General features: G+C 44.4%; 52 protein-coding genes and 1 pseudogene (1 of these 53 running past the window's edge). 36 read left to right on the plus strand and 17 right to left on the minus strand.

The window, feature by feature from the left end; genetic code table 11:
• From AB4180_RS01840 to AB4180_RS01850, 3 genes are all read left to right on the plus strand, one after another.
• Positions 1 to 285 (plus strand): VOC family protein (locus tag AB4180_RS01840; RefSeq protein ID WP_372081750.1); only part of this gene is annotated, 285 nt, incomplete at its 5' end.
• A 14-nt stretch (positions 286 to 299) separates the two neighbouring features.
• Positions 300 to 1,397, plus strand: coding sequence for an alkene reductase (locus AB4180_RS01845; RefSeq protein ID WP_102250149.1), 1,098 nt, complete (start codon positions 300 to 302; stop codon positions 1,395 to 1,397).
• Between the two features lie 109 nt (positions 1,398 to 1,506).
• Positions 1,507 to 2,367 (plus strand): DMT family transporter, encoded by an 861-nt coding sequence (locus tag AB4180_RS01850; protein ID WP_102250148.1) that lies wholly within the window; start codon positions 1,507 to 1,509, stop codon positions 2,365 to 2,367.
• Positions 2,368 to 2,456: 89 nt separating this feature from the next.
• Here AB4180_RS01850 and AB4180_RS01855 read toward each other — a convergent pair whose 3' ends face one another.
• The 6 genes and pseudogenes from AB4180_RS01855 to AB4180_RS01880 form a co-directional block, all read right to left on the minus strand.
• Positions 2,457 to 2,885 carry a MarR family winged helix-turn-helix transcriptional regulator gene (locus AB4180_RS01855; RefSeq protein ID WP_102250147.1) on the minus strand — a complete coding sequence of 143 codons (429 nt, stop codon included), beginning with the start codon at positions 2,883 to 2,885 and terminating at the stop codon, positions 2,457 to 2,459.
• A gap of 17 nt (positions 2,886 to 2,902) precedes the next feature.
• A pseudogene (locus AB4180_RS01860) lies at positions 2,903 to 3,007 on the minus strand (hydrogenase); the annotation flags it as partial.
• Complete coding sequence (locus AB4180_RS01865) at positions 3,008 to 3,502, minus strand: peptidylprolyl isomerase (protein ID WP_102250146.1); 495 nt, start codon at positions 3,500 to 3,502, stop codon at positions 3,008 to 3,010. It abuts the pseudogene before it with no gap.
• Positions 3,503 to 3,740: 238 nt separating this feature from the next.
• A complete protein-coding gene (locus AB4180_RS01870; RefSeq protein ID WP_009847171.1) occupies positions 3,741 to 4,340 on the minus strand; it encodes a thiol:disulfide interchange protein DsbA/DsbL in 600 nt (199 codons plus the stop codon).
• 91 nt (positions 4,341 to 4,431) lie between these two features.
• On the minus strand, positions 4,432 to 4,791 hold the full coding sequence (locus AB4180_RS01875) for a hypothetical protein (protein WP_012604418.1): 360 nt from the start codon (positions 4,789 to 4,791) through the stop codon (positions 4,432 to 4,434).
• Positions 4,792 to 4,940: 149 nt separating this feature from the next.
• Positions 4,941 to 5,549: a TetR/AcrR family transcriptional regulator gene (locus tag AB4180_RS01880; protein ID WP_102250145.1), complete on the minus strand. Its 609-nt coding sequence runs from the start codon at positions 5,547 to 5,549 to the stop codon at positions 4,941 to 4,943.
• A 167-nt stretch (positions 5,550 to 5,716) separates the two neighbouring features.
• Here AB4180_RS01880 and AB4180_RS01885 point away from each other — a divergent pair, with 167 nt between their 5' ends.
• Positions 5,717 to 6,703, plus strand: a complete 987-nt coding sequence (locus tag AB4180_RS01885; RefSeq protein WP_017096890.1) for a glycosyl transferase family protein — start codon at positions 5,717 to 5,719, stop codon at positions 6,701 to 6,703.
• A 238-nt stretch (positions 6,704 to 6,941) separates the two neighbouring features.
• Here the strand turns inward: AB4180_RS01885 and AB4180_RS01890 are convergent, their stop codons facing one another.
• A complete protein-coding gene (locus AB4180_RS01890; protein WP_012604416.1) occupies positions 6,942 to 7,175 on the minus strand; it encodes a hypothetical protein in 234 nt (77 codons plus the stop codon).
• Between the two features lie 286 nt (positions 7,176 to 7,461).
• Here AB4180_RS01890 and AB4180_RS01895 point away from each other — a divergent pair, with 286 nt between their 5' ends.
• From AB4180_RS01895 to udp, 4 genes are all read left to right on the plus strand, one after another.
• Entirely contained in the window at positions 7,462 to 7,878 is a 417-nt protein-coding gene (locus AB4180_RS01895; RefSeq protein WP_009847166.1) for a CBS domain-containing protein, read from the plus strand.
• Positions 7,879 to 8,066: 188 nt separating this feature from the next.
• The gene (locus tag AB4180_RS01900) at positions 8,067 to 9,530 is read left to right on the plus strand and encodes an MATE family efflux transporter (protein ID WP_102250144.1); all 1,464 of its coding nucleotides are present in this window, start codon (positions 8,067 to 8,069) and stop codon (positions 9,528 to 9,530) included.
• Positions 9,531 to 9,701: 171 nt separating this feature from the next.
• Positions 9,702 to 12,059 carry a zinc/cadmium/mercury/lead-transporting ATPase gene (locus AB4180_RS01905; protein WP_102250143.1) on the plus strand — a complete coding sequence of 786 codons (2,358 nt, stop codon included), beginning with the start codon at positions 9,702 to 9,704 and terminating at the stop codon, positions 12,057 to 12,059.
• A 313-nt stretch (positions 12,060 to 12,372) separates the two neighbouring features.
• Complete coding sequence (gene udp / locus AB4180_RS01910; RefSeq protein WP_009847163.1) at positions 12,373 to 13,131, plus strand: uridine phosphorylase; 759 nt, start codon at positions 12,373 to 12,375, stop codon at positions 13,129 to 13,131.
• Between the two features lie 292 nt (positions 13,132 to 13,423).
• On the opposite strand, the gene AB4180_RS01915 is transcribed toward udp, so the two are convergent.
• Both AB4180_RS01915 and AB4180_RS01920 read right to left on the minus strand, forming a co-directional pair.
• The gene (locus AB4180_RS01915) at positions 13,424 to 14,590 is read right to left on the minus strand and encodes a DUF1887 family protein (protein ID WP_009847162.1); all 1,167 of its coding nucleotides are present in this window, start codon (positions 14,588 to 14,590) and stop codon (positions 13,424 to 13,426) included.
• A 196-nt stretch (positions 14,591 to 14,786) separates the two neighbouring features.
• Positions 14,787 to 16,778, minus strand: a complete 1,992-nt coding sequence (locus AB4180_RS01920) for a methyl-accepting chemotaxis protein (protein WP_102250142.1) — start codon at positions 16,776 to 16,778, stop codon at positions 14,787 to 14,789.
• A 275-nt stretch (positions 16,779 to 17,053) separates the two neighbouring features.
• On the opposite strand from AB4180_RS01920, the gene hinT reads away from it, so the two are divergent.
• The 7 genes from hinT (at position 17,054) to AB4180_RS01955 (ending at position 23,784) form a co-directional block, all read left to right on the plus strand.
• Positions 17,054 to 17,404, plus strand: a complete 351-nt coding sequence (gene hinT, locus AB4180_RS01925; protein ID WP_102250141.1) for a purine nucleoside phosphoramidase — start codon at positions 17,054 to 17,056, stop codon at positions 17,402 to 17,404.
• A 228-nt stretch (positions 17,405 to 17,632) separates the two neighbouring features.
• Positions 17,633 to 19,024 (plus strand): COG3014 family protein, encoded by a 1,392-nt coding sequence (locus AB4180_RS01930; protein WP_012604412.1) that lies wholly within the window; start codon positions 17,633 to 17,635, stop codon positions 19,022 to 19,024.
• Entirely contained in the window at positions 19,024 to 19,407 is a 384-nt protein-coding gene (locus AB4180_RS01935; protein WP_102250140.1) for a YcfL family protein, read from the plus strand. The genes AB4180_RS01930 and AB4180_RS01935 overlap by 1 nt, the downstream gene beginning before the upstream one ends.
• A gap of 139 nt (positions 19,408 to 19,546) precedes the next feature.
• Complete coding sequence (lpoB, locus tag AB4180_RS01940) at positions 19,547 to 20,137, plus strand: penicillin-binding protein activator LpoB (protein ID WP_012604411.1); 591 nt, start codon at positions 19,547 to 19,549, stop codon at positions 20,135 to 20,137.
• A 226-nt stretch (positions 20,138 to 20,363) separates the two neighbouring features.
• Positions 20,364 to 21,230, plus strand: coding sequence for a phosphotransferase (locus AB4180_RS01945; RefSeq protein WP_102250139.1), 867 nt, complete (start codon positions 20,364 to 20,366; stop codon positions 21,228 to 21,230).
• 96 nt (positions 21,231 to 21,326) lie between these two features.
• Positions 21,327 to 21,866 (plus strand): alpha/beta hydrolase YcfP, encoded by a 540-nt coding sequence (gene ycfP, locus AB4180_RS01950; protein WP_012604408.1) that lies wholly within the window; start codon positions 21,327 to 21,329, stop codon positions 21,864 to 21,866.
• A gap of 628 nt (positions 21,867 to 22,494) precedes the next feature.
• A complete protein-coding gene (locus AB4180_RS01955) occupies positions 22,495 to 23,784 on the plus strand; it encodes an NAD(P)/FAD-dependent oxidoreductase (protein WP_012604407.1) in 1,290 nt (429 codons plus the stop codon).
• A gap of 110 nt (positions 23,785 to 23,894) precedes the next feature.
• Here AB4180_RS01955 and AB4180_RS01960 read toward each other — a convergent pair whose 3' ends face one another.
• From AB4180_RS01960 to AB4180_RS01975, 4 genes are all read right to left on the minus strand, one after another.
• A complete protein-coding gene (locus AB4180_RS01960) occupies positions 23,895 to 24,440 on the minus strand; it encodes a GNAT family N-acetyltransferase (RefSeq protein WP_102250138.1) in 546 nt (181 codons plus the stop codon).
• A 136-nt stretch (positions 24,441 to 24,576) separates the two neighbouring features.
• The gene (locus tag AB4180_RS01965; RefSeq protein ID WP_012604405.1) at positions 24,577 to 25,344 is read right to left on the minus strand and encodes a peptidoglycan binding protein CsiV; all 768 of its coding nucleotides are present in this window, start codon (positions 25,342 to 25,344) and stop codon (positions 24,577 to 24,579) included.
• 63 nt (positions 25,345 to 25,407) lie between these two features.
• Positions 25,408 to 28,869: a transcription-repair coupling factor gene (gene mfd, locus AB4180_RS01970; protein ID WP_102250137.1), complete on the minus strand. Its 3,462-nt coding sequence runs from the start codon at positions 28,867 to 28,869 to the stop codon at positions 25,408 to 25,410.
• A 6-nt stretch (positions 28,870 to 28,875) separates the two neighbouring features.
• Positions 28,876 to 29,445 (minus strand): hypothetical protein, encoded by a 570-nt coding sequence (locus AB4180_RS01975; RefSeq protein ID WP_009847150.1) that lies wholly within the window; start codon positions 29,443 to 29,445, stop codon positions 28,876 to 28,878.
• Positions 29,446 to 29,671: 226 nt separating this feature from the next.
• Between AB4180_RS01975 and lolC the strand changes: the two genes are divergently transcribed.
• From lolC to lolE, 3 genes are read left to right on the plus strand one after another with little or no spacing between them, the layout of a single operon-like run.
• Entirely contained in the window at positions 29,672 to 30,880 is a 1,209-nt protein-coding gene (lolC, locus tag AB4180_RS01980; RefSeq protein WP_032499387.1) for a lipoprotein-releasing ABC transporter permease subunit LolC, read from the plus strand.
• Entirely contained in the window at positions 30,873 to 31,565 is a 693-nt protein-coding gene (lolD, locus tag AB4180_RS01985) for a lipoprotein-releasing ABC transporter ATP-binding protein LolD (protein ID WP_009847148.1), read from the plus strand. The genes lolC and lolD overlap by 8 nt, the downstream gene beginning before the upstream one ends.
• Positions 31,566 to 32,810 (plus strand): lipoprotein-releasing ABC transporter permease subunit LolE, encoded by a 1,245-nt coding sequence (gene lolE / locus AB4180_RS01990; protein WP_017101613.1) that lies wholly within the window; start codon positions 31,566 to 31,568, stop codon positions 32,808 to 32,810.
• 213 nt (positions 32,811 to 33,023) lie between these two features.
• Here lolE and AB4180_RS01995 read toward each other — a convergent pair whose 3' ends face one another.
• Complete coding sequence (locus AB4180_RS01995; protein WP_009847146.1) at positions 33,024 to 33,536, minus strand: DUF2062 domain-containing protein; 513 nt, start codon at positions 33,534 to 33,536, stop codon at positions 33,024 to 33,026.
• 215 nt (positions 33,537 to 33,751) lie between these two features.
• Here AB4180_RS01995 and AB4180_RS02000 point away from each other — a divergent pair, with 215 nt between their 5' ends.
• From AB4180_RS02000 to pyrF, 11 genes are all read left to right on the plus strand, one after another.
• On the plus strand, positions 33,752 to 35,884 hold the full coding sequence (locus AB4180_RS02000; RefSeq protein ID WP_371692538.1) for a DNA internalization-related competence protein ComEC/Rec2: 2,133 nt from the start codon (positions 33,752 to 33,754) through the stop codon (positions 35,882 to 35,884).
• A gap of 31 nt (positions 35,885 to 35,915) precedes the next feature.
• Entirely contained in the window at positions 35,916 to 37,664 is a 1,749-nt protein-coding gene (gene msbA / locus AB4180_RS02005) for a lipid A ABC transporter ATP-binding protein/permease MsbA (protein ID WP_009847143.1), read from the plus strand.
• A 14-nt stretch (positions 37,665 to 37,678) separates the two neighbouring features.
• Positions 37,679 to 38,686 (plus strand): tetraacyldisaccharide 4'-kinase, encoded by a 1,008-nt coding sequence (gene lpxK / locus AB4180_RS02010; RefSeq protein ID WP_017101615.1) that lies wholly within the window; start codon positions 37,679 to 37,681, stop codon positions 38,684 to 38,686.
• Positions 38,667 to 38,846 (plus strand): Trm112 family protein, encoded by a 180-nt coding sequence (locus tag AB4180_RS02015; protein WP_004736429.1) that lies wholly within the window; start codon positions 38,667 to 38,669, stop codon positions 38,844 to 38,846. The genes lpxK and AB4180_RS02015 overlap by 20 nt, the downstream gene beginning before the upstream one ends.
• The gene (gene kdsB, locus AB4180_RS02020) at positions 38,846 to 39,592 is read left to right on the plus strand and encodes a 3-deoxy-manno-octulosonate cytidylyltransferase (protein ID WP_009847141.1); all 747 of its coding nucleotides are present in this window, start codon (positions 38,846 to 38,848) and stop codon (positions 39,590 to 39,592) included. The genes AB4180_RS02015 and kdsB overlap by 1 nt, the downstream gene beginning before the upstream one ends.
• 278 nt (positions 39,593 to 39,870) lie before the next feature.
• On the plus strand, positions 39,871 to 40,551 hold the full coding sequence (gene cmk / locus AB4180_RS02025; protein WP_009847140.1) for a (d)CMP kinase: 681 nt from the start codon (positions 39,871 to 39,873) through the stop codon (positions 40,549 to 40,551).
• 106 nt (positions 40,552 to 40,657) lie between these two features.
• Positions 40,658 to 42,328, plus strand: a complete 1,671-nt coding sequence (rpsA, locus tag AB4180_RS02030; protein WP_012604398.1) for a 30S ribosomal protein S1 — start codon at positions 40,658 to 40,660, stop codon at positions 42,326 to 42,328.
• A gap of 121 nt (positions 42,329 to 42,449) precedes the next feature.
• On the plus strand, positions 42,450 to 42,734 hold the full coding sequence (gene ihfB, locus AB4180_RS02035) for an integration host factor subunit beta (protein ID WP_010439923.1): 285 nt from the start codon (positions 42,450 to 42,452) through the stop codon (positions 42,732 to 42,734).
• A 129-nt stretch (positions 42,735 to 42,863) separates the two neighbouring features.
• Positions 42,864 to 43,136 carry a LapA family protein gene (locus tag AB4180_RS02040; RefSeq protein WP_012604397.1) on the plus strand — a complete coding sequence of 91 codons (273 nt, stop codon included), beginning with the start codon at positions 42,864 to 42,866 and terminating at the stop codon, positions 43,134 to 43,136.
• 12 nt (positions 43,137 to 43,148) lie between these two features.
• Entirely contained in the window at positions 43,149 to 44,324 is a 1,176-nt protein-coding gene (gene lapB / locus AB4180_RS02045) for a lipopolysaccharide assembly protein LapB (RefSeq protein WP_009848862.1), read from the plus strand.
• A gap of 122 nt (positions 44,325 to 44,446) precedes the next feature.
• Positions 44,447 to 45,142 (plus strand): orotidine-5'-phosphate decarboxylase, encoded by a 696-nt coding sequence (gene pyrF / locus AB4180_RS02050; RefSeq protein WP_009848861.1) that lies wholly within the window; start codon positions 44,447 to 44,449, stop codon positions 45,140 to 45,142.
• Positions 45,143 to 45,249: 107 nt separating this feature from the next.
• On the opposite strand, the gene miaE is transcribed toward pyrF, so the two are convergent.
• Positions 45,250 to 46,044: a tRNA isopentenyl-2-thiomethyl-A-37 hydroxylase MiaE gene (miaE, locus tag AB4180_RS02055; protein ID WP_017101617.1), complete on the minus strand. Its 795-nt coding sequence runs from the start codon at positions 46,042 to 46,044 to the stop codon at positions 45,250 to 45,252.
• 98 nt (positions 46,045 to 46,142) lie between these two features.
• A complete protein-coding gene (locus AB4180_RS02060) occupies positions 46,143 to 46,907 on the minus strand; it encodes a hypothetical protein (RefSeq protein WP_009848859.1) in 765 nt (254 codons plus the stop codon).
• Positions 46,908 to 47,229: 322 nt separating this feature from the next.
• On the opposite strand from AB4180_RS02060, the gene cysB reads away from it, so the two are divergent.
• Both cysB and AB4180_RS02070 read left to right on the plus strand, forming a co-directional pair.
• On the plus strand, positions 47,230 to 48,204 hold the full coding sequence (cysB, locus tag AB4180_RS02065; RefSeq protein ID WP_009848858.1) for an HTH-type transcriptional regulator CysB: 975 nt from the start codon (positions 47,230 to 47,232) through the stop codon (positions 48,202 to 48,204).
• Positions 48,205 to 48,370: 166 nt separating this feature from the next.
• Positions 48,371 to 49,573 (plus strand): methyltransferase, encoded by a 1,203-nt coding sequence (locus AB4180_RS02070; RefSeq protein WP_102250136.1) that lies wholly within the window; start codon positions 48,371 to 48,373, stop codon positions 49,571 to 49,573.
• 191 nt (positions 49,574 to 49,764) lie between these two features.
• Here AB4180_RS02070 and ald read toward each other — a convergent pair whose 3' ends face one another.
• Positions 49,765 to 50,889, minus strand: coding sequence for an alanine dehydrogenase (gene ald, locus AB4180_RS02075; RefSeq protein ID WP_012604392.1), 1,125 nt, complete (start codon positions 50,887 to 50,889; stop codon positions 49,765 to 49,767).
• A gap of 156 nt (positions 50,890 to 51,045) precedes the next feature.
• On the opposite strand from ald, the gene lrp reads away from it, so the two are divergent.
• The 5 genes from lrp to serS all read left to right on the plus strand — a co-directional run.
• Positions 51,046 to 51,540: a leucine-responsive transcriptional regulator Lrp gene (lrp, locus tag AB4180_RS02080; RefSeq protein ID WP_004734558.1), complete on the plus strand. Its 495-nt coding sequence runs from the start codon at positions 51,046 to 51,048 to the stop codon at positions 51,538 to 51,540.
• Between the two features lie 163 nt (positions 51,541 to 51,703).
• Positions 51,704 to 54,853, plus strand: coding sequence for a DNA translocase FtsK (locus AB4180_RS02085; RefSeq protein ID WP_017101619.1), 3,150 nt, complete (start codon positions 51,704 to 51,706; stop codon positions 54,851 to 54,853).
• A 75-nt stretch (positions 54,854 to 54,928) separates the two neighbouring features.
• Positions 54,929 to 55,525, plus strand: a complete 597-nt coding sequence (gene lolA / locus AB4180_RS02090) for an outer membrane lipoprotein chaperone LolA (protein ID WP_009848826.1) — start codon at positions 54,929 to 54,931, stop codon at positions 55,523 to 55,525.
• Between the two features lie 64 nt (positions 55,526 to 55,589).
• Entirely contained in the window at positions 55,590 to 56,945 is a 1,356-nt protein-coding gene (locus AB4180_RS02095; RefSeq protein ID WP_017098146.1) for a replication-associated recombination protein A, read from the plus strand.
• A 142-nt stretch (positions 56,946 to 57,087) separates the two neighbouring features.
• A protein-coding gene (serS, locus tag AB4180_RS02100) for a serine--tRNA ligase (protein ID WP_004734554.1) crosses the window boundary here: on the plus strand, positions 57,088 to 57,671 show its 5' portion. The gene runs 724 nt beyond the window's last position; only the first 584 of its 1,308 coding nucleotides appear in the window; it begins with the start codon at positions 57,088 to 57,090; the stop codon falls past the right edge of the window.

The raw sequence follows: 57,671 nt of genomic DNA on the forward strand, positions 1-57,671 counted from the left end.
TTAACTGATCGGCATTACCGCTACACATTGGTTTTTGTTGGCTACGAACAAGGCGGCACGACTATCGAGCTAACGTACAACTGGGATACTAACGAGTACGAGATGGGCAGCGCGTTTGGTCATTTGGCATTGGGTGTGGAAGATATTTACGCCGCATGCGACAAGATCAAATCACTGGGTGGCAACGTCACTCGTGAAGCGGGGCCAGTAAAAGGTGGCTCAACGCACATCGCATTTATCACAGACCCAGATGGCTACCAAATCGAACTGATTCAACTGGGTTAATCGAGGATATAACAATGACAAACGCACTATTTCAACCAATTCAACTTGGTAGTATCGAACTTAAAAACCGTATTGTTATGCCACCGATGACGCGTTCTCGCGCAACGCAACCTGGCAATTCAGCAAACGATATGATGGCGTCTTACTACGCTCAACGCGCTTCTGCAGGTTTGATTATCGCTGAAGGCACACAAATTTCACCTATGGGTCAAGGCTACGCTTGGACTCCGGGTATCTACTCTGATGAGCAGATTGCGGGTTGGAAAAAAGTCACCGATGCAGTACATGAAAAAGAGGGCGTTATCTTCGCTCAACTTTGGCATGTAGGCCGTGTAACACACCCAGACAACATTGGTGGTGAACAACCAATTTCGTCTTCTGCACTTAAAGCAGAAAACGTAAAAGTATTCATCGATAATGGCACTGATGAGCCGGGTTTTGTGGATGTGGTTGAACCTCGTGAGATGACGAAAGAAGACATCAAAAACGTGGTTGGTCAATACCGCCAAGCGGCTTTGAACGCGATTGAAGCGGGCTTTGATGGTATCGAACTTCACGCCGCGAATGGTTACTTGATTAACCAATTCATCGACTCTGAAGCAAACAACCGCACTGACGAATACGGTGGCTCAATTGAAAACCGTTTACGTTTCCTAGGTGAAGTGGTTGAAGCTATGGTCGAAGCGATTGGTGCTGACCGTGTAGGTGTTCGCCTTGCTCCGTTCACATCGTTGAATGGTACGGTTGACGCTACGCCAGTAGAGACTTACACAGCGGCGGCGGTGCTACTTAACTTATACAACATTGTTTATCTACACGTTGCAGAAGTCGATTGGGACGACGCACCTGAAACGCCAAAAGCGTTTAAAGCAGCGGTTCGTAAAGCTTACAATGGCGCGCTGATTTACGCAGGTAAATACGACAGCGAGCGCGGCGAAAAAGCGGTTGCTGAAGGCGTAACTGATATGGTTGGTTTCGGTCGTCCATTCGTAGCAAACCCAGATCTACCCGCTCGTATTCAAAATGGTTACCCATTAGCAGCGCACGATCCAAACACATTGTTTGGTGGTGCTGAAAAAGGTTTAACGGATTACCCAAAATACGCAGGCTAAAAATAGCTGCCTGAAGCTGAGTATTGAGATAATATCTCGATCCTGTTGAATGTTTATAAAAAGCAACCTGCAGAGTCGGGTTGCTTTTTTTGTTATTGGACCAAGTAAGATGACGAAAGCGATGCGCGGAGAGCTTTATCTCCTATTTGCTACCTTGTTAGCTGGGATTGGATGGATTGCATCTAAGCTGGTGGTGTTAGAAATGCCTGGGCCAGTGTTCATTGGTGTGCGATTCTTCGTCGCGAGTTTGATTCTTTTGCCATTTTGTATTCATCACATTCGTAAGCTTTCGCTTAAGCAGATATTTTCTCTTTGCGGCGTTGGCTTGTTGCTGTCTGCTTCATTGCAAGTATGGGTATTTGCGGTATCAATGACGGAAAGTTTGTCGGAAGGAGCGTTTATCATGAGCTTAGCTATGATCATCGCGCCGTTTGTCTCTTGGATTATATTTCGAGTTAAGCCTAATTGTGCCTTCTGGATGTCATTTCCAATTGCGATTATCGGTATGTTGCTACTGACCCTAACTAACGGTTGGCACGTTGAGCAGAGTCAGCTCTATTTCCTATTAGCATCGATGTTGCTTTCGGTTCACTTTGTCATGAATAAGCGAGTGATTACTAATATCAAACCTATAGCTTCAATTTGCGTTCAGCTTTTTGTGGTGGGTGTTAGTGGGTTAGCGTTTGCTTCGATGACCACTCAACCAGAGTTTGAAATAACTCAAACCTTAATATTCTGGTTTATCGTCTCAGCGGTTGTCGCGACATCGATCCGTTACTTATTGCAAACTGTCGGTCAGCACTCCGTGAACATGGAAGTGGCGGCATTGATCATGATTCTTGAGCCGGTGTGGACATTGTTATTGAGTGTCAGCGTGTTGGGAGAAACGGTTGAGATGCAAAAGCTACTAGGCGGAGCGGTAATTATTGGTTCGTTATTTTGTTATATCAAATGGTCTAGACGAAAATAAAACACTCGGCGCAAGGCCGAGTATTGGTTGTTGGTTCGTGCATGTTTAGAGCTCATTAAGCATGCATTAGCAGTCCAGTCACAGTAAAATCAGATTGCTGCGACCATCTTTTGAAGTAGCTTGAGCATCTGCTGTTGTTCTTCAGCGTCTAATTCATTCATCAACTCTTTGTTTAAACGAGTAGGGATTGGAATCAACTGTTCTTCGAGTGCTTTCCCTTTTTCTGTTAAGTAGATTCTGAAAGAACGACGACTGTTTGGATCGGCTCTGCGTTCAACCAGTTCAAGCTTTTCTAGCTTGTCTAGTGTGCGTGTCGTTGTTGAATTCTCGACTTTGGACTTTGCCGCGATATCACGCTGAGTAATACCTTCCTCTTCCCATAGGCACATCAAGGTTGGCCAGAGCGCTATGGTTAAGCCATGTTCTTTCAATTCTGTGTCGAAATCTTTGCTCGCTTTATTGGCGATCACGTTGATCATCCAACCAAAGCTATTTTGTCTATCAAATTCTTGTGACATCCGTCAGTACCTAATTCTTATGATGACATTACAACTATTGTCATCGTAACTAATACCGATGCAATTAGCACCAACATTGCTTCGTTATTTGATAAAAAAGCGAATTGACTGCTAATTTTGAATTAATCGCGAATCGTGACCTTGGTAATCACAATATCTTCGCAAGGTACATCTTCGTGTCCCCAGCGAGTGGTCGTTGGAGCGACAGCAATCTTGTTGACCACATCCATGCCTGCCGATACTTTGCCAAACACTGCGTAACCCCAGCCTGCGTTGCTCGTTGCTGTATGGTCAAGGAAATCATTGTCGTCAAGGTTGATAAAGAACTGCGCAGTTGCAGAATGTGGAGCATCAGTACGAGCCATTGCCACTGAGCCAATCACGTTCTTTAGTCCGCGGTTTGCTTCATTGACGATAGGTGCGTGTGTTGGTTTCTCTGTCATGTCGATAGTGTGTCCACCACCTTGAATCATAAAGCCTTCAATCACACGGTGAAACGTGGTGCCTTCATAGAAGCCTTCTTGGCAGTATTTAAGGAAGTTTTTTGAACTTACTGGCGCTTTCTCAAGGTTAAGTTCAATTTCGATGTCGCCAAAGTTAGTGGTCAGAATAATCATAAAGGTGCCCAATGTTCGAGTACTAATATTTTGAGTACTACAGAGTAGTGGATGACGTAATAGGGTGCAGTATATGAGAAATAACGGCGGATGCCAGTGAACAGTGATTTTGACGTGTATTCAAGGGCGATCTGAATGATCTTCGAGCGTGCCATTGCGCGCTCACTTCACTCGTATAGACAAGAAAGCCAGCGAACAGGTCGCTGGCTTTTGAGCTTTTAGAGACTATCGCTTTTGATTAAAGCGTTAGAAGGTAATTCACCAGCTGGTTGTACTCTTCGTAGCTCTTGATTTGATCCGGTTTTACGATGTATTTGTTGTTAACTAATACGCCCGGAACGCCAGTTAATGTGCTCGCATCAAACTGCTTATCAAAACGCTTCTGCATTGAGTTAACTGCGAAACCGTTGTAGGCCGCATCAAACTTCTTCGCATCGATACCGTTATCAATGAAGATCTGGCGCAGTTCCGCTTCGTTTCTTGGAGTCTGTTGCTTCTCGTGAATTTTGGCGAACATTGCTGGAACCATATTGTCTTCAGCGTCGAGTGCAATCATGGTCGCGTAAGCTTTTGCCATAGGCACAGCCATGTCGTTGCCCATAAACGCTACGTGCACTTTTTGAAAGCTTGCTGACTCTGGTAGATCTTGTTTAAGGAACTCAATGACGCCTTCAAATTTGTAGCAATGAGGGCAGTAAAACGAGAAGAACTCGGTAACGACGGGTTTATCTGCTTTCGCTACGTCGAGGATCTTGTAGTGAGTACCTTCTTCAAACTGAGCGGCATTAATTGAAGCGCTCATGATCAGAGCTGCGAATAGGCTAAATAGCTTTTTCATGTGTTATTTCCTAAATTTGGATGTCATTGTTTACAGCGATAGAGCTGTATTAGTAATACGTTGGCAAGCGTTGCCAAACAGGGACAAACAATTAAGAAATAGGAGGGCGATAAGGAGCTTGTGGCGACATGATTGCCTTGTGTGAAGGCTCTTTCTCGATCAAAGCCAATGAACCAATTTGGGTATCAAAAGACTCTGACACAATCAACGGTGGCATTTTAAGTAAGCATACAGAGCCACAGCAGTGGTGTTCTACATTGGGTTGCGCGCTGGAATATGGGAATGAGTCACTGGTGTCGAATGAGGAATCGGTGTTCAGCGATAAGGTTGATAGATTTTGAGTTACCTGCATAGCATTGGCGTTCGCGATACTGTCCACACTGACGGTGGCCACTAACATAGCGAATAGCATAAAAGCATGTACCCAAATTTTGCTTATCAACTTTGGCATGGAATATTGGTCTTTGTGTCCGAATTAAGGTTGGTATGAATCACATTCTGCAACCGCTAAACAGGAAAGCGTAGAACGAGCGCATGATACATCACTCGTTTACGCATCTCTAATTAAACCCAACAAAACTTAGCAGAGCTCAACTTTTATTACGCTTGGTACTGTTTAAGGAACATCTCGACGCTGGAATTAATGATTATTTGCTTGTGCTGCTTATCAGGAGAGGGCGCATGACCAATGATTTGTGGCCAAAATGCAAAAGACTTTAACAGTGCAATAAACTGGGTAGATGCAAATAGAGGGTCTAGTTCAATTAAGCGGTCATCTGCCAGTGCTGCTTTAATCCAGGTTGTGAGTCCACTTTCTGCTTGGGAATATTTCTCCATCGCTTGATGCGCCAGTTCGGCGTTATGAAAATACTCTGAGAACAGCACGCGAGATAAGTCGATAAAACCTTCTGATTCTAAAAGTTCTAGTTCTTGATTGGCAATCGAAGTGAGTTGCTCATCAAGAGGCAGTTCTGCTTGATAAGGGAAATGCGTCGCGGTGAGAGTCTTGCTCCAAATGCTGTCCAAAATCTCATCTAAAAGCAGTTCTTTGCTGGCAAAGTGATTGTATACGGTGCGCTTTGATACTTCCGCGCGGCTCGATATTTTATCCATGCTGGTGGCCTTGTAGCCATGCTCAGTAAACTCTGTGATAGCAGCGGCAACGATCGATTCACGTTTTCTTTGGCTTAGTGTTTTTTTTACCGTCATCTGGATATTACTCAATATGTCGCGGTTAGCATTGCATACTCTAATTTTACACCAGTAAGTTTACTTTTAGAATGCCAATCAGTGTATTGGTAATTAGCACGCTAGCACCTGAATCGCTTTGCAATGAACTGCGGGTGTCATAGAATCGAAAACGTATTCGAATTTTATTGATATCAACGGAAGAGAATAAACAATCAATGAGTAGTATTTTAGAGTGTATTCGTACAGTTGGACGAGGGGAAAGAGGTCGTAAGCCTTTGTCGTTCGAACAAGCCTACCGCATCATGGATGAGTATTTAAGCGGAGAGGTCGGTGACGACCAAATGGCTATGCTACTGATGTTGATTCGTGTGCAGAATGAAACCAATGAAGAGATCGCAGGCTTTGTAAAAGCGTTTCAATCTCGAGTGCCAGACTTAGGTGCTGATATCGATTGGCCGTGTTATGCAGGTAAGCGCAACGACAACGCCAGTGGAAAGCCTTGGAACCTGTTGGCAGCAAAAATTCTAGCTGACAACGGCTATAAAGTATTAATGCATGGCTACATGGACAAACCCAGTGGTCGTACGCATGCCGAAACGCATTTAGAATGTGTCGGCGTTCGCAGCGCGCAAGATCCGCAAGACGCAAAGCAGATTCTAGAAGCCGATGGTATTGCTTACTTGCCTTTGGCGAACTTCGCCCCACAAGCTCAAACTATGATTGGTTGGAAACATCGTTATGGACTGAGAACTCCGATTAATACCGTTGTTCGTGCATTGAACCCTGGTGGTGGACGTTTAGGCTTGCGTGGCAGCTTTCACCCTGGATTCCCACAGCTTCATGCAGAAGTTGAGCATGTGATTGGCAATAAATCCCACTCGGTGATTTCATTTAAAGGCATGAATGGCGAATCAGAATACAACCCCAAGGTAAGCCAAACTGTCTGGATGAGTTCTCCTGAAAAGGTGGAATCTTTCTACTGGGAAGGCACGATGAATGCTGAGCTGCCTCTACCTTCTGAATGTGTACTGGGTACACCGGAAGATGAGATGGAGCTGATGGCGAATAGTGTTGTGGATAGTATGACGGCAATTTTATTCGCAGAAACGCACGATAAGGCTGAAGCTTACTCAAAGGCAGCGCGTTTGTGGGAAGCCTATTGCACTCGTTAGTAGCTACTAGCCAGTCGTTAAGAGCTAGCAAATAACGTATAGCGATTGAAATCGTGAATGAGAAGGTCAGCGAATGCTGGCCTTTTTCGTATATTTACCGTGGTAGGTATTCGCTGTTGAATTAAGTAGGCAATCATTGTCAAGGTGATTGCCTACTCATAACATGTTATTCAACAGTGTTCTGTGCTGTTGACCATGCTGCTTAAGCTTGCCGCACATGACATGCGTTATGACTGCGCTATTTTAGGAATAGGCCGAAGTCGATCTCTTGTTCTCTTCCGTATTTAACCAGTTTCACTTTCAAGTTGTGTTCTGCTGCAAGATCAATAGCTAAGTTAGACATGCGCTTTATCTCATTAAAACAGCTTGAGATTAGGGGCTTTTCTTGGTTGTCGACAGTAGCGATAAGTGTGTTCTCTGTACCTTCGTTGTCTGCATAAACATACGCGTACATGTTGTTGTCGTGTTGCATAAATTACCTAAGCTGAGCTTTTTATTATTAGTGTGATGAAGGTTACAGTATTTATGTATTCAGGCTAGCTTATGGGAGGAATCAAAGGTAAGAGTTTGTAAGCGGTGTTTAAATTTTTGCTTCATAGGCATGCGTGCAAGCCTTTTGTTACCTCGTTTTTTGCTTTGGTAGGTTTTGCCTATCAATAAAATTGTTGAAATCCATTTAGTAAAATCAAGATTTTAGACAACAATTAAGGTAACACGATAGAAAAATCGATAACAAAACGTATTTTAGGGAGAACGCAATGCATTCTATTAAAGTGAAAGATTACATGACGCCGCAGGTTGTGACATTCACTCCTGACATGCCGTTAAGTCTCGCGTTAGACAGAGTAATGCGCAGCCATCATATGGGTGGTCCAGTCATTGATGATAATGAACAAGTGATTGGTTTCCTTTCTGAACAAGATTTACTCGAGAAGTTAGTGAAGGTGAGCTATTTCTGCCAAGACACGCATATTGTAGGTGATTGTATGTACCAAGAAGTTCTCTCGGTATCACCTGAGTTATCCATTATTGAATTGGCAGATATGATGCAAGTTGGAAAACCCAAAGCTTATCCGGTACTCGATAACAAAAAGCTAGTGGGAATGATCACTCGAACCGATGTTTTGAGAGCAATCGGCAAGAACTTAGATGAATGCTTTAAACATCAGGTATAGTTTTAAACATCATGTATAGTGGTGTGTTAAGAACGATTATTTTTCTCAATACCCTCAATTGAAAAGGCGCACTAGCGCCTTTTTTCTTTGTAGAGCTTTTCTTAGTGGATCTTTTTTGTAGATCCCTAGTTTGTGGCTGACTAGCTTATAGAGCTTTATTTTGTGGTGTTCCAACTTTTGGAGGTTTCATGTCAAATCAAACTGCGAAGTTTGTAGAAGGTTCAACGATGCGCCACATATTGGTGATGTCGGGGGCTGGCTCTGTTGGTTTGATGGCGTTATTCGTGGTCGATTTACTCGATATGTTGTTCATCAGTATGTTGGGACAAGTCGAATTGGCCGCGGCTGTTGGTTTTGCAGGCACACTGACATTTTTCTCTACCTCCGTTTCGATCGGTACTTCTATTGCTATGGGTGCGTTGGTTTCCAAAGCTATTGGTTCAAAGAATCAAGAACACGCTCGAAACCTCGCTACTAGTATTATGCTGACTGCTTTTGTCATCAGTTTGACGATTACTGCGGTGATGTTCGCCTATATCCCAGAGCTACTTGCTGCGATTGGTGCAAAAGGGGTTGCCGCAGAGCGGGCGCAAGCTTACCTGCAGATCTTATTGCCAAGCGGGCCATTTCTAGCGCTAGCGATGGCTGCGGGTGCAGGCTTGAGAGCTGCAGGTGATGCCAAACGTTCGATGTGGGCGACCTTGTCGGGCGGCATTGTTAACGCGATTCTCGACCCTTTGTTTATTTTTGGTTTTGGTTGGAACATCGAAGGGGCGGCTATCGCTTCTGTCTTTGCTCGTTTTTCGGTACTCTTTTTCTCGCTTTACCCTTTGATTCGCAGTCACCAGCTGGTGGCTCCCCCTTCTTTTGTACAATGGCGCATTAATATTCGACCAATATTGGCTATTGCGCTGCCTGCTATTATCACCAATACCGCAACGCCTATCGGTAATGCGATTGTAACGACGGGGATTGCACAATACGGAGAGGATTTTGTCGCGGGCTTTGCTGTGATAGGTCGTCTGACGCCGGTTTGTTTTGCGGTTATCTTTGCTTTGTCTGGCGCTGTGGGCCCTATCATTGGGCAAAACTTTGGTGCAGAGCGAATGGACAGAGTAAAAGAAACACTCAACAACTCATTGTTGGTTACTACGGCGTACACCATCACCGTTTGTATTCTCTTATACTTTGTCCAAGACTATGTGATCCAAGGCTTTAGCCTACAAGGTGATGCAGCAATTATTGTTGCTGCATTCTGTACCTATGTGGCGTTAACCTTCACCTTCAACGGCGCACTGTTTGTTGCCAACACGTCTTTTAATAACTTAGGTAAACCGCTTTACTCGACAGCACTGAATCTGGGTAAAGCCACTCTCGGTACATTGCCGTTCGTTTACTTAGGCTCGCAATGGTATGGCGCATTGGGTGTGCTGTATGGGCAAGCCTTGGGCAATGTTTTGTTCGGAATACTCGGTACCCTAGTGCTTCGCTATCATATTGCCGAGCTTATGCAAGGTTCCCAATTTGATCCTGTAGAAGACGATGTGTCGATAGTCAGCTTGAATACACAACCATTCTGTTCACATGATGCCGTTCTTATTGATGATGTATCGGCGAACAGAGAAGAGTGTAAAGAGCTCAAGTCGCAATAACAGCGACACTCCAATATAGATTAGTTGGTTTGTAAATTTCTTCTTGGTCTTGGACAATTTGTTCTTGACCTTGGAGTAGTCTCCAAGGTTTATACTTTTGTTGTACTTAAGGTTCTGTTGCTCATGAGTGAGCAATAACCTCAAGGCTTTTGAGTATTAAGGAGATACATTATGTGCGCAAAACACGCAGCGTGCCGCTCAACAAAAGTGGACGTTCAACCACAAGCGACTGGAGCAAGTTGCTCTAGCCCTAAAATTTCAAGCATTACCGCAGCCGGTACTTCATCTTCATGTTGCAGCTCTTCTGTTACTGCGTCTTCATCGTCAGGAGATGATTGTTGTGGTTCAGACACTGGAGAAGAAGACAGTCAGTCCTCTACTCAAACTTTAAATGCCCAATTTTCTAAAAGTTGGTTGGTCTCAGGAATGGACTGCCCAGCTTGTGCTAAAAAAATAGAGAAAGCTGTTAGTAACATTGAAGGTGTTATTCAAGCCAAAGTTCTCTTTGCCACCGAAAAGCTAGTTGTGAAATTCGACAATGAAAGTCTTGCCGACACCATTGAACAGGTCTCTATCAAAACGGGCTTCCCTCTTTCGGAAGTTGGTTCTAAAAAAGAAAAACAGCACCCCGAGACTTTTGGGCAAGCTCATATCCAACCTAATTTACAAATTATAGCGATTGCAGCCGCAATGCTCTTCGCAGCACTGTTGAAAAGTACTTCTCCTCAACTAAGTGAAGGTTTGTTTACCGTAACCTGTTTGCTTGGTTTGTATCCAGTGGCCAAGAAAGCAGTTCAATTGGCACGTTCAGGTACGCCGTTTGCAATCGAAACCTTAATGAGTGTTGCCGCGCTCGGTGCTTTATACCTTGGCGAAACAGCTGAAGCTGCGATGGTTCTGTTACTGTTTTTGATTGGTGAGCGTCTAGAGGCATTTGCTTCATCAAGAGCAAGAAGTGGTGTTCAAGCCTTAATGGCATTGGTGCCAGAAAATGCCACCAAGATTATCAACGGCGAACGTGTTGACGTTGCAGTAAGTGAACTTGCTCCTGGTGACGTGATTGAAGTGGCGGCGGGTTCTCGTTTACCTGCTGATGGTCAACTTATTACCGACGCTGCGAGCTTTGATGAAAGTGCGCTAACGGGTGAGTCTGTTCCTGTCGAACATATAGCAGGCAACAGCATCATGGCTGGTGCTGTGGTGGTCGATAAAGTCGTTCGTATCACCATCACGTCAAAACAGGGTGAGAATGCGATCGACCGTATTCTTCACTTGATTGAAGAAGCAGAATCTCGTAAAGCACCGCTTGAACGTTTCCTCGATAAGTTTAGCCGCTGGTACACACCACTAATGATGTTGGTGGCTCTGTTGGTCATCATCACCCCACCATTGCTGTTCGCGCAGCCTTGGGAAACCTGGGTTTACCGAGGTCTAGCTCTATTGTTGATTGCTTGTCCGTGTGCGTTGGTTATCTCGACACCTGCTGCAATTACTTCTGGTTTAGCAGCAGCGGCGAAACGTGGCGCATTAATTAAAGGCGGCGCGGCACTAGAGCAGTTAGGGAAAATTCAAACGATTGCCTTTGATAAGACAGGTACGCTGACTGAAGGTAAGCCTCAGGTTACGGATATTCAACCTCTATCAGGTTGGAAACAAGACGCGATGCTTCGTGTAGTTGGGGCGATTGAAGTTGGTTCGACTCATCCTTTGGCGCAATCGCTTGTCGCTAAAGTTAAAGAGCTGAATGTTGAGATCCCTGAGTCACACAACAAGAAAGCGCTCATTGGTAGCGGTGTTGAAGGCGATGTCGATGGTGTTAAGTATCAGGTTTTATCACCGTCTAAAGTCACGTTCGCTCTTGGACCCGATGTGGTTTCTCAGGTAGAAGCATTAGAAGGCGAGGGCAAGACGGTTGTGGTTGCTCTTGAGCTTAAAGATCTAGAAGAGTCAACAGAACAAGCTACGACTGTGATTGGTTTGATTGCTTGGCAAGATACGTTACGTAGTGACGCTAAGCTTGCGATTGAACGACTTAATGACTTGGGTATTCAATCTATCATGCTCACAGGGGACAACCCACGAAGCGCAGCAGCGATCAGCAGCAAAATTGGTATGCAATATAAAGCGAGCCTGCTTCCAAGTGACAAGGTGTCTTATGTTGAAGAGTTATCTCAACAGTCACACGTTGCTATGGTCGGTGATGGCATCAACGATGCGCCAGCAATGAAAACGGCGAATGTCGGTATTGCTATGGGTGGTGGTACTGATGTTGCGCTTGAAACGGCAGATTCAGCACTGACTCACAACCGTTTAACTGAGCTGCCCGCGATGATTGAATTGTCGCAAGCGACTATGAATAACATTCGTCAAAACGTAGCACTAGCGCTCGGTTTGAAAGGTGTGTTCTTGGTGACCAGTTTGCTTGGTATTACCGGGCTTTGGGTTGCCGTTCTTGCAGATAGTGGCGCGACAGCTCTGGTGACACTCAACGCACTGCGCCTGCTTCGATTCAAGTCTAAAGCGGATTAAGTTCAGCTCTCAGACATAGACGCTCTTAATTTTAAAAGCGTCTTATATAAGAAGCATCTCGTATAAAAGCGCCTTTAGCGGTCATACGTTAAAGGCGTTTTTTGTCTCATTAGTATGCAACGCAGCCGTTCGGATTGCTTATTTTTGTGATGCCAATCGGTTTTTCGTGAAACCTGAAATATTGTTGCGATCATTGGTGTGATGTTCGTCACTTCATTTCATTATGAGCTTGGTTAGAGTGTGTTTGTACCCCACGAATTTACTATGAGCTTAAATAAGGGTAAAAAGCCCAATAAGCCAAAAGGAGCGAACTATGTCTCAAGCTGTTTTCCACTTAGGTGTTACTGAAGCAGATCTTAACGGTGCTACTCTTGCGATCATTCCTGGTGATCCTGCTCGTGTGCAAAAAATTGCAGAAGAGATGGAGAATCCCGTATTTCTTGCGAGTCACCGTGAATACACGCTTTACCGCGCAGAGCTAGACGGTAAGCCAGTTGTTGTATGTTCAACAGGTATCGGCGGCCCATCTACTTCTATCGCAGTTGAAGAGCTTGCTCAGCTTGGCGTTCGTACTTTCCTACGTGTTGGGACGACTGGTGCGATCCAACCTCACGTAAACGTGGGTGACATGATTGTTTCTACGGGTTCTGTTCGTCTAGACGGCGCTAGCCTGCACTTCGCTCCTATGGAGTTCCCAGCAGTTGCTGATTTCGAAGTTGCTACAGCAATGAAAGCAGCAGTTGAAGAATCAGGCGCAGCAGTTCACATGGGCGTAACCGCTTCAAGTGACACTTTCTACCCAGGTCAAGAGCGCTACGACACGTTCTCTGGTCGCGTGGTTAAGCGTTTCCAAGGTTCTATGCAAGAATGGCAAGACATGGGTGTTCTTAACTTCGAAATGGAATCTGCAACGCTACTAACAATGTGTGCAAGTTCTGGTTTGAAAGCAGGTTGTGTTGCTGGTGTGATCATCAACCGTACTCAAAAAGAGATACCTGATCACGAGACACTAAAAGTAACGGAAGCGCGCTCAATCAAAGTGGTTGTAGAAGCTGCTCGTAAAATGCTTTAAGTCGGTAACAGTACTTTTAGTTTTCAAGTGCTTTAAGTCTTCAAGTGCTTTAAGTGCTTTAAGTCTTAAAACGACTTCAAATTTTGAAAATGGCCACATCGAATGATGTGGCCATTTTTTTGCGTGTTTACAAGTCCTTTGAGCTTTTTACCTTGTCAATACGGGCGGGGTAGTGGATATAAGTCATTTACTACGATTGGCATAATCGTTACGGGTACAAAAAAGGCGAGTGACTTAAGTGGTCATTCGCCTTTTTGTTTTTTGAGAATTCGATATGTTCGAGTTTCTTAAATTAGCACTCTAAATCTTCATCACCACCGGCAGCGGTAAACCATGCCGCGAGATGTGTTTTAAGATCTTTTAATTCGTCAGGGCCAATCAATGCTAGGCCAAGATCTTCTGCTCGTGTGATGTCATTATGACGAAGAGGGCGGAAGCTCACCAACATTGCACGGGCCTGTAGGCCACCTAGCAGGTCTCTGAGCGATTCCAGCTTGTACAAGGTATCATCGCCATCATCTCTCATACCTTTGGTCTTACACTCGATGATGTGCAGCTTATTGTTCACTACAGAAGCAACATCAAGCTCATTACGAACTTCGCGCTCACCGAGCTGACGATAAACCTGAACATTCAAAGAGCGATCTTGAATGGTCGGCATGTCATCTTGGATCTGCTTAACGGTGCTATGAACCAATGTTTCAAGCCATTCGCCGTTTGAGAAGCGTCGCGCGTCTTCATTGGCAAACGTCAAAATACCATTGTCATAAGTGGCAATCTTAGCTTCAACCAAATCGCTCAACAGCATGTTCAGCTCGCGATAACCTTGTTGCTTCTCAGACAAGCCCACATCAAGCCTCTGTTCTTTACGGCAGGTTGTTGCAAGGTAGTTCAATGTAGCAAGACCTGGGCCTAATTCTAATGCGTTACTTGCCCAACGCTCACCCAGTTCATACAGTTTTTGGTCAAGTTGCGGAGACAGTTGTACATCGCTGAATTCACCACGAGCACCGAATACCGTTAAGTAGTCATCGATAGTGATGCGGTCTTGAACTTGTGCGTCTTCTTTACCATTCGGGTAAAGCCAGCACAGTTTGTCACTGTTTGGTTCAACAACAAAGATTGGCCAGTGGTAAGTACGAAATACTTCGTAGACAGACAGTAGGCGGTGACGAAGGCCACAACTTGCGTTGAGCTTCACTTCTTGTCCCCGAGCTTTTAAGTCTTCAGCAAGGTTTTGGATCGATTCTTTAATTGCAGAGGTGTTTACGATAGTTGGAATCTCGAAAAATTCACTCGTAATATCACGTTTCTGCAAAACGCTGTCTAAGCGTTGATAGATACTGATTTGATTTTTGTCACCGATGAACACGATGTGAGTGCTGATCGTTCGGTTGTCGAGTAGTGGGGTGATCAACCGAATGGGGTCTTGATCGATAATGCCAACATGAACAGCCATATAAATTCCTTAATAGCGGCTCGCTCATAAAGGTGAAAGAAAAACGGGAAGCAGCAAGCCTTTATAATCATATAATGACAAAGCTCATAAAAAACAAGGGCAACCCTTGATAAAAGTTGCCCTTGTTCAATTAGTTATCACTATTGGGTGAGATATCCCAACATTTCAGGTGAATATCTATTGGTTCTTCGTTTACTTATAGCTTGAATTGATGAACTAAATCGCCTTGCTGGTTTGCCAGAATTGTTAGGTTTTGGCTTGCCTCTGCAATTGATGACATCGCTTGATAACTCTTATCAGCAATCTGGTTGATGTCTTCAATGTTACGCGCGATATCACCCGAAGTTTCACTCTGCTCAGCCGCGGCTTGAGAAATGTGCGTACTCATTCGACTGATTTCTAGAATCAATGCCTGAATTTCTTCCATAGCACTATTAGCACTTGAAGCTTGTTGAACCGACATATCCATATCGCTCATGCAGCTTTCAATCACATTGCTTGCTGTTTTAGAACTTGATTGTAGGTTACTGATCATGGTCTCAATTTCAGACGTCGATTGAGTTGTCTTTTGTGCCAGTACTCGGACTTCATCGGCAACTACAGCAAATCCACGGCCTTGTTCACCTGCGCGCGCGGCTTCGATTGCTGCGTTGAGTGCAAGTAGGTTGGTTTGATCTGCAATACCACGAATAACATCGAGGATAGAGCCAATCTGGCTACTCATTTGTTGTAGCTCGCCTACAGCACCCACGGATTCAGTCAGGCGCACCTCAAGTTGATTAATGGTACTGATGTTGGTGTTCATGACCTGACGACCTGATTCAGAAGCCGATTCTACTTGTTGAACCATAGTTAACGAGTTTTGCGCGCTGTTTGCTACTTCTTGTACAGAGTGAGACATTTGTGTCATTGCCGTTGCGACGGTTGCTGTTTGTTCACGCTGGCTGTTCAATTGAGCCTGTGTCTCAGAAGAGGTTTTTTGGTTTACGCTTGCAGTATTGGTTAGGTCATCTGAAGCGTCATTCAGTTTCACCAGAATATTGTGCAGGTTGTCGGCTAAGGTATTGATGTGACGACTTACTCGGCTGAATTCGTTGTCGTATCGAATATCGATACGCTGAGTCATATCTCCTTCAGTCAGGCCTTCTAATGTACCTAGGATACGCGTTAGTGGCTCTCTTACACTATGTGCAATGTGGTAACCAATTGCTGCAGCGAATACGGTGACAACAATGCCAATTGCAATCGCTTTGAATAGACCGTTGTCGTAGATGCTGCTCGCATCTGCTAATGATGAGTTGAGTTGCTCTTCCGCTGTGACGTTGAAAGAATCCAGTACCGCCATTGCTTGGTCGACTTCAACGGCTAGATTAGCAATGTTGATGTACAAGGCTTCTTTCGCTTTCAGATAGTTATTATGTTTATCTAAAACACCGCCTTTTTGTCCCACGTCTTTGGTGAAGTTTTTAACCGATTCATCGAAAACATTTTTTATCGCAGGCAATTGTGTCGCTAAGCCACGGTACGCGTAGTTTAGGTGGGTAACGGCCTTTTTGTTTTGGTTAACGGCTTTTTGTACGAAGGCAACATCAGAACTTGCTAGTGCATCAGAGGTAATCACCTCGGCGTCTTGTAGTTTAATAAAGTAGCTCTTTGCCATCACTTTTACAGAGATGCTTTTTTGGTCGGCAACGTACTCTTTCATGCCAACGGTCAATTCTGAATGTAAGCGTTGGAAATCACGTGATGCTTTTTGTACTTGCTCTTGCGCTTCAAACATAGCGATATAATTGTTCATCGCTTCATCTGCTTCGGTGAAGTAACGTTCTTCCATCGCTCTTAATTGCGTGATGCGCTCAGTGAGCGAGGTATTGTCTTGGCTTGCTGTTTCTAGGCTACCTAGAACTTCAGAAAAAGCGTTTTGTGATGCAGCAAACTCTGTACGCATTGCAGACATACGCTCAGAATTTTGTGTGGTTAAGAAGTCTTTAAATGACTTGTCAGCGGAAAGTAATTGGACACTTGTTTGGTTTGAAAGCGCAACCAGCGGCAATGATACTTTTGAGACGCTCTCAAAATTGCTATGTATCTGATTCATGCTGCTCGTCATGATGGTTATCGTGACTGCGAACATGATGATGATCAGTGCGAAACCAGCGTACATACGCTTGATCACAGATCCCTTCATGACTTTCTCCCTAAATAAATGTGGACCTAATACCAGGTCAAAACAAAACTAACAAAATTATCAGGATTCTATTGAGCTCGGCTTACGCATTTTATGACGCACACGTCAAAAATAGCCCTTTGTCCTAGCCAATATGCCGTTCTTGAGAGATAAGGCGTGTTTTTTTTGATTTGAACGGTGTTTTTTATTATGCTTTAAAGCAGGTTTATTGTGGTTTGATGCGGCATAGCGCATACTCAAAGCATTAAAAAATAAATGTTTTATCGGAGAGATACATGGCTGAAGAAACCATTTTTAGTAAGATCATCAATAAAGAAATTCCAGCTGATTTGCTATACCAAGACGATTTAGTAACCGCATTTCGCGATATTAACCCTCGTGCTCCTAGTCATATTCTAATTATTCCTAACAAGCTGATTCCAACAACGAATGATGTTGAAAAGGAAGATGAAGCAATGATGGGACGTATGTTTACTGTTGCTCGTAAGTTAGCAAAAGAAGAAGGCATTGCAGAAGATGGCTATCGTCTTATTGTGAACTGCAATTCTCACGGTGGCCAAGAGGTTTACCATATTCACATGCATTTGGTTGGTGGCCGCCCACTTGGCCCGCTTTTAATGAGTTAATTAAAAGGCTAATAAGCTAACGAAACAGTTAATGACCTCGTTAATACAAGTTAATGGTTAATTAACATAAACAGCGAGTTGGAAAATTTGTTGTTTGTATGCCAACTTTTAGTTTTATCTGTTGTCTGAATATCGGCTTCGATTAGGTAGAGCCTAAAAAGCAAGGTATCCACTTGCTTAAGATCCTTTTAACAAAGTTGGCATTTTAAACATGCACGGAGACGATAAGTGAAGCACCAGTTTAGATTCGCTTCCATTGCCCTGTTGTCGGCGTTGACAGCGGGTTGTGCGAATATGTCGGCAGGGAGCCTGTTCAGTCATTACAGCGCGCAAAACAAAGAAATTTACCAAGCAGTCAAGTCTGGGGATTATTCAACGGCTCAACAAGAGTTACCAGATTACGTAGCTGGTGACATTCTTGATAACTTTGAAAAAGGTAGAATTAATCTACTTGATCAAAAATATCCTGAGAGTAAGTCGTCGCTCGAACTGGCCGATCAGGCAGTAAAAGATCAGCAAAGTAAAGCGGTGATCTCTGTATCAGACAGTGCAACCAGTGTCGGCGCGTTGGCTGTGAATGACAATATTACCGAGTATGTGCCAGCCGATTATGAGTTGGGCTTTCTGCATTTATATCTTGGTTTGAATTATTTAAAGAAAAATGACTTAGAAGGTGCGGTGATCGAAATGCGTCGCGCTAACCAAGTTCAGGAACAAGCCAAGAAACAACGTGAAGCTGAGTTAGAAAGTGCTGCTAGCGACGCAAAATCTCAAGGGTTGTCTGCCAACGTGGGTAGTATTCTTGCGAATTATCCTGATGCGGGTAAAAAGCTGCAATCTGTGCAAAATGCGTATCTGATGTTTTTGTCTGGCCTGCTTTACGAAGCATCTAACGATCTGAACAGCGCTTATGTGGACTATCGACGTGCTTTGGCCATCATGCCTGAGAACCAAGAAATCATCGATAGAACCATGGCAACAGCTGCTCGCTTAGGCATGCGACAAGATTTAGCAACACTGAAAAAGCGCTACAAACAGTCATCTAAGTTAGGGGCAAGCGAAGGGCGAGTAATTGTGCTTCAAGAACAAAGTGCAGTTCAAGCGATGGACAGTTGGCGATTAGATTTGCCTATTTATGACAGTCGCGATCAGGGCGCAATATATTCTCTGGCGCTGCCATATTACCCCCGCCAAAACGTAGAACGTTTTTCTGCGCTACGAATCAGTGGGCAACCGTTGTCTGAGCATTTGATTACGGATGTGAATGCGATGGCGCAGAATGATTTATCTGAACGTATGACGAGCATTGTTATTCGCCAAGCGTTACGTGTGGTCGCGAAAGATCGCATCCGTAAAGAAGCAACTCAAGGTAACGATGTCGGTAACATTTTGTTCAATGTCTGGAATGCATTCACGGAACAACCAGACACTCGAAGCTGGCAATCTTTGCCTGCGGAAATAAAGACCAGCACGTTTGTAGCAAACAGTGGTCAATATACGTTAGAAGCGGGCGCTAAAACGTATGACTTTGATATTCGAGAAGGGCAGACCACTTTGGTGTGGATTTCTCGACAAGGAAACAATGCAACAATGTGGCATAAACAGCTAGGGAGGCTGTAATGAAAAAGTGGTTAGTGAGCTTAGCAGCGGTTATGGCTCTGGCTGGTTGTGCTGATAATACAGCTGGCGTAAGGGTAGATAGTCAAACTCAGAACGTTTTCTTTGGTGATAAGGTATTGGGTAGCCGCTTACAGGTTGAAGATATCCGAACTGACCTCGTCGACGGTCATACGCGAGGAATCGTGCGTTTAAACAGTAACTATAAAGGCGATCAACATATCCTTTATCGCTTTTACTGGTACGACGATGCTGGTCTTGAGGTCAACCTAAAGCAAGGCCCTTGGAAGCAAGAAATTGTTCGTGGCTTTGAAAGTATTTCGTTGTCGGAAGTGTCGGTAAATCCGAAAGCGACTCAGTTCAGAGTTCAGTTCAGAGAGCAGTAAACTTTCGTTTGGAACCGCTCATATTTAGAGTGGTTCCAAGCTTTATAGCAAAGACGAGATAGAACGGGTCTAAGGATTCGAAAATACAAAAATTTAAGAGAGTGGGTAACCCCGCTTAGTGATTAGTTAAGGAAACAAAATGAAAAAGAGTGTCATTGCGCTACTAGGTTTAGCGGTTATTTTAGGCGGTTGTTCAAACAAGGTAAGCTACGGTGATGCACAATCAGTAGAAACCACGACAATCGATTTCGGTTCAACTGACCTTCAAACGATTGCGGGCGAAATGGTCGATAGCATGATGGCGTCTGGCTCTGTGTCTTACATTACTCGTGATCAACGTCCAATCGTGTTCGTAGAGCGAATCAAGAACAAAACAAGTGAGCACATCGATACTGAGTCAATCACTGATACCATCAGTACTAAAATGCTGAACTCTGGTAAGTTCCGTTTCGTTGATATGGACCGTGTAGAGTCTGTTCGTGAACAGTTGAACTTCCAAAATAACGATGAGCTTGTAAATCAAAGCTCAGCAATCCAATTTGGTAAAATGGTTGGTGCTCAGTACATGTTGTACGGCAACCTATCAAGCATCGTTAAGAAAGCGGGCAGCGACGAAGACGTATATTACAAAATGACTATGCGCCTAATGGATCTTGAGTCTGGCTTGATTGAGTGGGCTGACGAGACTGAAATCCGTAAGCAACAATCTAAGAGCTTACTGGGCTTTTAATTAAGTTTACTTGGCTTCTAATTAGCTTACTGGGTTTTTAATTTAGCTTATTGAGCTTCTTAAATGGTTTAGTGTGCTATTAACTTGGCTTAGTCATGCCTCAACGCAGTACATGTTATTTGCTGTGATTGGTATTAATGAAGAGGCACTGGCTTTTGGTCAGTGCCTTTTTTTTAGGGAAATTAAGACGTTTATAGGGCAGTTAAGACGTCTATAGGGAGTAAATATGGCGATTTTTTCTTGGTCTGAAGCAAAGCTTCTTGATACCAGTTTGAGTTCTCTTGATGGCTACTTTTCTGAGCCTCCAATCAGAGCACAGACACTGACAGGTGGGTTGACTAATCGATGTTGGAAATTGGTTTTAGCCGATGGCACCGCGTATGTTTGGCGTCCAATTACCCCCATCACCAAAGCGTTCTTCATCTCTCGCCATGAAGAGTATCAAGTACTGTCTGCTATTGAGCGCCTAGATATCGGACCAAGTCCGATAGTGGTCAATGAGCAAGGCTTACTGGTTGAATGGATCGCGGGTGAGACGTTGTACGAAGGACTCGAGCAGGATGATTTACTGAAGACGCTGATCTCAGTGCATTTGGTTAATACTGCGCGACTGCCGCTCCAACCGTTCAGTTATACGGCTCGAGTTGACCACTACTGGCTTCAGCTTGATGCGGTTCATAAGACTGAAACCTGCACTAAGATTTATCAAGAGTGGCGCGTGGCTCCAAGTATCCCAAGTGTCGACCTGTCTTTGTGTCATTTTGATCTCGGTGGCTATAACCTTGTTAAGAACCAAGATGGGATTAAGATCATTGACTGGGAATATGCAGCGCTAGCAGACCCAAGGCTTGATCTTACGCTGACTATTGCTGTTGCCCGATTACCAGTTACAGAAGCTGTTAATAAGTACTGTCAGCTAAGAGGTATCCATGATCCCCAATCTTGGCTTGACGGAGTAGAAGCCTGGTTACCAAGAAGCCAAATGATGGCGATGTTGTGGTATTTGCTTGCTCATCAGCTTTGGGGCGGTGACAGTTATCTGCGTGAAGCTGAGGCTCTGAGTCACACTTTATGTAGCTATGATCACGTTTAGGAAGTGAAAAATATAATTTCAGAGGTCTTCCCTTTAAAACCTTGTTTTTCGTGTTAGATTGATCAAAACGTACCAATATTCAATGGGGGAGGTACAATGATTATCTATCTACACGGCTTCGACTCAACAAGCCCGGGCAATCACGAAAAAATACTGCAGTTGCAATTCATTGATGATGACGTTCGTTTCATCAACTACAGTACTTTGCATCCAAAACACGATATGCAGCATTTGCTAAAAGAAGTGCATAAAGTGATAGAGCAATCCGATGATCCACATCCAATCATTTGTGGTGTAGGTTTGGGTGGTTTTTGGTCTGAGCGTATTGGTTTCTTATGTGGGATTAAGCAGGTGGTGTTCAACCCTAATCTGCACCCTGAGAACAACATGGTAGGTCGAATTGATCGCCCAGAAGAGTACGAAGACATCGCGACTAAGTGTGTCGCTCAGTATCGTATGAAGAACAAAGGACGCTGTTTAGTGGTGCTTTCTCGTGAAGATGAAATTCACGACAATACGAAAACAGCTTCTGCTCTAGAAGATTACTACGAAGTTGTCTGGGACGAAAAAGAGAGTCATAAGTTCAAAAAGATCTCTCAACACTTACAGGCAATGAAGGCGTTTAAAAACGCTTAAGGATTACCGTCATTTTATAAAACAGCACTCAATTGAGTGCTGTTTTTTTATCCAAATTAGCAAGCGATGCCCGAAGGGTTCGAGCTGAGCGCTCCCGTAAAAAGCGTTTTACTTTTTGTTGAGGGAGATTTGCTTAGAATGACTAGGCTACTTCCCTCCTTGCCGTGATTAAAACGCTTTGATACCGAACGAAATTTAACCGTGAAAGGTCAATGCGCCCTAGTCATATAGATTTTATCGATGAGTTTGCGCAAACGTTAACTAATCAGTCACGAATCCTCATTGTGGGTAAGGATTTTTGTTGCGGTCATCTTTTTGCTATATATAATGTTCTAAAGCAAAATATTTTGATAAATGTCAAAAAAAATTGAGAGCGAGTGATAAAACTTGCCCATAATTTGTGCTCTGCCTCTCAGGTAGGCACCTTTTTCATCCACGTGAGCAAAGTGGCAAACCAATGTTTGTTGCTTGTAATCCCTCTAACTACTCAGTGAGCTGTTGTTACTTATTATCATAGTCATCAAATAAGCCACAGCCTTTGGACTTAAGGCCGAGTAGATACATAGAATTTATCGGTTGGAGTAATCGAGCCGAACCCCATTTATTCATTTTGTAGAGGATTGTCATTGTGACAAAAATTATCGTAGTAGGCGGCGGTGCTGGTGGTTTAGAACTAGCAACTAAGCTAGGCCGCACTTTAGGTCGTAAGAAACGTGCCCAGATTACTCTGGTAGACCGTAAAGCAAGCCACCTATGGAAACCATTGCTTCATGAAGTAGCTACTGGCTCATTGGATGAAGGTGTTGATGCGCTAAGCTACCGCGCACACGCAAAAAACCATTGCTTTGATTTCCAAATGGGCAGCCTGAACGATATCGATCGTGAACGTAAAGTGATTGCGTTGAGCGAGTTGACTGATGAGCACGGTGAGTTGCTGATGCCAGGCCGTGAACTTGAATACGACATTCTTGTGATGGCGTTAGGTTCAACGTCAAACGACTTCAATACCCCAGGTGTTCGTGACAACTGTATTTTCCTTGATAGCCCAGAGCAAGCACACCGTTTCCGTACAGAAATGAACAACCAGTTCTTAAAGCTGCACGCTAAGAATGGTCAAGGTACGGTAGACATTGCGATTGTTGGTGCGGGTGCTACTGGTGTTGAACTGTCTGCTGAGCTTCACAACGCTGTGAAAGAGCTTCGTACATACGGTTTTGGCGACCTAGATTCAAGCAAGCTGAACGTTAACCTTGTTGAAGCGGGTGAGCGTATTCTTCCAGCTCTACCTCCTCGTATTTCCAGCGCAGCACATTCTGAGCTAACTAAGCTTGGCGTCAACGTGCGTACAACGACAATGGTTACACAAGCTGACGCTGACGGTCTAACGACCAAAGATGGTGAGAAGATCCCAGCACAGATCATGGTATGGGCTGCTGGTATTAAAGCGCCAGATTTCATGAAAGATATCGGTGGTCTTGAGACGAACCGTATCAACCAGTTGGTTGTCAAAAACACGCTGCAAACTACGCTTGATGACAACATCTTTGCTATCGGTGATTTGGCGCAATGTACACAAGCGGATGGTTCGTTTGTTCCACCACGTGCGCAAGCGGCTCACCAAATGGCAAGCTGCGCATTTAGCAACATCATCGCTAAGCTGAACGGCCGTGACCTGAAAGACTACATCTACAAAGATAAAGGCTCACTGGTTTCACTAAGCCGTTTCTCTACAGTAGGCAGCTTGATGGGTAACCTGACTAAAGGTTCGATGATGGTTGAGGGACGTATTGCTCGTGTGGTTTACATCTCTTTGTACCGAATGCACCAGATGGCACTTCACGGCTTAATCAAAACATCACTGATGATGTTGGTGGGTCGTATTAACCGTGTCCTTCGTCCAAACCTAAAGCTTCACTAATCAGGTAAGCCTTCTAAGGTCATTACGCTGATAATAAAAAAGAGCTCTTCGGAGCTCTTTTTCGATCGTGTCGAGTACGTGTTATTTCGGATTGTTACTCTATTAAGCGATTAAGATAATGGAGGTAACACAGAATAAACCACGCCATCTTTCGGTTTACCGTTAAAGATAAAGCGATTCTTTGCAATGGCTTCACGTTCAGCGCCACATTTCTCGATCAGCTTTTGGCTGGGTAGGTTCTCTGTATCGCAGACAATCTCCAAACGCGTCAACTTGAGCATTGCGAAGCAAAATTCAAATAAGGCAATCATCGCTTCCTTGGCTATCCCTTTTCTTTGAAATTCATCACCTACCCAATAACCTAAACTTGCCATGTTAAAGGTGTGGTAAAGCTCATTTATGGCCACCATGCCGACTAACTTTTCGCTTTTTCGTTCGAAGATACCAAAGCCAAACGCATCGGCTTTAACCCAGTTTAAGCGAGTCGCAAGAATGAACCTCTCGGCCTCGACGGTAGAAAACTCGTCGTGACACCAGTCGAGCCATGGCAATAAACTCGGGGAGGATTTAACCAGCTGCGAAAACTCTTGAGCGTCTGAGGCTTCAATGATTTTTAGGTTGAGGTGTTGAGTATTTATCTGAAAGTCAGGGCTCATAAGAAATACCGAATTACATGTAAGTACTGAACAAAGGATTCAGTGCAGAATAAAGATAGATAGCACTTAATAAAACGCCCTCACTAGGAGGGCGGATTGAATTATTTATATAATTATAGCCGAATCGGCAAGTAACTTACTGCGCTACACGTCGAACTTGAATAACCATTCCAAGAAGTGGGTGGTCAAGGTAGTGAGTTTCTGTACTGCGCATACGACGTTTTTGGTCCATGCGGTAGCTCTTAAGAAACTCTTGGACTTCAACCGTCGGAGAAATCTCCGTTAGATTACCCACTTGCACGTTACTTTCTGCACCACTTACAGGTGAATCTAGCTCGATTTGTTGCTCTTGTAGAGTCACTTCACGAACGCTTGGCGCTTTTAAATCCAATGTCGTTTCAGCATATAGATAGTGCTGAACGTAGATTTGCAGCTTGCCGTCTAACTCGTAAAGCGGCTTATCGATAGTCTCTTCTTGAAAACCATCAGTATTTACTGCTGTTACTACACCTTTCTCAGAACCGTCGGCATTAAACTGTTTGGAGAAGTCTTTACCGGCTTGAATGTGGAAAACCGGTGCCGAGCTTTTGCCTTGGTCGCCTTGACGCCAAGCGGTATGCATCAGAACTTCAAAGCCTGCGTGTTTGCGTAGCTTGTCTTTCTGAGGTGTTAACTTGTATTCCGAGTAAGGCAGCATCTGCACGCCTTTCTTCGCTCGGTATTGGGTATCTTGAAATGAACCTACGCGCTCAAGTGAAATCTGAGGCTGTGTGTTTGGCCAAGATTCATTCACTTTTTCTGCATCAACAGCACGCTTAAAAATGATCACTTCTATATCAAATTGTCTCTGCGCCAAACTTGGCAGTGAGACGAACAATAGTAGCAGTGGGATCAGTCTTTTCATTTTTACTCCGTCTTCCAGCCGAACTACCGGCTGGATAATTTATATGTGCAAGTGGATTGGGTCTTATGCCGAAGGAAGCAAGTTCTGTCTGAATTCGCCCAATAAATCACTAACAAATTGAATTCGTTTCCGTCTGTCGACCAATGGTATCGTAAACTTGAACTTTGTTGGTCCTTCCATTGAAAACTTTTGCGGTTGAGATTGCAACAGTTTAACAAGGTAGGTCGGGTTTATGTCAGCATCCGGGTAGAATTCTAAGAATCCACCTTTATCATGAGCCTCAATTTTCTTCGCTTTGATAGACGCCGCGGCTAATTTTAGCTCTGAAACTGACAACAAGTTCTTGGTAGCATCCGGCAGAAGGCCGAAGCGATCAATCAGCTCGACTTTCAACTCTGCCAATTCGTCGGTGTCACTCACACTCGCAATACGCTTATAAGTAGACAAACGTGTATTGATGTCTGGGATGTAGTCATCAGGCAACAGTGCTGGCAGGCGCATCTCAATTTCAGTTTGTTCACGCAGTAGGTCATCAAGCGATGGCTCTCTACCTTCTTTCAATGCTTCAACCGCTTGCTCAAGCATCTCCATGTAAAGCGTAAAGCCAACCGACTGGATTTGACCACTCTGTTCATCACCTAACAGCTCACCCGCGCCACGAATCTCTAAATCATGGGTTGCTAGCGTAAAGCCTGCACCTAAGTCTTCAAGTGAAGCAATGGCGTCTAATCGCTTGACGGCATCTTTGGTCATTGCTTTCGGGGGAGGTGTTAGCAAGTAGGCATAAGCTTGGTGGTGAGATCGACCCACACGCCCACGCAATTGGTGCAACTGTGCTAAACCAAGGTTATCGGCTCTGTCCATTAAGATGGTATTGGCTGTTGGTACGTCGATACCGGTTTCGATGATGGTTGTACACACTAGCAAGTTAAAACGCTGGTGGTAGAAATCATTCATGATGCGTTCTAGTTCGCGCTCTCGCATCTGGCCATGAGCCACGGTGACACGCGCTTCTGGAATCAGTTTCTGTAGTGATTCAGCCGTCTTTTCAATCGTGTCGACTTGGTTGTGTAAGAAGTAAACTTGACCACCACGCATGATTTCACGAAGTACCGCTTCTCTGACGATCGCGTCATCACTCTCACGGACAAAGGTCTTTATTGCTAAGCGTCGTGCTGGTGGTGTTGCGATGATTGACAAGTCACGCATGCCGCTCATTGCCATGTTCAATGTACGTGGAATTGGCGTCGCGGTGAGCGTTAGGATATCGACATCCGCACGCATTGCTTTCACTTTTTCTTTCTGACGCACACCAAAGCGGTGCTCTTCATCGACAACCAACAGGCCAAGGTCTTTAAACTGAAGGTCACTTGAAAGTAACTTGTGAGTACCCACTAAGATGTCGACCTTACCGTCGGCGACATCTTGCATGATCGATTTCTGTTCTTTGGCTGATTTGAATCGAGACAGAACCTCAACACGAATCGGCAAGTTGGCGAAACGGTCGCGGAAGTTTTCAAAGTGTTGCTGAGCAAGTAACGTTGTCGGTACTAACACGGCCACTTGTTTGCTGTTATCGGTACACACGAACGCGGCACGCATTGCGACTTCTGTTTTACCAAAACCAACATCACCACACACCAAGCGGTCCATGGCTTTTGCTTGGCACATATCAGACATTACCGCATTAATTGCCATCGCTTGGTCATCGGTTTCTTCAAACGGGAAGCCAGATTTGAAGGTTGCGTACTGACCACGATCGAGCACAAATTTGTAACCCGGCTTAAGCTCACGCTTGGCGTAAACATCGAGCAGTTCGGCTGCGACGTCACGGACTTTCTCTGCGGCGCGCTTACGAGCTTTCTGCCATGCTTCACCGCCAAGTTTATGTAGCGGTGCAGAATCTTCAGCACCACTAGAGTAGCGGCCAATTAAGTTCAGAGATGCAACTGGTACGTAGAGCTTGGCATCGTTTTGATACTCAAGTGTTACGTATTCGGTTTTCATACCACCCGCTTCTAGGGTCTGCAGGCCTATGTAGCGACCAATACCGTGGTCAATGTGAACAACCGGTTGGCCCGGTTTAAGTTCCGCTAAGTGACGGATTACGGTGTCGCTGTTTACGCTTTTCTTATCTTTTTTACGACGCTGAACAACGCGATCACCCAATAGATCACTTTCACAGATAAGGGCGATGTTTTGCTCTTCGTGGATAAAGCCATGCTCAGCAGAACCTAGGATCAGGGTGAACTTATCTTTACCTTTAATTGCCGCGTCGAGGTTTTCAACTTCGCTTGGACGAACTTTGATGCCTCGAAGCAATTCACTTAGAGCTTCACGGCGGCCTTCAGACTCAACCGAAAAAACAACCTTGCCATCGAAGGCTTCAGTGAACTTTCTTAAGTTAGACAACGGTTCTTTATTCTGATGTTGAACGCTGAGATCAGGTAGAGACGTAACTGGAAGGTTGGTACGCCCAGCTTTTTCTTCAATTGAATCTAAGCTCAGATTGACCTGTGGCTTTTGTTTGAAGTGTGCGAACAGTTCGTCTTTCTTTAACCACAGTTGTTCAGGTGTGAGCAGCGGTCGTAATGGATCAACACCGCGTTGTTCGTATCGATGAGAAACGTCGGTTAGGAACGAATCTACTGCGGTCTCGACATCACCTAGAATCAGGAGTTGCGCTTCATCGGCAACATAATCAAACAAGGTTTCGGTGTGCTCGAAGAACAGCGGTTGCCAATACTCAATACCAGCAGGCCACGTGCCTTTAGAAACCTGCATATAAACCGATTCTGGTTCACGGCGCGCATCAAACTGTTGGCGCCAACGAATACGGAAATCTTCAATCGCTGTTTCCGAGGTTGGGAATTCGTGAGCAGGCAGCAGTCGAATCTCAGAGATGTCTTCGATAGAGCGCTGGTTTTCAGGATCGAAAGTACGGATCGTGTCGATCTCGTCATCGAAGAAGTCGATACGATACGGGTCTTTGCTGCCCATTGGGAACAAGTCGAGAATTGAACCTCGACTCGCATACTCACCCGGGCCAAACACTTGGTCTACGTAACGATAGCCAGACTTTTCAAGTTGAAGACGCAGCTTCTCAAGCGAGTACAGATCACCCGTTTTCACCATTAAGGTGTGCTGCAACAAGAAGTCACGTGGCGACTGACGTTGTAGTAGCGTGCTGATCGGTACGATCGTGATGCCATCTTTTAACGTTGGTAGTGCATAAAGGCGAGCGATACGGTCAGAAATGATCTCTTGGTGCGGTGAGAAGCTGTCGTATGGCAGTGTCTCCCAATCAGGGAATAGTGCCACTTCATGTGACGTAAACTGTTCAATTTCTGATTGAAGCTTGAGTGCGATTTGAGGATCGGGCACTGCAAGTAAAGTATGGCTGTTATGCTGCTCCGCAAGTCTAGCGATAGCAAGCGCGAGAGATGAACCAACTAGGTTACCGATGTGTTTTTTATCACCGGCACCTTTGAGCTTAGGTAGTGTAAAAATGGATTGTTTTGTCATGTCTATTTACTTGTTATCTCGTTCTAGAGAGCGTTGACGTAAGAGCTTTTGTTGTTGATGAAGCGCAGCTTTGATCAGCAAGTCTTGGTCAGTATCACGAAGATGAGCGTATTTGAATTTGATTTCGAAGCCTGAATCTTTTGGTTCGCTAGCGAAGACTTCTGCGTAGCAATAAATAGCGGCGGCTGGGTGCTCGATAAATAGCTTAGCTTTAACTAAGCGACCCGCTTCGATATCTGTTTTGGAAAAACAAGAGAACTGACTCGCGCCAAATGAATACGTGTGGGTACGAAATTGTTCATCATCTTGTTGCGATAACATAAAGCTCAACAAGAGGTTTAATTTAGAGTTCTGTGCATCCAATAAACTGATGACATTCTTCAAGTCGCTGTTTTTCAGTTCGTTGCGAGCACTGTCGGCTAACAGGTCCAATTGGCTAAACTCACTTGCCACAACAAAAGGGGCAGGGATCTCCGATTCGAACTGAATCTGAGAAGGTAAAGCGAAGTTACTGTCCATTGGCTCAATATTAGCGGTAAGGCTGTGGTGAACGGTAAAAAACTCTTGTTCTGTCATGCGTTAGTTCCTTGAAGTGATCTATTGATTATCGCTATGTGGCCGCAGTAATCAAGGTCAGTTAATTGAAAGTCTCAAATAGTTGTTTGAAAGTCAGCTATTTGACAAGGTTTGTTTTTCAAGCCTAACTAATTGAGTTAATTCACCCTATATTTTCAATTAACCCCTACACAGTAACGGCAATACCCGTTACATTAACCCGCATCTCCTTTAGATGGTTCAAAGTATGTTTCATCCTATTTCATTGTTTGTTGGCCTGCGTTATTTGAAAGGCCGTTCAGGTGATCGCTTTAGCCGTTTTGTTTCTTATATGTCGACAGCCGGAATTACCATTGGTGTGCTGTCTCTGGTTACTGTTTTGTCGGTAATGAATGGATTCGAAGCGCAGTTAAAAGACCGAATTCTTGGTGTCCTTCCTCAAGCCGTCGTTTACGAGCAAGGAGGCACAACGTCACTTTCTGCTCAAGCACCTAGCTTTGCGGAGCAAATGTCGCTCAATGGCCACGTAGAACCTATTGTTCGTAGTGAAGCGGTGATCCAAAGTCCTGCTCAGTTATCTGCGGGCTTGTTAATTGGTATTGAGCCAAATTCCGATGACCCTCTTCAGAATCATTTAATTGCTGGCAGACTGTCTTCACTCAAGGCTGGTCAGTATCAGCTTTTCCTTGGTCATACATTAGCAAGAAACTTGAAAGTGTCTATGGGCGACAAAGTTCGCTTAATGGTGACCAGTGCCAGCCAATACACGCCGTTAGGACGTATTCCAAGCCAGCGAAATTTTACCGTAGCTGGCATTTTTAACACGGGTTCGGATATCGATGCTCAATTGATGGTTACCGACATCAAAGACGCAGGGCGATTGATGCGTTATAAGTCTGATACGATTTCAGGCTGGCGACTGTTTTTTGATGACCCATTTGAAGTGGCAGAACTATCAAACCAACCGCTACCGGAAGGTTGGGTGTGGAGCGATTGGCGAGACCAACGTGGCGAGCTATTCCAAGCCGTTCGAATGGAAAAAAACATGATGGGTTTGATGCTTGGGCTGATCATTGGTGTTGCTGCGTTTAACATTATTTCTGCGCTTATTATGGTGGTGATGGAGAAACAGTCCGAAGTCGCCATCTTAAAAACCCAAGGTATGCGTGATGGTCAAGTCATGGGGATCTTTATGGTTCAAGGTGCAAGTAGTGGTGTGATCGGCGCATTATCTGGTGGCATCCTGGGCGTGATTTTAGCTTCGAACCTCAATACTATTTTAGAGGCGATGGGTGTTGCTCTGTTTTCATTTGGTGGACAGTTGCCAATTTTAATTAACCCAATTCAAATCGCCGTTGTTGTGGTTCTGGCTATTGCACTTAGCTTGATTGCCACTGTCTTCCCTTCTTATCGTGCATCGTCTGTGAAACCTGCTGAGGCCCTTCGTTATGAGTAATTTTCTTCAATGTAATGATATCCGTAAAACGTACCGTGAAGGCTCGTTAGATACTGAGGTTCTCAAGGGCGTCAGCTTCGAAATAGAAAAGGGTGAGCTAGTCGCAATCATTGGTACATCCGGTTCAGGTAAAAGTACGCTATTGCATATTTTAGGGGCGTTGGATGATGCTTCTGATGGTAGTGTCAGCTTTCTCGGACAAGACTTAGCGTCTTTGAGTTCGAATAAGCAGGCTAAGCTTCGCAACCAGCATCTTGGCTTTGTTTATCAATTCCATCATCTTCTTTCTGATTTCTCAGCGTTAGAAAACGTAGCAATGCCGTTGTTGATAGGTGGAGAGAAGCCAGCGAAAGCTAAACAAGAAGCACAGTTGCTACTTGATAAAGTGGGGCTAAGTCATCGTGTTGACCACCGACCTTCAGAACTTTCAGGTGGTGAGAGGCAACGAGTGGCAATTGCTCGTGCATTGGTGAACAAGCCTGCGCTAGTGTTGGCGGATGAGCCGACTGGTAACCTAGACCACAACACAGCACTTTCTATTTACGACTTAATGCGCGAACTGAACCGTGAGTACGATACTGCCTTTTTGGTTGTGACTCACGATGGTGAACTTGCCGGTAAGATGGATCGCCAACTTCACATGCAAGATGGTTTACTGGTCAACGTAGAAAAAGAGGAGAGCTAAGTGTTTTCTTCTTTATCTCTATTGATAGGCGGCCGATTTAGCCGGGCGAAACAACGAGACAAAATGGTGTCGTTCATCTCCTTGTCTTCGACAATTGGTATTGCTGTTGGTGTCGCGGTAATCATTATCGGCTTATCTGCAATGAATGGTTTTGAGCGAGAGCTTCAATCACGAGTACTTTCTGTCATTCCTCACGGTGAGTTTGAGGGCGTGAATAAACCAGTAACTCGCTGGGAGCATGTGATTGAGGAGTCGGTAAAGCACGATAAAGTCGTTGCTGCTGCGCCTTATGTGAAAATTACCGCGCTTGCCGAAAAAGGCAAAGAGTTGAAAGCAATTGAAGTTCGCGGCGTTGACCCACAACTTGAGCAACAAGTATCGAGCCTATCGAGTTTTATCGATAAGCAAGCTTGGAGCGATTTTAAGGCAGGGCAACAACAAATCATTTTGGGCTCTGGTGTGGCCAATGTACTTGGCGCGAAAGTCGGTGATTACCTGACTCTGATGATCCCGACGGTGAATGGGTCGGTTAAGGTTCAAGCACCTAAACGTGTTCGAGTTAAAGTGGTTGGCTTGCTGACGCTTAATGGCCAAATTGACCACAGCTTAGCTTTGATCCCGATCGGCGATGCGCAAGTTTACGCAAACCTAGGCGAGGCAGTGACAGGGGTTTCTTTAAAAGTGACCGATGTTCTGAACGCGAACTCTATTGTGCGTGAGGTGGGTAACCAGCTTGATGTGTATGTGTATCTACGAAGCTGGCAACAGAAGTTTGGCTTCTTGTATCGAGATATTCAGTTGGTTCGCACCATTATGTATCTGGTGATGGTACTGGTTATTGGTGTTGCTTGTTTCAATATTGTCTCGACATTAATGATGGCAGTAAAAGACAGAGCATCAGAGATCGCGATTTTAAGAACCATGGGCGCATCGGACGGCCTTGTGAAACGCATTTTCGTTTGGCAGGGCGTATTCTCCGGTGTGTTAGGTAGTTTGGTGGGCAGTGTAATAGGCGTGTTAGTGGCGCTTAATCTCACGACACTTATCAAAGGGCTTGAAAGGCTAGTAGATCACCAGTTCTTGTCCGGTGACATCTATTTTGTCGACTTCTTGCCATCACAACTCGATATGACGGATGTTATTGTGGTTTCAGGTACAGCGATTGTATTGAGCCTATTGGCGACATGGTACCCAGCATCACGAGCAGCCAAGTTAAACCCTGCCTCGGTGCTTAGCTCGAAGTAATGCGCTTAGTAATACGTCATGTAGCATGATAGACAAATGGCATACACAAAAAAGGATCCCTGATGGGATCCTTTTTTTTTGAATTCAATCTGCATTCTTTACGACTGTGGTTACATCCCAATATTGCAGAGTTCTGCGGTTCATCTGACTTTAACTTGTGTGCGGTTTAAGTGAAGCGCATACAAGGATAGATTGAACGACAAGGAAAAGTTGTCAGTACCTTGCTTGACGCTTCTTCCAACTTCTTACTACTGAGTAACGCCATAACCCGCGAATACCAAAGTAGCCAATCATTGCTGAAACCACGCCACAAATCAGGCAACCCAGTAAGAAAGGAGGCCCGATTGTATTCATTTGCGCCAAGATGAAGTCCCAAGACAATTCGAAATGGAAGGCTTGAGGTGGTACATGCATAACAAACGCCCCGACTTTATAAGCAAAGTAGAAGAGAACGGGCATAGTGACCGGGTTACTGATCCAAACAAGTGCGACAGCCAAAGGTAGGTTAACGCCACATGCGACAGCAAGGCCTGCAGACATAATCATTTGGCTTGGTAGAGGGACAAACGCCATGAATAACCCAACAGCGAATGCGCCAGCCGCAGAGCGACGATTAAGACACCATAAGTTGGGGTTGTACAAAACATTGCCAAAAACTTTCAATGCTTTCTGACGCTTGATTAGCTCATGGTCAGGCATAAATCGTTTGATAAACTTTCTTGGCATAGGAGGAAGCTACTCTCTTGTTTAACACTTGGTTCTTGATTTCATTTGCTGCGACAGTTGTGTCTGCCAGCTTCTGGCCTGTGATGCCTCATTGGGTTTGGGCACCATTGATGCTGTTGTTACTACTAGCATCAACAAAGTATAGCGTTTTCCGGAGTGCAAGAGGTCTAGCAACAGCATTGATACTAGTTATCTGCCTAGGGAATGTAATTGAAATACAAACGAGTCGTTTATTTCAATCAGGGCAGAATACTACCATAAATGCTTCGGTTGTTAGCCTTTTTAGTGAAAATAGCCACGGTTTTGAAAGCGTAATAGTAGCTAGATCAATTGGCGGCGAAAAATTAATCTTTCCTCAATTAATAAAATTACGTTTGTTTACTCCTTTTAAGTTAACACTCGGAGATGATGTCAATTTATCTGTGTATATAAAGCCTGTATGGGGCAAACTCAATGAAGCAGGCTTTGATTTAGAAAAGTATCTGTTTAGCGCAGGTGTGGTTGCCAATGCAATTTACAGATCTAATACAAAGTATCGTATTCATACCAATAGCAACTTACGGTCCTATTGGTTTGAAAACAGTCTTGAAAGGTTAAGTCAACTGGCAAATCAAGACCTCATTATGGCTTTGAGTTTTGGTTATCGAGACCTTATTCACTCTCAGCGTTGGGACTTACTTAAAAGCAGTGGTTTGATTCACTTGATGGCTATTTCGGGGCTGCATATTGGGATTGCCTTTGGTATCGGCTATCAAGTAGGAAAGGTATTCAGGTTACTATCATCTTCACTTCTTTGGTTGCCCACAATATTCGGAGTCGGCTTAGCCTATTTCTACAGTTGGTTTGCTGGGTTCACGCTGCCCACCTTGAGAGCTTTGGTGATGTGTATTATCGCCAGCTATTTCTTGTGGCGTGGGCAAAATATCAGTTTGTTTCGGTATGTCGCCTTAAGTCTGTGCGTGGTTCTGCTAATTTGGCCATTTTCAGCATTATCGAGTAGCTTCTGGTTGTCTTTTGGTGCGTTAGGTGCCGTTCTTTACATTGCGTTAAATAGTCAGTCATCCGATTCAAACTCAACATTTATCGACCGAGCACTGCACCTCTTCAAGATTCAGTTAATGCTGACATTCCTGATTGCTCCCTTTTCGATGCTGTTCTTTAATGGGGTCAGCTTAGTCTCTGTTTTCTACAACTTGCTCCTTTTACCTTGGGTGTCGATGGTGGTTATTCCACTATTGTTCCTGGCAATGTTCTTTAGCTTAATATTGGCGCCAGTATCAGGTGGCGTTGGCTTAACTACATTCAACAATGGTTTGTCTGAACAATTATGGATGTTGGTCGACTTATCGCTTGAGCCTCTCGTATTTAGTCTTCCTTTCTCTGAACGATTTTGGTTTCAAGTGGATAATCACACGATTGAGTTGTCTGTATTCCTCATCTTGTTTTTCGGTTTTGTCAGTCGATATTTCAAGCGAGCACTATCTATATTGATTATTACCGTGTTTGTACTGTGGTGGGAGTTCGGCAAGCCTCAACAAGACAAACTAACTATCGATATCTTGGATGTTGGTCACGGGTTGTCTTTGCTCTTAGAAAAGAACAATCAGATTGTTGTTTACGATCTTGGTAACGCATGGCCAGGAGGTTCCATTGTCGAATCCTTACTTATTCCTACTTTGAATCAGAGGGGAATTCATGAGTTGGAGGGTGTAATAGTGAGTCATTTCGATTCTGACCACGCTGGTGGCTATCCGTCGTTACTTGAAAATTACAACCCTAAGTGGGTAAGAGCCAGTCAGAATATCAGTCAACAAGGACAATCTACGATTCAAGAATCGTCAAATATTCAAGCATGTATTTTAGGAGAAGTATGGACTTGGCAAGGGGTTGCTTTTGAGGTCTTGTGGCCTCCCAAACAAGTGAAGAGGGCGTATAACCCACATTCGTGCGTGGTCAGGCTTTTTGACCCCGCTCTAGAGTTCTCGATGTTACTTACTGGTGATATTGAATTGGTCAGTGAGTGGTTACTTGCACGCGAAGGCGAACGGCTTCGAAGTGACGTAATTCTTGTTCCTCATCATGGTAGCAATACGTCTTCGATCGCCAGTTTTATTGAGGCCGTTTCACCTCAGTTAGCGATCGCTTCTTTGGCCAAAGGCAATCAATGGGGGATGCCGAGTGAATCCGTTATTGAACGTTATCACGACGCAGGGAGTGCTTGGCTTGATACTGGAGAAAGCGGCCAAATAACCATCAGTATTGGTCAAGAAGGTTGGCAATATCATGAGATTAGAGAACAACAAGGCAGACAGTGGTATAGGCAGATGCTTCGTAAGGGAGTAGAATAGGAAGATTATTGTGAGAAAATTAAGCGATTCTATGTCAACACAAACAGATGAAACTACCTGGGTCACATTTAAAAGACTTTGGACTTATATTCGACTATATAAGGCCGGCCTTGGTGTTGCGGTTATTGCGCTTATTATAAATGCTGTCACTGATACCTACATGATTTCCTTACTAAAGCCGTTACTTGATGAAGGCTTTGGTAATGCAGAATCTGACTTTTTACGTACGCTCCCTCTCATTATCTTTGTCATGATGTTCGTTCGTGGCATCAGTGGCTTTGTTTCAACTTATTGTTTGAGCTGGGTTTCAGGCAATGTGGTCATGGAAATTCGACGTAAAATATTCAGCCATTTTATGCATATGCCAGTTTCTTTTTTTGATAAAGAACAGACTGGTGCGCTGCTATCTCGAATTACTTACGATTCAGAGCAAGTCTCTGCGGCAACCAGTAAAGCATTAGTCAGTATTGTCCGTGAAGGTGCAAGTATTATTGGCCTGTTGACGCTGATGTTCTGGAATAGTTGGCAGTTGTCTTTGGTGTTGTTCGCTGTCGCCCCTCTTGTCGCGTGGGCAATCAGTATCGTATCGAAGCGATTCAGAAAGATCTCTAAGAACATGCAAACCAGTATGGGTCACGTCGCTTCTTCTGCAGAACAAATGCTGAAAGGACATAAAGTCGTTCTAACGTATGGCGGACAAGATCTAGAAAAACACCGCTTTGACCAAGTTAGTAACCAAATGCGCCAACAAAGCATGAAGCTAATCACTGCTCAAGCGGCCGCTAACCCAATTATTCAGATGATTGCATCACTTGCAATCGTAGTTGTTCTATTTCTTGCTAGTGTTGATTCAATTAAAGCAGAGCTTACTCCTGGTACGTTCACTGTTGTGTTCTCGGCGATGTTTGGTTTACTACGCCCACTAAAAGCTCTGACTAACGTAACGTCTGAATTCCAACGTGGTATGGCAGCGAGTACGACCCTATTTGGTTTGATGGATCTAGATACGGAACAAAATAAAGGTACGTTGAAGCCTGAAACCGTAGCGGGTGAAGTCGAAGTAAAAGATGTGACATTTACCTACCAAGGTGCAGAGAAAGCAGCGCTTGATAAGGTCAGTTTTAATATACCGAAAGGCAAGACAGTCGCACTTGTCGGCCGTTCAGGTTCGGGTAAGAGTACCATTGCGAACCTGTTTACTCGTTTTTATGACGTAGACTCTGGCTCTATTGAGCTTGATGGTCACGACATTCGTGATTATGAATTAAGAAATCTACGTGAGCACTTCGCTCTTGTTTCCCAGAATGTGCACCTATTTAACGATACGGTTGCGAACAACATCGCTTACGCAGCTGAAGAACAGTATTCACGTGAACAGATCGAACACGCGGCTAAACTTGCGCATGCAAGTGAGTTTATCGAAGGCATGGAAAATGGCATCGATACGGTTGTTGGCGAAAATGGCGCGAGCCTGTCTGGCGGTCAAAGACAGCGTATCGCGATTGCACGTGCTCTATTGAGAGATGCACCTGTTTTGATCCTTGATGAGGCGACATCTGCATTGGATACCGAGTCAGAAAGAGCGATTCAATCTGCGTTAGAAGAGCTGCAGAAAGACAAAACAGTACTCGTTATCGCACACCGACTTTCTACTATCGAGCAAGCTGATGAGATACTTGTGGTTGATGATGGGCATATTGTAGAAAGAGGTGCACATGCCGAGCTCATCGCCCTTGATGGCGCTTATGCACAACTACACCGAATTCAGTTCAGCGGATAAGATTAGGTCTTGTTGTGATCGAAAAAATTTGGTTTAACAATCACCCATTAAAATACTTTCTCTGGCCGCTATTATGGCCATTGAGTCTGTTGTTCAAAATGATCAGCGGTCAACGTCGTGATGCTTATCTATCGGGGAAAAAAGAGACCTATCGCCCACCTTTACCCGTGATTGTTGTTGGTAATATTACCGCTGGCGGCAATGGCAAAACACCAGTTGTGATTTGGTTGGTAGAGATGCTTCAGGCTCACGGCTTTAAGCCCGGCGTTGTTTCTCGAGGTTATGGGGCGAAAGCACCAAACTATCCGTTAGTGTTGGATGAAAACACGCCAGCAGAGCACTCTGGTGATGAGCCTCGTTTGATTCGTAAGCGAACTGGTGCGCCTGTAGCGGTTGACCCTGTGCGCGCAAACGCAGTAAAGGCTTTGCTGAGCGAAGGGGTTAATGTCATCATCACTGACGACGGCCTTCAGCATTATGCACTTGAACGCGATATTGAATTTGCTGTTATCGACGGTGCGAGACGCTTTGGTAGTGAGTGCCTAATTCCTTTGGGCCCATTAAGAGAGCCTATATCTCGTTTAGATGACGTAGACTTTTTGGTTAATAATGGCGGTAAAGCGCACGGGCGAGAGTTCTCGATGTCTTTGCTTCCAAGCCAAGCGGTTAACCTGAAGACGGGTCAGAAAAGGTCTGTGGCAGAATTACAGAAGCTGGTGGCTTTTGCTGGTATCGGTCACCCACCACGCTTTTTCAAAACATTGGAAAACCTTGATGGTGACGTGGTTTACACGCAGGGCTTCGCTGACCATCAAGATTTTGATAAAGATGAACTTCATGCCTTGGCAAAAAAAGGTATGAATATGATTATGACAGAAAAAGACGCTGTAAAATGCGAAGAATATGCGCAAGATAACTGGTGGTATCTTCCAGTTTCTGCGCAGTTTGATGAAGATTCGCAACAGCAAATTTTAAAAAGAATAAAAGAGGTTATGGAATACTATGGATCACCGTCTACTTGAGATCGTTGCTTGCCCTGTATGTAAAGGTAAACTAACTTTTGACAAGGATAAGCAAGAGCTTGTTTGTAAAATTGATCGCCTTGCTTACCCAATTAAAGAGGGTATTCCTGTTCTTTTAGAACCTGAAGCTCGCACCGTTTCAATGGATGAGGGTAAGTAATGTCTTATACGGTTGTTATACCTGCAAGATACCAATCGAGCCGTTTACCAGGTAAGCCACTGGCTGACATTGGTGGCAAGCCGATGATTCAATGGGTATACGAACAGTCAATGAAGGCGGGTGCCGATAACGTTATTATCGCTACCGACGACGCTCGAGTTGAAAAAGCGGCCAAAGCATTTGGCGCGACCGTTTGTATGACATCACCGAATCATGAATCAGGCACTGAGCGTCTAGCTGAAGTGATTGAAGTTATGAAGATTCCAGATGATCATATTATCGTGAATGTTCAAGGTGATGAGCCACTTATCCCACCTGCGATCATTAATCAGGTCGCGAACAACCTTGCGAACAGTACAGCTCCGATGGCAACACTCGGTGTGGAAATTACACATGCTGACGAAGTGTTTAATCCTAACGCCGTAAAAGTTGTGACCGACAAAGATGGGTATGCCCTGTACTTTAGCCGAGCTACTATTCCTTGGGATCGCGATGCTTACGCGAACAATGGTACAGCTGCTGAATCTCCACTGCTTCGTCACATTGGCATTTACGCTTACCGTGCGGGTTTTATTAATACCTATATCAATTGGGAACCAAGTACCCTTGAGCGTATTGAGTGCCTAGAGCAGCTACGTGTACTTTGGTACGGTGAAAAAATCCATGTAGACGTTGCGGCAGAAGCACCTGCAGCTGGTGTTGATACGCCAGAAGACCTAGAAGCGGTTCGAGCTATTATTGGCTAAGCGTCTTTTAGCGACTACTTCTTTGCTCTACAAAAATGCAAAATCATGAGCCTTGCTTATCGCGAGGCTTTTTTATGCCTAAAGAGAAGCGGATGACAGCCTTATTTATCTAAGTTAACGGATATTGAGTTGGTTGCATGGGTTTCTGTAGCATCACCCCGGAATTATCTGAGATTTACCTCGCTCGACTTGCAAATTTTCTCTATAATATGCCGCCTATAAAGTAGTGGCGAATCGCTAGTACAGAATAAAACTTACGACAAAACGTGGAGTAAAAGATGCCTTCTCAAAGCCCAGTGATTACGGTTGATGGACCAAGTGGTGCAGGTAAAGGTACCCTGTGTATGTTACTAGCAGATAAGCTAGGCTTTCATCTTCTAGACTCAGGCGCGATCTATCGCGTATTGGCTTTAGCGGCAATTCACCATGGCGTGGATACTGAATCAGAAGATGCTTTAGTACCGCTTGCAACTCACTTAGATGTTCAGTTTATCGCTGAAGGTGAGCTAGTGAAGGTTATCTTAGAAGGCGAAGATGTGTCTGGTGAACTTCGTAAAGAAGAGACGGGCATGGCGGCTTCAAAAGTCGCTGCTTTACCTCGCGTTCGTGAAGCACTGTTACGTCGTCAACGTGCTTTTAGCGCAGCTCCTGGTTTAGTTGCAGACGGTCGTGACATGGGAACCGTTGTATTTGTTGAAGCTGAAGCGAAAATATTTTTAGATGCAAGTGCTGAAGAGCGCGCGAGTCGTCGCCTTAAACAGTTGCAACAGAAGGGGTTAGATGTTAAATTTGACGACCTTTTGAGCGAGATCCAAGAGCGAGACGATCGAGATCGTAATCGCCCAGTGGCGCCACTTCGCCCTGCAGAGGATGCTCTAGTGCTTGATTCCACCTCAATGAATATTGAGCAGGTAGTCGAAAAAGCACTACACTATATTGAATCGAAACTGGCTGGGTAATTTCGCCGAGCTAGTACGAACGTTGGTCGCAAGGATGATGACCGGCGAATTTATCAACCCCATGCGGTAGGATACCCATGGACGTTTAATTATTGAAGATTAAATAATGACTGAATCTTTTGCTCAACTCTTTGAAGAGTTTCTATCTGAAACTGAATTCCAACAAGGCAGCATCGTTAAAGGTACTGTAGTAGCTATCGAGAACGGTTACGTTCTTGTAGACGCTGGTCTTAAGTCTGAATCTGCTATCCCTGCTGAACAATTCAAGAACGCTGCTGGCGAACTTGAAGTTGAAGTTGGTGCTGAAGTAGACGTAGCTCTAGACGCTGTTGAAGATGGTTTCGGTGAAACTCAACTTTCTCGTGAGAAAGCTAAGCGTCACGAAGCTTGGATCGTACTTGAGAAAGCTTGTGAAGAAGCTGAAACTGTTGTTGGTATCATCAACGGTAAAGTTAAAGGCGGTTTCACTGTTGAACTTAACGGTATCCGTGCTTTCCTTCCAGGTTCTCTAGTAGACGTGCGTCCTATCCGTGACACTGCTCACCTAGAAAACAAAGAGCTAGAGTTCAAAGTAATCAAGCTAGACCAGAAGCGTAACAACGTTGTTGTTTCTCGTCGTGCTGTTATCGAATCTGAAAACAGTGTTGAGCGTGACGAACTTCTTGAAACTCTACAAGAAGGTACTGAAGTTAAAGGTATCGTTAAGAACCTTACTGACTACGGTGCATTCGTTGATCTTGGCGGTGTTGACGGTCTTCTACATATCACAGATATGGCTTGGAAGCGCGTTAAGCACCCATCAGAGATCGTTAACGTTGGTGACGAAATCCTAGTTAAAGTTCTTAAGTTCGATCGTGAGCGCACTCGTGTTTCACTAGGTCTTAAGCAACTAGGCGAAGATCCATGGGTAGCAATCGCTAAGCGTTACCCAGAAGGTCACAAGCTTTCTGGTCGTGTTACAAACCTAACTGACTACGGCTGCTTCGTTGAAATCGAAGAAGGCGTTGAAGGTCTAGTACACGTTTCTGAAATGGATTGGACTAACAAGAACATCCACCCTTCTAAAGTTGTTAATGTTGGCGACGAAGTTGAGGTTATGGTTCTTGATATCGACGAAGAACGTCGTCGTATCTCTCTAGGTCTGAAACAGTGTAAAGCTAACCCATGGCAGTCATTTGCAGAAATGCAAGCTAAGGGCGACAAAGTTACTGGTAAGATCAAGTCTATCACTGACTTTGGTATCTTCATCGGTCTAGAAGGCGGTATCGACGGTCTTGTACACCTATCTGACATTTCTTGGAACGCTGCCGGCGAAGAAGCTGTACGTGAATACAAGAAAGGCGACGAAATCTCTGCTGTTGTTCTAGCAGTAGATGCAGAGCGTGAGCGTATTTCTCTTGGCGTTAAGCAAATGGAAAACGACCCGTTCAACGCATACGTTGCTGACAACAAGAAAGGTGTTCTTGTAAACGGTACTGTAACTGCAGTTGACGCTAAAGGCGCTACTATCGAGCTAATCGAAGGCGTTGAAGGCTACCTACGTGCTTCTGAAGTTTCTCGTGACCGTATCGAAGATGCATCTCTAATCCTAAGCGTTGGCGACAGCGTTGAAGCGAAGTTCACTGGTGTAGACCGTAAGAACCGCGTAATCAACCTATCTATCAAAGCTAAAGATGAAGCTGATGAGCAAGAAGCAATGGCTTCACTGAACAAGTCTGATGAAGGCGCGTTCGGTAACGCAATGGCAGACGCATTCAAAGCTGCTAAAGGCGAATAATAGCTTCTCATTAAGAGAATTATAGCTATCTAGCCAAGAAAGGAGCCGTAAGGCTCCTTTTTTTTTGCTTATTTTTCCTATAGGTCTATAATTTCTAAAAAGAAAACCAACGAGGGTAACTATGACTAAGTCTGAATTGATTGAAAGACTGTGCGCTGAGCAAACGCATCTTTCTGCAAAAGAAATTGAAGACGCTGTAAAAGACATTTTAGAGCACATGGCTTCAACACTAGAAAGTGGTGATCGAATCGAAATTCGCGGCTTTGGCAGCTTTTCTCTGCATTACCGTGAACCTCGTGTTGGACGTAATCCTAAAACTGGTGACAAGGTTGAGTTGGAAGGTAAATACGTTCCTCACTTCAAACCAGGTAAAGAGCTACGCGAGCGAGTAAACTCAGGGTTGTAGACTAATTATCGGAATTAAGAAAAGCGGCATACTATAATGTATGCCGCTTTTTTATGACCATAATATGGTGGTCTGATTAGTAATTTTCCTGCATAATCGTACAGCTAACTAATCAATGAGTGATGAACTATGAAAATTATAAAAATAGTCGCTGTTATCGCACTTTTCCTAATGGCACTGGCTTTAGGCTCTCAAAACCAAACAATTGTGAATTTCAATTATTTGCTAGCGCAAGGTGACTTCCACCTCTCAAGCTTGCTAGGTGTTGTATTCGTTTCAGGTTTTGCTCTTGCTTGGTTAGTCTTTGGAAATATGCACATGCGATCTCAACTAAAAATTCATCGCTTGAAGAAGCAACTCAATAAGCAATCAAAGCAGGTCGCTGCTGAAACTAAAGCTTAAAGGCCATATTTGATGTTAGAGTTACTGTTCTTACTTTTGCCCATCGCAGCCGCTTATGGTTGGTATATGGGTAATCGTAATGCTCAGCAAGAAAAACAAAAGCAATCACACCAGATCTCCCGCCAATACGTGACGGGTTTGAACCTATTACTGTCAGACCAATCTGACAAAGCGGTTGATCACTTCATTGAATTACTTCAAGTAGACAATGAAACCATCGATACTCATTTGGCTTTGGGCAACTTGTTCCGCTCAAGAGGCGAAGTCGACCGCGCTATTCGTATTCACCAAAATCTTATCTCTCGATCTGGGCTTACCCTTGATCAAAAAAACCTCGCATTGCAACAATTAGCTAAAGACTATACGGTCTCAGGCTTTCTTGATCGCGCAGAGAAAATTTTTGAACAGCTTGTAGAAGAGCCTGATCATAAAGAAGGCGCTTTACAGCAGTTGGTTGCCATTTATCAGCAAACGCGTGAGTGGAATAAAGCGATTCATTACGGGAATATCTTAGTTAAACTGAGCAAGAAGAAAATGAAGACGCGTGCGATGGTTGCACACTTCTGGTGTGAGCTTGCGATGCAAGAACAAGCCGACGGCAACCGCCCTAAAGCGCTTCAGCACTTCAAGAAGGCCCTTTCAGAAGACCCTAAATGTGTTCGAGCCAGTATTGCTTTAGGAAAATTCTATTTAGCCAATGAAGATTATCACAAGACAATTACTTATTTAGAGTCAGTTCTCGAGCAAGATATCGACTTCATTAGTGAAGTCCTGCCAACGCTTGCTGAGTGTTACCACAAACTTGGACAAGAAGCGCAGTTGGTCGAGTTCCTTAAAGCGTGTATTCAGAAGAAAGCCGGTGTTTCCGCTGAGTTGATGCTGGCTCAACTCGTTGCCGACCATGAAGATGTTGGCTCTGCTCAAGAGCTACTGACAAAGCAGCTTGTTAAAAACCCAACCATGAAAGGTTTTTATCGATTAATTGATTATCACCTAGAGGAAGCGGAAGAAGGTAGAGCCAAAGACAGCTTAACAACGCTTCAATCTATGGTTGGTGAACAACTCAAGGTTAAGCCTCATTACCGATGCCGTCAGTGTGGTTTCTCAACTCACTCAATGTATTGGCACTGCCCTTCATGTAAGGGGTGGGGAACGATCAAGCCTATTCGTGGGCTTGATGGTGAATAGATTTGTGGTCATTTTAAGACCAAATTATTAATTGCAGCTTTCGGGCTGCATTTTTATGACTGTTATTTATGGCCTGATTGGTATAAATATTTTGTAGAAAGTTAACTGCGTTAGGAGATGAAATGAACGACCAAAAAATCATTGTAGCATTGGATTATGATAACCAAGCGGATGCGTTAGCCTTTGTCGATCGTATTGACCCAGCATCTTGCCGCCTAAAAGTTGGCAAAGAGATGTTTACTCTGTTTGGCCCTGAATTTGTTCGTGAATTACATAAACGTGGTTTCTCTGTGTTTTTGGACCTTAAGTTCCACGATATCCCGAACACATGTTCAAAGGCGGTACGTGCTGCCGCTGAGATGGGCGTGTGGATGGTGAACGTGCACGCGAGTGGTGGCGAGCGTATGATGACGGCTTCTCGTGAAATTTTGGAACCATATGGTAAAGATCGTCCATTGTTAATCGGTGTGACGGTACTAACCAGTATGGAGCAATCTGACTTAGCGGGTATCGGTCTGGATCTAGAGCCACAGCAACAAGTGATGCGCTTAGCGTCTTTGACTAAAAACTCAGGCCTAGACGGTGTTGTATGTTCTGCACAAGAGGCTTCTTTGCTCAAAGGTGCACTTGGTCAGGAGTTCAAACTAGTAACTCCAGGTATTCGTCCTGTAGGCGCTGATGTTGGTGACCAGAAGCGTATCATGACGCCTTCTAAGGCGATTGAGTCAGGTTCTGACTATCTTGTTATCGGTCGTCCAATTACTCAAGCAGCAGACCCTGCATCAGTACTTGCTGAAATCAACGGCACGCTAGCTTAAGCTTATCATTAAGTCGTAATTCCAATAAAGAAGGCCAGCAATTTGCTGGCCTTCTTATAGGTGTACTAAATACAGAATTGGTCTGGAGTAGACTTGTTCTAAACGGCTTAAACCGGAGCGCCACTATGAAACTTAAAGTCGCTGTCTTCTGAAGTGATAAGCTCTGCTTCAACTTGCGCAAAATGAGCAATACGCTCAGAGATATCTTTCCCTGCGATTTTTTCCGCGAGTTCAAGATAGTCTTGATAGTGACGAGCTTCTGAACGAAGTAGAGATACGTAAAACTTTTCCATGTCTTCTTCTAAGAAAGGAGCCAGCTTAGCAAAGCGTTCACAAGAGCGAGCTTCAATAAATGCACCGATAATAAGCTTATCAACCAGAGCATCAGGCTCGTAAGTTTTAACTTGCTTGATTAACCCCTTAGCGTAGCGACCCGCCTCGATCGGTTGATAAGTCACGCCTTTTTTTACCATTAATTCCATCACTTGGTAGAAGTGATGCAGCTCTTCTTTGATCAGCAATACCATCTTATCGATCAAGTCAGCACCGTAATTACAGCCTTCTTTCGCTGTAATTTGCTTTGATACATTGCTTTTACCACGTAGAGACTCTAAGTCTCCAATACGACGGTAAGCAAATTGCTCGTAGGGCAAAATCCACTCATTCAGTTGCTTCGCGCTTTCTTTATCTACCGCATATTTACGGATAAGGAACAAAGCACTTTGAGCTGCTTTAAGTTCACAAAGCATGTGATCGCGTAGAATGATATGAAGGTTTTCAGGCTTCTTGGCTTCATCTATCCATGAATCTGGCGTTTCAGCTTTAAGAAAAGAGTGTATAGGGGCTAATAATTCTTGATACATGGTAAGGGCAAGTTTGTTGATAATGCGGGATTTTATCACAGCTTAAGAGATCCCCCTATACGGAGAAAGGAAATTCCACAGGTACAAAAAAGGCCGCTAATTTAAATAGAGCGGCCTTTAAGTGTTGAGTTAGAGCGTTACCATTTTTTCTTCTGACCGAATAGAGCATCCATGTCATCTTCACGCTCTTTCGATTCCATCTGCTGTAAATCTTCTGCGTTTTTATTTAGGCGCTTCTGATCAAGATCGTCAAGCATCTGTTGTAGCTTGTCTTTCGCTTGATTGGAGTATGCGTCGTTTTTAGTGGCTAATGCATCGATGCCTTTGCGCAACAGTTGAATCGCTGTGCCAGGCTGTCCACGAGATATCGAGTCATTTGCACGTTTGATAACATTCTCGATGTTGATGCGAATTTGGATTGTTTCTAAGCGAGCGTTTTCAACCACAAAAGCTTGAGTATTAAAACGTCCTTTATTGTGCTCGTTACGAACCGTGTCACGCAAGCGTTTAACTAGCTTAAGCATCATGATTGCTTGTTTGTCACTACTAGGCATGCGAAAAGCGGTGCTTTCGCCCCCTTGGTGGTTCTCTTTAAGCTGAGTGATTTGTTGCTTTACGCTTTCGATGCGTTGGGCAAGCTGCTTATTTTTAGGATCGAGTTCATACATATTAACTAATGCATCAAGAATTCGATTGTTTAAGCATATAAGAAGATCTTGGCTAAACGGCATGTGGTGAGCATTGCCAATTAACTCTTCTGTTCCATCTATAATGGTTAGATAACGAGAAGCTTCCTGTTTCTTCGTTGTTTCTACCTTAACTTTGTATTGAAGCATGATGTTGTAGCCTAAAACCAACACCAAAAGCACGGCTACCAAGGCGATTATTAAACCAATATTCATATATTTGTGTCTGCTTATTGTTTTCTATAGCTAACTAGAGAGGATACACGATTCCATTGTGTATAGGCACTTGTAAATTACAATTTTTGATTATCTCTTGTTGAGCGCAATCGGCAATCAAAATTTACTAACTAATGTGTGAGAATGAGGAGTGGCTTACAAAGCGTCAGTGATATTTTTATTTGTTACGCTTTAAAAGCTCGATATTTCTGTCATTTTAGTTCTCGAAGCGTTATAACTATTAATTATATTACACGAGACTATAACGCTCTATTTGCAAATAAGTTAGCGCAGAAATGAGTAAAGGATTACGAGGTTAGATATGAAGTTACAGCAACTGAAGTACATTGTTGAGGTTCTAAACCATAACCTAAATGTTTCAGCGACAGCAGAGAGTTTGTACACATCTCAGCCCGGCATAAGTAAACAGGTTAGATTACTTGAAGATGAGCTAGGCATTCAAATATTTGAGCGTAGCGGTAAGCATTTAACTCAGGTTACACAAGCCGGTGAGGATATTATTCGTATCTCTCAAGAGATTTTGGCTCGTGTTGAGAGTATTAAAGCGGTTGCGGGTGAGCACACTCATCCTGAGATGGGCACATTGAATATTTCAACCACTCATACTCAAGCTCGTTATGCACTCCCTGATGTGATTAAAGGTTTCACGGCGCGTTATCCAAAAGTGTCGCTTCACATGCATCAAGGCACGCCAAGCCAGATGTCAGAAGCGGTAGCTAAGGGTACAGCGAACTTTGCGATTGCAACGGAAGCGCTACACCTTTATCAAGATGCAATTATGCTGCCTTGTTATCATTGGAACCGTTCGATCGTGGTAACGAAAGATCACCCTCTTGCACAGAAACGAAATATCTCGATTGAAGATCTTGCCGCTTATTCTCTCGTGACTTATGTATTTGGTTTTACTGGCCGTTCCGAGCTGGATACAGCATTTAACAAAGTAGGCTTAACACCGCGTGTTGTGTTTACCGCGACGGATGCTGATGTGATTAAAACTTATGTTCGGATGGGAATCGGGGTGGGTGTAATTGCAAGCATGGCGATTGACCACGAGCAAGATACAGACTTGGTTGCTATTGACGCGAGCCACTTGTTTGGTGCGAGTACCACAAGTATTGGCTTTAGAAAGGGTACTTTCTTACGTTCTTACATGTTCGATTTCATGGAGCGTTTTGCACCGCACTTAACTCGCCCAGTAGTTGAGCAAGCTATTTCTTTGAAATCGAATGAAGAGATCGAAGAGATGTTTAAAGACATCGACTTACCCGTTCGCTAAGGGTCATAGTCTTGCCTAGATACCCAATTCGGCCTGTTTACAGGCCGTTTTCATTTAACATTTGTGGTTTGCTTGCTGGTAGGTAGTCTTTATACAACCTCAATTTGTAACCTTCCTTTCCATTTTGGCCTCTTACCCCTACAATCCTCGCACCATAGGGGGAAGCATGTATTCACGATTTAAAATACTCGATTCATTTTTGCTAGAGCACCAGATTTACTGGCGTTCAGAGCCTTTTCACCTATGCCAAACTCACGATCAGCCATGGACAGACGTGAACCTTCCACTTGTCGATTGGTTAGATGGTTTGAGTATTGAACGCATTCAAACGCTAAAAGAACAGCCTCAAGTTCTGATTTCGGAACTTATGCGTTTTCTCGCAGAGTTAGGGAATGCCAATCAACACATCCAGTTTGATAATTCGGCTTTAGTTGGGCTTGATCTTCCGCGCGGTACTGCCGATGGTATCCCCGGCAGAAAGCTGCAACAAATTGTCGCGATGGGAGAGGCTTCATTAAAAGAGCATCATGGTAAAGAGTGGCTTGAATGGTGTTCTGGCAAAGGCTTTCTCGGTCGAATCTTATCTCAGCAATCAGCTCAAAAGGTCACTAGCTTTGAGTGGCAACAATCGTTGTGTGAAAGCGGGCAAAAGATTGCAGATGACCAGAAACTAGAGATGGACTTTGTTCAAGGTGACGCGTTTTCAAAAGATGCAGATCGGGTGTTTAACTCAAATCAACATGCTGTTGCTCTTCACGCTTGTGGTGATCTTCATGTTGAATTAGTGAAGAAATCTGTTTCACATGGGCTTCCTGCAGTCACCATTTCTCCATGTTGCTACCATCTTATTCGCGATGAAAGCTACCAAGCGATGTCATCCGTTGCGAAAAGCTCAGCATTAACGTTGAGCAAGAGCGACTTAAGAATCCCGCTTCAAGAAACCGTCACTGGTGGTGAAAGAGTAAAAAGACACCGTCAGTCAGAAATGAGTTACCGATTAGGCTTTAGCCAACTACTTAAGGGTGAGCTTGGTGTCGACGAGTACATTCCTGTACCAAGCATCAAGAAATCGGAGCTATCCGAAGGCTTTGAATCATTTTGTTGCTGGGCATCTGAAGTGAAAGATATATCGCTGGGTTCAGATATTGATTTTGACTCTTATTTAATTCAAGGCGAAGCGCTTTTCTGGGAAATGGAAAAGCTGAGTTTAGTTCAACAAGTTTTTAGAAGACCTTTAGAGATATGGTTGGCCTTAGATCGTGCCATTTATCTGCAAGAACAAGGTTATCAAGCTTCGATTGAAGAGTTCTGCGAACGTAGTGTAACGCCAAGAAACCTATTGATTCATGGGGTTAAGATCGAGCGCTAGCGGTAAACAGCACTGGTACGTGTTTTTACGATCTAAAATCATGAATGCAAAATAAAGCTATAAGTACAAAAAAGTGATAAATACAAAAAAGCCAGCGCGACATTATGTCGTACTGGCTTTTTGTTTAATGTGTATGAGTTAACTGAACGCTTCAACGAGAAGGTTATTGCGTTCAGTTAGCCATTACATCATTAATTAAACATCGCGATTGCTTCTGCAGGCGCTACGTATTCTAGGTCAAAGCTCTCTGCAACTTCTTTACAAGTCACTTTACCGTGGATTACGTTTAGGCCTTCTAGGAAACCTTCATCAGATAGAAGTGCTTCGCGGTAGCCTTTGTTCGCTAGCTTAACAATGTAAGGAAGTGTTGCATTGTTTAGTGCGTAAGTAGAAGTACGAGCAACGGCACCTGGCATGTTAGCAACACAGTAGTGAACTACGTCATCAACGATGTAAGTTGGATCAGCGTGAGTCGTTGCATGTGAAGTTTCAAAACAACCACCTTGGTCGATTGCAACATCAACAACCGCTGAACCTGGCTTCATCTTAGCGATGTGATCTTTTGTAACAAGTTTAGGAGCGGCTGCGCCTGGGATTAGCACTGCACCAATCACTAGGTCAGCTTCTAGAACATGCTTCTCAATAGCGTCTTCAGTAGAATAAACCACTTTTGCGCGACCTTGGAATTCTTCATCAAGACGACGAAGAGTATCTACGTTGCGATCAAGAATGGTTACATCAGCGCGAAGGCCAACAGCCATACGTGCTGCGTTAGCACCAACAACACCGCCGCCAACAACAACAACTTTTGCTGGCTCAACACCTGGAACGCCGCCAAGAAGAAGACCACAACCACCGTTAGATTTCTCTAGTGTTTGTGCACCTGCTTGAATAGACATGCGACCAGCGACTTCAGACATTGGTGCTAATAGTGGCAAGCGACCCATATTATCTGTTACAGTCTCATAGGCTACGCAGACAGCTTTGCTCTTGATTAGCTCTTCCGTTTGTGGAAAATCTGGTGCAAGGTGTAAATAGGTAAATAATATTTGCCCTTCGCGAAGCATAGCTCGCTCGACAGCTTGAGGTTCTTTAACCTTTACAATCATTTCTGCTTTCGCGAAAACGTCAGCAGCAGTAGGAAGAATGGATGCGCCTACAGCGATGTAATCATCGTCTGAAAAACCGATACCATTACCGGCATTGGTTTCTACAAAAACTTGGTGGCCGTGTGAGATTAGTTCTCTCACGCTAGCTGGGGTCATACCAACGCGGTATTCGTGGTTCTTGATTTCCTTAGGTACGCCAATGATCATCCTGACTCCTCATTTTATTTTGGTTGTTTTATCTATGTGTAGGGTAATTCTGTCGAATTAATATCTAGTATAGATATGTTTAAGTAAAATTTGATACTGAATATTAAAAAGTTGTAGTATATTTTTTTGCAAGGAAGTAATAAGGTGGAATAAAAAATGGCAGACAATTATAAGAAGCCGTCCAAGGAACTAGATCGTATTGACCGCAACATTCTTAATGAGTTGCAAAAAGACGGTCGTATCTCAAACGTTGAACTCTCAAAACGAGTAGGACTTTCTCCAACTCCATGTCTTGAGCGTGTTCGTCGTTTAGAGCGTCAAGGTTACATTACTGGGTACACAGCATTGCTGAACCCACAGTACCTTGATGCTTCACTTTTAGTGTTTGTTGAAATTACGTTGAACCGTGGTGCGCCAGATGTGTTCGAACAATTCAACACCGCTGTGCAGAAACTGGATGACATCCAAGAGTGTCATTTAGTGTCGGGTGATTTTGACTATCTTCTAAAAACACGTGTATCTGATATGGGTGCTTACCGTAAGCTACTGGGTGATACGTTACTTCGTCTACCAGGCGTAAACGACACTCGAACTTACGTTGTAATGGAAGAAGTGAAACAAACCAATCAACTTGTGATTAAAACTCGTTAATCACAATTGGTGAAATGAAAGAAAGCGGACATTTGTTCCGCTTTCTTGCTTTCTGGAATTGGGTTTTTCTGTTTGATATGGTTAAATCAACAGTAGTTTCATTGAAACGAGCGGCTATTGCCGCTCGAGATGTTTTTATCCCGTTTAATTATTAAGTTGGTTTATGTTCAAGCAGAGCAGTAATAAAGTAGAAACAATCATTAAAACGAGTGAAGAGCCTCAGTCTCCTCGTTTAAGTGGTTCTCAACGTCTAAAAGAGTGCAGCCTAATTCTAGGTGTTCTCTTCTCTATTCTACTTGCCGTTGCGTTATTAACTTTTAGCCCTGCTGACCCATCATGGTCGCAAACGGCTTGGGGTGGTGATATTCAAAATGCAGGAGGCTACGTAGGTGCATGGTTGGCGGATACGCTTTTCTTTGTGTTTGGTTCTTTAGCTTATCCTTTACCTATCTTGGTGACGGTTGCTGCGTGGGTATTATTCCGTAAACGTAATGAAGATGAGCAGATCGATTTCATGCTGTGGGGTACTCGTTTACTTGGACTGACTGTCCTTGTTCTTACTAGCTGTGGTTTAGCGGATATCAACTTCGATGATATTTGGTACTTTTCATCTGGTGGTGTAGTCGGTGATGTATTAACAAGTCTTGCACTTCCAACGCTGAACGTTCTGGGCAGTACGTTGGTTCTTCTTTTCTTATGGGGAGCTGGCTTTACCCTATTAACGGGCATTTCTTGGTTAAGTATTGTTGAATGGTTAGGCGAGTGTGCAATCAAATTCTTTACGTCAGCCGTTAATAAGGCGCGCGGCCAAGATCAAGAGCTGCTTGAACCTCAGTTAACAGAATCGGCAGACCGCGATTTAATCGAAGAACGTCATCAAGAGCCGAGTTACCGTGATGTTCCTGCTTTAGAAGATAACAAAGAATCAAAAGAGCATGATCTACTAGATCCTGCGATGAGCTTCTCAGCGACCAATGAGTCTTCAGGCGAGGCTACAAATGCGCTAGACAGTGCCGCGTCGCCGAAGCGCCATTACAATATTCATATGCCTGTCGAGGCGCCAGCGAAGCAAGACGCTTCAGCTCAAGAAGTGTCTGATATTCAACGTCAACCTGAAGTTGAACCTGAGCCGATCCCTGCTGCGCCTGTTTACCAAGCGCCAGAAGAACCATTAGAAGAAGGTATTGAGCGTTCGAAGCAGTTGAATGCAACGATAGAGCAGCTTGAGCACGCCGCTATGTATGAAGATGATCTAGCGGCTCAAGAGCAAGTTGACGCACATGAATCTCAGGTTGCGTACCAACAATACATGCAAAACGAACAAGCGGAAGTTAGTCCAACTCATAGTGATTTTGATAGTGCTGAAACAGCAACGGATAGTTCCTCTGAAGTCGAGGGTGAACTCGGTGCAGAAGACGTTCAGCCTGAATCTTTATATGCTTCGCCAGTGGATGAAACAGAAGAAACAATCGAAGACGATTCTTCAGTGCAAGCATCTCCGTTTGATATGGCGGAAGAGCAAGATGAACAAACTTCAGTGTTCCAACCGGTATCGATTGAAGATGTTAATACTGAGCAACAAGAGCCTTTCGCTGCCCAGCAAGGTAATGCGGAGTTTGAACAAGCTAACGAACAAACTGAAGAGCTTGCTGTTGATCTTCCATGGGAAGAAGTCACGGAAGATGAGTCTGTGCACCAAGACCAAGACCAAGACCAAGATGTAGCAGCATTCCAAAATCTGGTATCTGAAGCGCAAGCGAATATGGCGGCGACACAAAACCCGTTCTTGGTACAGCAAGATGTGAATTTGCCCAAACCTGCCGAGCCATTGCCAACACTTGAGCTGTTGTTCCACCCTGAAAAACGTGAAACCTTTATTGACCGCGATGCACTAGAGGCGATTGCTCGTCTTGTTGAATCTAAATTAGCCGATTACAAAATCAAAGCTGATGTGGTTGATATCTTCCCTGGCCCTGTCATCACTCGATTCGAACTCGATCTGGCTCCTGGCGTGAAAGTGAGCCGTATTTCTGGTCTTTCTATGGACTTAGCGCGTTCACTTTCTGCATTGGCAGTGCGGGTCGTAGAGGTAATACCGGGTAAACCTTATGTTGGTTTGGAATTGCCGAACATGAGCCGTCAAACCGTATTCTTCTCCGATGTGGTAGGTAGCCCTCAGTTCCAAGAAGCGACGTCACCAACGACCGTTGTTCTAGGACAAGATATTGCAGGTGAAGCGGTTATTGCTGATTTATCGAAGATGCCACACGTACTGGTTGCAGGTACCACCGGTTCTGGTAAGTCGGTGGGTGTGAACGTGATGATCTTGAGTATGCTTTACAAGGCATCGCCAGAAGACGTTCGTTTCATCATGATTGACCCGAAAATGTTGGAATTGTCTATCTATGAAGGTATTCCACATCTATTGTCTGAAGTCGTTACTGACATGAAAGATGCGTCTAACGCCCTTCGTTGGTGTGTTGGCGAAATGGAACGTCGTTATAAACTGATGTCGGCACTTGGTGTTCGTAACATTAAAGGCTACAACGACAAATTGAAGATGGCTGCGGAAGCGGGTCACCCAATTCATGATCCTCTGTGGAAACCGGGCGACAGCATGGACCCTGAAGCACCATTATTGGAAAAACTGCCTTACATCGTAGTTGTCGTCGATGAATTCGCCGATTTAATCATGGTAGTAGGTAAGAAAGTTGAAGAATTGATTGCTCGTTTGGCACAAAAAGCACGTGCGGCGGGTGTTCACTTGATCCTAGCGACTCAGCGCCCGTCAGTGGATGTTATTACGGGTCTTATTAAAGCCAATATCCCGACACGTGTAGCCTTTACTGTATCAACCAAAACGGACTCTCGAACGATTCTTGACCAAGGTGGTGCAGAATCATTATTGGGTATGGGTGATATGTTGTACTTACCACCGGGTTCAAGCCACACAACTCGTGTACACGGTGCGTTTGCATCTGATGATGATGTACACGCGGTCGTGAATAACTGGAAAGCACGTGGTAAGCCAAACTATATTGAAGAGATTACGAACGGCGACCAAACCCCAGAAACACTATTGCCGGGTGAGAAGATGGAAGGCGATGAAGAAGTCGATCCTCTGTTTGATCAAGTTGTCGAACATGTTGTTCATTCACGCCGAGGTTCGGTTTCTGGTGTGCAACGTCGATTTAAGATCGGCTACAACCGTGCCGCACGAATTGTCGAGCAATTAGAAGCTCAAGGTATTGTCAGTGCTCCAGGACATAACGGTAACCGAGAAGTCTTGGCGCCAGCGCCACCAAAAGATTAGTTCCAATAGGAACTCATAACTATTCAGTCGGTCAAAACCAAAACATGACCGACTTATGTTCTAACAGGATTATTGATGAAAAAAGTATTCGCACTTTTATTTATGAGCTTCTCAGTATTTGCTTCTCCGAAAGAAGAGTTGAGTAGCCGCTTGTCGCTGAATGCAGGTTTTAGCGCTGACTTTAAACAAGTTGTCACCAGCCCTGACGGTGATGTTGTGATGGAAGGCGAGGGCACAGTAGAGATCGCACGCCCTAGCTTGTTCCGTTGGGAAACGACTTTCCCTGATGAAAACCTATTGGTCTCTGATGGTCAAAGCTTGTGGTACTACAGCCCGTTCATTGAACAAGTGAGCATTTACTGGCAAGAACAAGCCACATCGCAAACGCCATTTGTATTGCTGACTCGTAACCAAGCAAGTGATTGGGATAACTACAATGTTGCGCAAACGGGTAACCAATTTACGCTAACGCCAACGGCTGTGGACTCTAATCAGGGCGATTTCCAGATTAACATCACCGAGAAAGGCATTGTTCAGGGCTTTAATGTGATTGAACAAGACGGCCAAAAAGGTGAGTTTACCTTTAACAATGTTGACTTAGGTAAACCTGCTGCTGACCGCTTTACTTTTGTGGCGCCGGAAGGTGTCGAGGTCGACGACCAAAGAAACTGAACCAAACTGGCAGATCGTTTGGTAGTAAGTCGATAGGTATTGATGCCATCAACGAATCAAGAGATTGCAATTGAGTAATTACAGCTTAGATTTTGCGGGGGACGAAGATTTTCGTCCCCTTGCTGCTCGTATGAGACCTGAAACTGTTGAACAGTATATTGGTCAGCAGCATATATTAGGTCCAGGTAAACCCCTTCGCAGAGCGTTGGAGGCGGGCCATATCCACTCCATGATTTTATGGGGGCCTCCGGGCACCGGTAAAACCACGCTGGCAGAAGTGGCAGCTAATTACGCCAATGCAGAAGTCGAGCGCGTGTCAGCAGTGACTTCGGGTGTAAAAGACATTCGTATCGCCATTGAAAAAGCGCGTGAGAACAAGCAAGCAGGGCGTAGAACGATTTTATTTGTGGACGAAGTCCATCGCTTTAACAAAAGCCAGCAAGATGCTTTTCTACCTCATATCGAAGATGGCACGGTTACGTTTATCGGCGCGACCACAGAAAACCCTTCTTTTGAGTTAAACAACGCTTTGTTATCACGTGCGCGTGTCTACAAACTGACTTCGCTTAATACTGAGGATATCTCCCTCGTCATTCGCCAAGCCATTGAAGATAAACAGCGTGGCTTGGGTGATGTGTCGGCTGATTTTGCTGATAACGTATTAGATCGTCTTGCGGAGCTGGTCAACGGTGATGCACGTATGTCGCTCAACTATCTAGAGCTGCTGTATGACATGGCGGAAGACAACGACAAAGGCGAGAAAGCGATAACATTGCAGTTGTTAGCTGAGGTGGCTGGTGAGAAGGTTGCTCGTTTCGATAACAAGGGTGATATTTGGTACGACCTAATCTCCGCCGTTCATAAGTCGATTCGAGGCTCTAATCCCGATGCTGCGTTGTATTGGTCGGCGCGAATGATTGCAGCGGGTTGTGACCCTTTGTATATAGTAAGACGCTTGCTGGCGATTGCTTCTGAAGATATTGGTAATGCTGATCCAAGAGCAATGCAGGTCGCAATGTCGGCTTGGGATTGCTTCACGCGTATTGGCCCAGCAGAAGGGGAGCGTGCGATTGCGCAGGCGGTTGTCTATTTAGCGTGTGCGCCAAAGAGTAACGCTGTTTACACGGCTTGGAAGCAAGCCTTAACGGATGCTCACAACCTTCCTGAATATGAAGTCCCTCATCATTTACGTAATGCACCCACAACTTTGATGAAGGACATGGGCTACGGGCAAGAATACCGTTATGCTCATGATGAACCAGGCGCCTACGCCGCTGGAGAAAAGTATTTGCCGCCTGAAATGGGCGAAACACAATACTATTTCCCAACAAAACGAGGCTTAGAGACCAAAATTGGCGAGAAGCTAGATTATCTGGCGGATTTGGACGCAAAAAGCCCACAAAAACGCTATGAAAAGTAGTCTTTTTTGGATATCGTTACCTAGTCATAAAAATTCAATTAAATCGTTACAAATTGGTCGAAATAGCACCAGTTTTAGGGGTTTAGCAGTGATTCAGTAGCAATCTACTGAATATTCAAATAACTAAAGCATAGGATTAGCAATGCTGGATTCTAAATTACTTCGAGCTGAGCTGGATGAAACAGCGGCAAAATTAGCACGTCGAGGCTTCACCCTTGATGTAGAGACAATTCGTGAACTTGAAGAAAAACGTAAGTCCCTTCAGATGAAAACTGAAGAGCTACAAGCGTTACGTAACTCTCGATCGAAGTCCATTGGTCAAGCGAAAGCAAAAGGCGACCATGAAGAAGCTGAGCGTATCCTTGCAGAAGTAGGCAACTTAGGCGCAGAACTAGACCAAGCTAAAGTAACATTGGCTGAGCTTCAATCTGAGCTAGAAACGATCACAATGTCAATTCCTAACCTACCTGACGCAGAAGTGCCAGACGGTAAAGATGAAGACGACAACGTAGAAGTTTCTCGTTGGGGTCAACCTAAGACTTACGACTTCGAAGTGAAAGATCACGTGGATCTTGGCGAAATGTCTGGCGGTCTTGATTTTGCTAGCGCAGTTAAAATCTCTGGTTCTCGTTTTATCGTGATGAAAGGCAAATTCGCACGTCTACACCGTGCTATTGCTCAGTTCATGCTGGACCTTCACACTGATGAGCACGGCTACACAGAAAT

The sequence above is a fragment of the Vibrio sp. 10N.286.49.C3 genome (genome assembly GCF_041469545.1).
In the GTDB taxonomy this organism is placed as follows: Bacteria; Pseudomonadota; Gammaproteobacteria; order Enterobacterales; family Vibrionaceae; genus Vibrio; species Vibrio tasmaniensis_A.

Excerpts from the sequence above, each read along its gene's own strand:
- AB4180_RS02070 (WP_102250136.1), top strand. The coding sequence starts at position 48,371 with ATGTATTCACGATTTAAAATACTCGATTCATTTTTGCTAGAGCACCAG.
- AB4180_RS02085 (WP_017101619.1), top strand. The coding sequence starts at position 51,704 with ATGTTCAAGCAGAGCAGTAATAAAGTAGAAACAATCATTAAAACGAGT.
- ald (WP_012604392.1), bottom strand. The coding sequence starts at position 50,889 with ATGATCATTGGCGTACCTAAGGAAATCAAGAACCACGAATACCGCGTT.
- AB4180_RS01915 (WP_009847162.1), bottom strand. The coding sequence starts at position 14,590 with ATGGCTGTTCATGTTGGCATTATCGATCAAGACCCCATTCGGTTGATC.
- lpoB (WP_012604411.1), top strand. The coding sequence starts at position 19,547 with ATGAAAAAGAGTGTCATTGCGCTACTAGGTTTAGCGGTTATTTTAGGC.
- pyrF (WP_009848861.1), top strand. The coding sequence starts at position 44,447 with ATGAACGACCAAAAAATCATTGTAGCATTGGATTATGATAACCAAGCG.
- AB4180_RS01905 (WP_102250143.1), top strand. The coding sequence starts at position 9,702 with ATGTGCGCAAAACACGCAGCGTGCCGCTCAACAAAAGTGGACGTTCAA.
- AB4180_RS01880 (WP_102250145.1), bottom strand. The coding sequence starts at position 5,549 with ATGACGGTAAAAAAAACACTAAGCCAAAGAAAACGTGAATCGATCGTT.
- lapB (WP_009848862.1), top strand. The coding sequence starts at position 43,149 with ATGTTAGAGTTACTGTTCTTACTTTTGCCCATCGCAGCCGCTTATGGT.
- lrp (WP_004734558.1), top strand. The coding sequence starts at position 51,046 with ATGGCAGACAATTATAAGAAGCCGTCCAAGGAACTAGATCGTATTGAC.
- msbA (WP_009847143.1), top strand. The coding sequence starts at position 35,916 with ATGTCAACACAAACAGATGAAACTACCTGGGTCACATTTAAAAGACTT.
- mfd (WP_102250137.1), bottom strand. The coding sequence starts at position 28,869 with ATGACAAAACAATCCATTTTTACACTACCTAAGCTCAAAGGTGCCGGT.
- AB4180_RS02040 (WP_012604397.1), top strand. The coding sequence starts at position 42,864 with ATGAAAATTATAAAAATAGTCGCTGTTATCGCACTTTTCCTAATGGCA.
- AB4180_RS01995 (WP_009847146.1), bottom strand. The coding sequence starts at position 33,536 with ATGCCAAGAAAGTTTATCAAACGATTTATGCCTGACCATGAGCTAATC.
- AB4180_RS01865 (WP_102250146.1), bottom strand. The coding sequence starts at position 3,502 with ATGATTATTCTGACCACTAACTTTGGCGACATCGAAATTGAACTTAAC.
- AB4180_RS01870 (WP_009847171.1), bottom strand. The coding sequence starts at position 4,340 with ATGAAAAAGCTATTTAGCCTATTCGCAGCTCTGATCATGAGCGCTTCA.
- AB4180_RS01845 (WP_102250149.1), top strand. The coding sequence starts at position 300 with ATGACAAACGCACTATTTCAACCAATTCAACTTGGTAGTATCGAACTT.
- AB4180_RS01920 (WP_102250142.1), bottom strand. The coding sequence starts at position 16,778 with ATGAAGGGATCTGTGATCAAGCGTATGTACGCTGGTTTCGCACTGATC.
- cmk (WP_009847140.1), top strand. The coding sequence starts at position 39,871 with ATGCCTTCTCAAAGCCCAGTGATTACGGTTGATGGACCAAGTGGTGCA.
- AB4180_RS01935 (WP_102250140.1), top strand. The coding sequence starts at position 19,024 with ATGAAAAAGTGGTTAGTGAGCTTAGCAGCGGTTATGGCTCTGGCTGGT.
- cysB (WP_009848858.1), top strand. The coding sequence starts at position 47,230 with ATGAAGTTACAGCAACTGAAGTACATTGTTGAGGTTCTAAACCATAAC.
- AB4180_RS01900 (WP_102250144.1), top strand. The coding sequence starts at position 8,067 with ATGTCAAATCAAACTGCGAAGTTTGTAGAAGGTTCAACGATGCGCCAC.
- AB4180_RS01875 (WP_012604418.1), bottom strand. The coding sequence starts at position 4,791 with ATGCCAAAGTTGATAAGCAAAATTTGGGTACATGCTTTTATGCTATTC.
- AB4180_RS01890 (WP_012604416.1), bottom strand. The coding sequence starts at position 7,175 with ATGCAACACGACAACAACATGTACGCGTATGTTTATGCAGACAACGAA.
- AB4180_RS01960 (WP_102250138.1), bottom strand. The coding sequence starts at position 24,440 with ATGAGCCCTGACTTTCAGATAAATACTCAACACCTCAACCTAAAAATC.
- lolD (WP_009847148.1), top strand. The coding sequence starts at position 30,873 with ATGAGTAATTTTCTTCAATGTAATGATATCCGTAAAACGTACCGTGAA.
- AB4180_RS01975 (WP_009847150.1), bottom strand. The coding sequence starts at position 29,445 with ATGACAGAACAAGAGTTTTTTACCGTTCACCACAGCCTTACCGCTAAT.
- ycfP (WP_012604408.1), top strand. The coding sequence starts at position 21,327 with ATGATTATCTATCTACACGGCTTCGACTCAACAAGCCCGGGCAATCAC.
- ihfB (WP_010439923.1), top strand. The coding sequence starts at position 42,450 with ATGACTAAGTCTGAATTGATTGAAAGACTGTGCGCTGAGCAAACGCAT.
- AB4180_RS01945 (WP_102250139.1), top strand. The coding sequence starts at position 20,364 with ATGGCGATTTTTTCTTGGTCTGAAGCAAAGCTTCTTGATACCAGTTTG.
- hinT (WP_102250141.1), top strand. The coding sequence starts at position 17,054 with ATGGCTGAAGAAACCATTTTTAGTAAGATCATCAATAAAGAAATTCCA.
- AB4180_RS02060 (WP_009848859.1), bottom strand. The coding sequence starts at position 46,907 with ATGAATATTGGTTTAATAATCGCCTTGGTAGCCGTGCTTTTGGTGTTG.
- AB4180_RS01965 (WP_012604405.1), bottom strand. The coding sequence starts at position 25,344 with ATGAAAAGACTGATCCCACTGCTACTATTGTTCGTCTCACTGCCAAGT.
- AB4180_RS01855 (WP_102250147.1), bottom strand. The coding sequence starts at position 2,885 with ATGTCACAAGAATTTGATAGACAAAATAGCTTTGGTTGGATGATCAAC.
- AB4180_RS01850 (WP_102250148.1), top strand. The coding sequence starts at position 1,507 with ATGACGAAAGCGATGCGCGGAGAGCTTTATCTCCTATTTGCTACCTTG.
- lolC (WP_032499387.1), top strand. The coding sequence starts at position 29,672 with ATGTTTCATCCTATTTCATTGTTTGTTGGCCTGCGTTATTTGAAAGGC.
- lolA (WP_009848826.1), top strand. The coding sequence starts at position 54,929 with ATGAAAAAAGTATTCGCACTTTTATTTATGAGCTTCTCAGTATTTGCT.
- AB4180_RS02015 (WP_004736429.1), top strand. The coding sequence starts at position 38,667 with ATGGATCACCGTCTACTTGAGATCGTTGCTTGCCCTGTATGTAAAGGT.
- rpsA (WP_012604398.1), top strand. The coding sequence starts at position 40,658 with ATGACTGAATCTTTTGCTCAACTCTTTGAAGAGTTTCTATCTGAAACT.
- udp (WP_009847163.1), top strand. The coding sequence starts at position 12,373 with ATGTCTCAAGCTGTTTTCCACTTAGGTGTTACTGAAGCAGATCTTAAC.
- kdsB (WP_009847141.1), top strand. The coding sequence starts at position 38,846 with ATGTCTTATACGGTTGTTATACCTGCAAGATACCAATCGAGCCGTTTA.
- AB4180_RS01895 (WP_009847166.1), top strand. The coding sequence starts at position 7,462 with ATGCATTCTATTAAAGTGAAAGATTACATGACGCCGCAGGTTGTGACA.